The 53,431-nt window shown below is 51.9% G+C and carries 73 protein-coding genes and 1 pseudogene (2 of these 74 running past the window's edge); 18 read left to right on the forward strand and 56 right to left on the reverse strand.

From position 1 onward, the window contains the following. The 3 genes from rsmB to mscL all read left to right on the forward strand — a co-directional run. On the forward strand, positions 1–1,038 hold the 3' portion of the coding sequence (gene rsmB / locus HV107_RS07605) for a 16S rRNA (cytosine(967)-C(5))-methyltransferase RsmB (RefSeq protein WP_182062742.1). It extends 249 nt beyond the left edge of the window; 1,038 of the gene's 1,287 nt are visible here — the last part of the coding sequence; its start codon lies beyond the left edge, outside the window; its stop codon occupies positions 1,036–1,038. 21 nt (positions 1,039–1,059) lie between these two features. Then, positions 1,060–2,436: a Trk system potassium transporter TrkA gene (trkA, locus tag HV107_RS07610; protein ID WP_013099016.1), complete on the forward strand. Its 1,377-nt coding sequence runs from the start codon at positions 1,060–1,062 to the stop codon at positions 2,434–2,436. Between the two features lie 147 nt (positions 2,437–2,583). After that, positions 2,584–2,994 carry a large-conductance mechanosensitive channel protein MscL gene (gene mscL, locus HV107_RS07615; RefSeq protein WP_014072054.1) on the forward strand — a complete coding sequence of 137 codons (411 nt, stop codon included), beginning with the start codon at positions 2,584–2,586 and terminating at the stop codon, positions 2,992–2,994. Here the strand turns inward: mscL and HV107_RS07620 are convergent, their stop codons facing one another. The 33 genes from HV107_RS07620 to HV107_RS07780 form a co-directional block, all read right to left on the reverse strand. Beyond that, positions 2,995–3,210, reverse strand: a complete 216-nt coding sequence (locus HV107_RS07620) for an alternative ribosome-rescue factor A (RefSeq protein ID WP_182062744.1) — start codon at positions 3,208–3,210, stop codon at positions 2,995–2,997. 57 nt (positions 3,211–3,267) lie between these two features. Continuing rightward, positions 3,268–3,693, reverse strand: a complete 426-nt coding sequence (zntR, locus tag HV107_RS07625) for a Zn(2+)-responsive transcriptional regulator (protein ID WP_182062745.1) — start codon at positions 3,691–3,693, stop codon at positions 3,268–3,270. A 2-nt stretch (positions 3,694–3,695) separates the two neighbouring features. Beyond that, positions 3,696–4,064: a DUF1992 domain-containing protein gene (locus HV107_RS07630; RefSeq protein ID WP_182062747.1), complete on the reverse strand. Its 369-nt coding sequence runs from the start codon at positions 4,062–4,064 to the stop codon at positions 3,696–3,698. A gap of 107 nt (positions 4,065–4,171) precedes the next feature. Further along, positions 4,172–4,558, reverse strand: a complete 387-nt coding sequence (gene rplQ, locus HV107_RS07635; RefSeq protein ID WP_001216372.1) for a 50S ribosomal protein L17 — start codon at positions 4,556–4,558, stop codon at positions 4,172–4,174. A 40-nt stretch (positions 4,559–4,598) separates the two neighbouring features. Beyond that, positions 4,599–5,588, reverse strand: a complete 990-nt coding sequence (locus HV107_RS07640) for a DNA-directed RNA polymerase subunit alpha (RefSeq protein WP_002919219.1) — start codon at positions 5,586–5,588, stop codon at positions 4,599–4,601. 25 nt (positions 5,589–5,613) lie between these two features. Further along, positions 5,614–6,234 carry a 30S ribosomal protein S4 gene (rpsD, locus tag HV107_RS07645; protein ID WP_004868345.1) on the reverse strand — a complete coding sequence of 207 codons (621 nt, stop codon included), beginning with the start codon at positions 6,232–6,234 and terminating at the stop codon, positions 5,614–5,616. Positions 6,235–6,266: 32 nt separating this feature from the next. Continuing rightward, a complete protein-coding gene (rpsK, locus tag HV107_RS07650; RefSeq protein ID WP_003863312.1) occupies positions 6,267–6,656 on the reverse strand; it encodes a 30S ribosomal protein S11 in 390 nt (129 codons plus the stop codon). A gap of 16 nt (positions 6,657–6,672) precedes the next feature. Continuing rightward, complete coding sequence (gene rpsM, locus HV107_RS07655; protein ID WP_003031135.1) at positions 6,673–7,029, reverse strand: 30S ribosomal protein S13; 357 nt, start codon at positions 7,027–7,029, stop codon at positions 6,673–6,675. Positions 7,030–7,175: 146 nt separating this feature from the next. After that, a complete protein-coding gene (gene rpmJ, locus HV107_RS07660; protein WP_000868187.1) occupies positions 7,176–7,292 on the reverse strand; it encodes a 50S ribosomal protein L36 in 117 nt (38 codons plus the stop codon). 31 nt (positions 7,293–7,323) lie between these two features. Continuing rightward, complete coding sequence (secY, locus tag HV107_RS07665) at positions 7,324–8,655, reverse strand: preprotein translocase subunit SecY (RefSeq protein WP_061706985.1); 1,332 nt, start codon at positions 8,653–8,655, stop codon at positions 7,324–7,326. Positions 8,656–8,662: 7 nt separating this feature from the next. Next, entirely contained in the window at positions 8,663–9,097 is a 435-nt protein-coding gene (rplO, locus tag HV107_RS07670; protein ID WP_003863304.1) for a 50S ribosomal protein L15, read from the reverse strand. A 3-nt stretch (positions 9,098–9,100) separates the two neighbouring features. Beyond that, the gene (rpmD, locus tag HV107_RS07675) at positions 9,101–9,280 is read right to left on the reverse strand and encodes a 50S ribosomal protein L30 (protein WP_003863301.1); all 180 of its coding nucleotides are present in this window, start codon (positions 9,278–9,280) and stop codon (positions 9,101–9,103) included. A gap of 6 nt (positions 9,281–9,286) precedes the next feature. Beyond that, a complete protein-coding gene (gene rpsE / locus HV107_RS07680) occupies positions 9,287–9,787 on the reverse strand; it encodes a 30S ribosomal protein S5 (RefSeq protein ID WP_002438697.1) in 501 nt (166 codons plus the stop codon). 14 nt (positions 9,788–9,801) lie between these two features. Further along, on the reverse strand, positions 9,802–10,155 hold the full coding sequence (gene rplR / locus HV107_RS07685; RefSeq protein WP_013099023.1) for a 50S ribosomal protein L18: 354 nt from the start codon (positions 10,153–10,155) through the stop codon (positions 9,802–9,804). Between the two features lie 9 nt (positions 10,156–10,164). After that, positions 10,165–10,698, reverse strand: coding sequence for a 50S ribosomal protein L6 (gene rplF / locus HV107_RS07690; protein WP_006178917.1), 534 nt, complete (start codon positions 10,696–10,698; stop codon positions 10,165–10,167). 12 nt (positions 10,699–10,710) lie between these two features. Beyond that, on the reverse strand, positions 10,711–11,103 hold the full coding sequence (gene rpsH, locus HV107_RS07695; RefSeq protein ID WP_006178918.1) for a 30S ribosomal protein S8: 393 nt from the start codon (positions 11,101–11,103) through the stop codon (positions 10,711–10,713). Positions 11,104–11,133: 30 nt separating this feature from the next. Then, on the reverse strand, positions 11,134–11,439 hold the full coding sequence (gene rpsN, locus HV107_RS07700) for a 30S ribosomal protein S14 (protein ID WP_003863291.1): 306 nt from the start codon (positions 11,437–11,439) through the stop codon (positions 11,134–11,136). Between the two features lie 14 nt (positions 11,440–11,453). Then, positions 11,454–11,993 carry a 50S ribosomal protein L5 gene (rplE, locus tag HV107_RS07705; protein ID WP_103780723.1) on the reverse strand — a complete coding sequence of 180 codons (540 nt, stop codon included), beginning with the start codon at positions 11,991–11,993 and terminating at the stop codon, positions 11,454–11,456. Positions 11,994–12,007: 14 nt separating this feature from the next. Further along, entirely contained in the window at positions 12,008–12,322 is a 315-nt protein-coding gene (rplX, locus tag HV107_RS07710) for a 50S ribosomal protein L24 (protein ID WP_003863287.1), read from the reverse strand. Between the two features lie 10 nt (positions 12,323–12,332). Further along, positions 12,333–12,704, reverse strand: a complete 372-nt coding sequence (rplN, locus tag HV107_RS07715; RefSeq protein ID WP_002919748.1) for a 50S ribosomal protein L14 — start codon at positions 12,702–12,704, stop codon at positions 12,333–12,335. Between the two features lie 166 nt (positions 12,705–12,870). Next, a complete protein-coding gene (rpsQ, locus tag HV107_RS07720; RefSeq protein ID WP_008503489.1) occupies positions 12,871–13,125 on the reverse strand; it encodes a 30S ribosomal protein S17 in 255 nt (84 codons plus the stop codon). Beyond that, entirely contained in the window at positions 13,125–13,316 is a 192-nt protein-coding gene (rpmC, locus tag HV107_RS07725; protein ID WP_006817276.1) for a 50S ribosomal protein L29, read from the reverse strand. Before rpmC ends, rpsQ begins: the two co-directional genes overlap by 1 nt. Continuing rightward, positions 13,316–13,726 carry a 50S ribosomal protein L16 gene (gene rplP, locus HV107_RS07730; protein ID WP_002919759.1) on the reverse strand — a complete coding sequence of 137 codons (411 nt, stop codon included), beginning with the start codon at positions 13,724–13,726 and terminating at the stop codon, positions 13,316–13,318. The genes rpmC and rplP overlap by 1 nt, the downstream gene beginning before the upstream one ends. A 12-nt stretch (positions 13,727–13,738) precedes the next feature. Then, positions 13,739–14,440 carry a 30S ribosomal protein S3 gene (gene rpsC / locus HV107_RS07735; RefSeq protein WP_000529945.1) on the reverse strand — a complete coding sequence of 234 codons (702 nt, stop codon included), beginning with the start codon at positions 14,438–14,440 and terminating at the stop codon, positions 13,739–13,741. Positions 14,441–14,457: 17 nt separating this feature from the next. Beyond that, on the reverse strand, positions 14,458–14,790 hold the full coding sequence (rplV, locus tag HV107_RS07740; protein ID WP_002919773.1) for a 50S ribosomal protein L22: 333 nt from the start codon (positions 14,788–14,790) through the stop codon (positions 14,458–14,460). A 14-nt stretch (positions 14,791–14,804) separates the two neighbouring features. Next, complete coding sequence (gene rpsS, locus HV107_RS07745) at positions 14,805–15,083, reverse strand: 30S ribosomal protein S19 (RefSeq protein ID WP_001138115.1); 279 nt, start codon at positions 15,081–15,083, stop codon at positions 14,805–14,807. A gap of 16 nt (positions 15,084–15,099) precedes the next feature. After that, positions 15,100–15,921, reverse strand: a complete 822-nt coding sequence (gene rplB, locus HV107_RS07750) for a 50S ribosomal protein L2 (RefSeq protein WP_000301859.1) — start codon at positions 15,919–15,921, stop codon at positions 15,100–15,102. Positions 15,922–15,938: 17 nt separating this feature from the next. Next, positions 15,939–16,241, reverse strand: a complete 303-nt coding sequence (gene rplW, locus HV107_RS07755) for a 50S ribosomal protein L23 (RefSeq protein ID WP_180244417.1) — start codon at positions 16,239–16,241, stop codon at positions 15,939–15,941. Continuing rightward, the gene (gene rplD / locus HV107_RS07760) at positions 16,238–16,843 is read right to left on the reverse strand and encodes a 50S ribosomal protein L4 (protein WP_003031119.1); all 606 of its coding nucleotides are present in this window, start codon (positions 16,841–16,843) and stop codon (positions 16,238–16,240) included. The genes rplW and rplD overlap by 4 nt, the downstream gene beginning before the upstream one ends. A gap of 10 nt (positions 16,844–16,853) precedes the next feature. Beyond that, positions 16,854–17,483, reverse strand: a complete 630-nt coding sequence (rplC, locus tag HV107_RS07765; protein WP_006178923.1) for a 50S ribosomal protein L3 — start codon at positions 17,481–17,483, stop codon at positions 16,854–16,856. A gap of 32 nt (positions 17,484–17,515) precedes the next feature. Then, positions 17,516–17,827 (reverse strand): 30S ribosomal protein S10, encoded by a 312-nt coding sequence (gene rpsJ, locus HV107_RS07770; RefSeq protein WP_001181005.1) that lies wholly within the window; start codon positions 17,825–17,827, stop codon positions 17,516–17,518. Between the two features lie 244 nt (positions 17,828–18,071). Next, positions 18,072–18,449 (reverse strand): hypothetical protein, encoded by a 378-nt coding sequence (locus HV107_RS07775; RefSeq protein WP_182062748.1) that lies wholly within the window; start codon positions 18,447–18,449, stop codon positions 18,072–18,074. Then, on the reverse strand, positions 18,446–19,912 hold the full coding sequence (locus HV107_RS07780) for a peptidoglycan-binding domain-containing protein (RefSeq protein WP_182062749.1): 1,467 nt from the start codon (positions 19,910–19,912) through the stop codon (positions 18,446–18,448). Before HV107_RS07780 ends, HV107_RS07775 begins: the two co-directional genes overlap by 4 nt. Before the next feature lie 259 nt (positions 19,913–20,171). Here HV107_RS07780 and gspC point away from each other — a divergent pair, with 259 nt between their 5' ends. From gspC to HV107_RS27475, 12 genes are read left to right on the forward strand one after another with little or no spacing between them, the layout of a single operon-like run. Further along, positions 20,172–20,870, forward strand: a complete 699-nt coding sequence (gspC, locus tag HV107_RS07785; protein ID WP_182062750.1) for a type II secretion system protein GspC — start codon at positions 20,172–20,174, stop codon at positions 20,868–20,870. After that, positions 20,867–22,855 (forward strand): type II secretion system secretin GspD, encoded by a 1,989-nt coding sequence (gspD, locus tag HV107_RS07790; RefSeq protein WP_182062751.1) that lies wholly within the window; start codon positions 20,867–20,869, stop codon positions 22,853–22,855. The genes gspC and gspD overlap by 4 nt, the downstream gene beginning before the upstream one ends. Beyond that, complete coding sequence (gene gspE / locus HV107_RS07795) at positions 22,852–24,327, forward strand: type II secretion system ATPase GspE (RefSeq protein WP_182062752.1); 1,476 nt, start codon at positions 22,852–22,854, stop codon at positions 24,325–24,327. Before gspD ends, gspE begins: the two co-directional genes overlap by 4 nt. Further along, positions 24,324–25,511 (forward strand): type II secretion system inner membrane protein GspF, encoded by a 1,188-nt coding sequence (gene gspF, locus HV107_RS07800; protein ID WP_182062753.1) that lies wholly within the window; start codon positions 24,324–24,326, stop codon positions 25,509–25,511. Before gspE ends, gspF begins: the two co-directional genes overlap by 4 nt. Before the next feature lie 9 nt (positions 25,512–25,520). Next, positions 25,521–25,964, forward strand: coding sequence for a type II secretion system major pseudopilin GspG (gene gspG, locus HV107_RS07805; protein WP_182062754.1), 444 nt, complete (start codon positions 25,521–25,523; stop codon positions 25,962–25,964). Positions 25,965–25,966: 2 nt separating this feature from the next. After that, entirely contained in the window at positions 25,967–26,467 is a 501-nt protein-coding gene (locus HV107_RS07810; protein ID WP_182062755.1) for a GspH/FimT family protein, read from the forward strand. After that, positions 26,464–26,832 carry a type II secretion system minor pseudopilin GspI gene (gene gspI, locus HV107_RS07815; RefSeq protein ID WP_182062756.1) on the forward strand — a complete coding sequence of 123 codons (369 nt, stop codon included), beginning with the start codon at positions 26,464–26,466 and terminating at the stop codon, positions 26,830–26,832. The genes HV107_RS07810 and gspI overlap by 4 nt, the downstream gene beginning before the upstream one ends. Beyond that, positions 26,825–27,403 carry a type II secretion system protein J gene (locus HV107_RS07820; protein ID WP_182062757.1) on the forward strand — a complete coding sequence of 193 codons (579 nt, stop codon included), beginning with the start codon at positions 26,825–26,827 and terminating at the stop codon, positions 27,401–27,403. The genes gspI and HV107_RS07820 overlap by 8 nt, the downstream gene beginning before the upstream one ends. Next, complete coding sequence (gspK, locus tag HV107_RS07825; RefSeq protein ID WP_182062758.1) at positions 27,400–28,359, forward strand: type II secretion system minor pseudopilin GspK; 960 nt, start codon at positions 27,400–27,402, stop codon at positions 28,357–28,359. The genes HV107_RS07820 and gspK overlap by 4 nt, the downstream gene beginning before the upstream one ends. Beyond that, positions 28,349–29,500: a type II secretion system protein GspL gene (gene gspL / locus HV107_RS07830; protein ID WP_182062759.1), complete on the forward strand. Its 1,152-nt coding sequence runs from the start codon at positions 28,349–28,351 to the stop codon at positions 29,498–29,500. Before gspK ends, gspL begins: the two co-directional genes overlap by 11 nt. Then, positions 29,493–29,975 carry a type II secretion system protein GspM gene (gene gspM / locus HV107_RS07835; RefSeq protein WP_182062760.1) on the forward strand — a complete coding sequence of 161 codons (483 nt, stop codon included), beginning with the start codon at positions 29,493–29,495 and terminating at the stop codon, positions 29,973–29,975. Before gspL ends, gspM begins: the two co-directional genes overlap by 8 nt. Then, the gene (locus HV107_RS27475; RefSeq protein WP_182062761.1) at positions 29,968–30,747 is read left to right on the forward strand and encodes an A24 family peptidase; all 780 of its coding nucleotides are present in this window, start codon (positions 29,968–29,970) and stop codon (positions 30,745–30,747) included. Before gspM ends, HV107_RS27475 begins: the two co-directional genes overlap by 8 nt. 2 nt (positions 30,748–30,749) lie before the next feature. On the opposite strand, the gene bfr is transcribed toward HV107_RS27475, so the two are convergent. From bfr to fkpA, 12 genes and pseudogenes are all read right to left on the reverse strand, one after another. Continuing rightward, positions 30,750–31,226 carry a bacterioferritin gene (gene bfr / locus HV107_RS07845; RefSeq protein WP_182062762.1) on the reverse strand — a complete coding sequence of 159 codons (477 nt, stop codon included), beginning with the start codon at positions 31,224–31,226 and terminating at the stop codon, positions 30,750–30,752. A gap of 72 nt (positions 31,227–31,298) precedes the next feature. Continuing rightward, positions 31,299–31,493 carry a bacterioferritin-associated ferredoxin gene (gene bfd, locus HV107_RS07850; protein ID WP_182062763.1) on the reverse strand — a complete coding sequence of 65 codons (195 nt, stop codon included), beginning with the start codon at positions 31,491–31,493 and terminating at the stop codon, positions 31,299–31,301. Positions 31,494–31,659: 166 nt separating this feature from the next. Beyond that, positions 31,660–33,792 (reverse strand): annotated as a pseudogene (locus HV107_RS07855) (carbohydrate-binding protein); the annotation flags it as partial. Positions 33,793–34,059: 267 nt separating this feature from the next. Next, positions 34,060–35,244, reverse strand: a complete 1,185-nt coding sequence (tuf, locus tag HV107_RS07860; RefSeq protein ID WP_182062765.1) for an elongation factor Tu — start codon at positions 35,242–35,244, stop codon at positions 34,060–34,062. 69 nt (positions 35,245–35,313) lie between these two features. Continuing rightward, the gene (gene fusA, locus HV107_RS07865) at positions 35,314–37,428 is read right to left on the reverse strand and encodes an elongation factor G (RefSeq protein WP_182062766.1); all 2,115 of its coding nucleotides are present in this window, start codon (positions 37,426–37,428) and stop codon (positions 35,314–35,316) included. Positions 37,429–37,523: 95 nt separating this feature from the next. Continuing rightward, a complete protein-coding gene (rpsG, locus tag HV107_RS07870) occupies positions 37,524–37,994 on the reverse strand; it encodes a 30S ribosomal protein S7 (RefSeq protein ID WP_004106370.1) in 471 nt (156 codons plus the stop codon). 96 nt (positions 37,995–38,090) lie between these two features. Beyond that, complete coding sequence (gene rpsL, locus HV107_RS07875) at positions 38,091–38,465, reverse strand: 30S ribosomal protein S12 (RefSeq protein WP_000246815.1); 375 nt, start codon at positions 38,463–38,465, stop codon at positions 38,091–38,093. Between the two features lie 124 nt (positions 38,466–38,589). Further along, positions 38,590–38,877, reverse strand: coding sequence for a sulfurtransferase complex subunit TusB (gene tusB / locus HV107_RS07880; RefSeq protein ID WP_182062767.1), 288 nt, complete (start codon positions 38,875–38,877; stop codon positions 38,590–38,592). A gap of 7 nt (positions 38,878–38,884) precedes the next feature. Continuing rightward, positions 38,885–39,244, reverse strand: a complete 360-nt coding sequence (gene tusC / locus HV107_RS07885; protein WP_182062768.1) for a sulfurtransferase complex subunit TusC — start codon at positions 39,242–39,244, stop codon at positions 38,885–38,887. After that, the gene (tusD, locus tag HV107_RS07890) at positions 39,244–39,630 is read right to left on the reverse strand and encodes a sulfurtransferase complex subunit TusD (protein WP_182062769.1); all 387 of its coding nucleotides are present in this window, start codon (positions 39,628–39,630) and stop codon (positions 39,244–39,246) included. The genes tusC and tusD overlap by 1 nt, the downstream gene beginning before the upstream one ends. After that, entirely contained in the window at positions 39,630–40,352 is a 723-nt protein-coding gene (locus HV107_RS07895; RefSeq protein WP_182062770.1) for a transcriptional regulator, read from the reverse strand. Before HV107_RS07895 ends, tusD begins: the two co-directional genes overlap by 1 nt. Before the next feature lie 166 nt (positions 40,353–40,518). Beyond that, on the reverse strand, positions 40,519–41,340 hold the full coding sequence (fkpA, locus tag HV107_RS07900; RefSeq protein WP_166718357.1) for an FKBP-type peptidyl-prolyl cis-trans isomerase: 822 nt from the start codon (positions 41,338–41,340) through the stop codon (positions 40,519–40,521). 238 nt (positions 41,341–41,578) lie between these two features. On the opposite strand from fkpA, the gene HV107_RS07905 reads away from it, so the two are divergent. Further along, a complete protein-coding gene (locus tag HV107_RS07905) occupies positions 41,579–41,797 on the forward strand; it encodes a protein SlyX (RefSeq protein WP_014072067.1) in 219 nt (72 codons plus the stop codon). Between the two features lie 52 nt (positions 41,798–41,849). Here the strand turns inward: HV107_RS07905 and slyD are convergent, their stop codons facing one another. From slyD to kefG, 4 genes are all read right to left on the reverse strand, one after another. After that, positions 41,850–42,452, reverse strand: coding sequence for a peptidylprolyl isomerase (gene slyD, locus HV107_RS07910; protein ID WP_182062771.1), 603 nt, complete (start codon positions 42,450–42,452; stop codon positions 41,850–41,852). Positions 42,453–42,546: 94 nt separating this feature from the next. After that, positions 42,547–42,747, reverse strand: coding sequence for a YheV family putative zinc ribbon protein (locus HV107_RS07915; RefSeq protein ID WP_010436300.1), 201 nt, complete (start codon positions 42,745–42,747; stop codon positions 42,547–42,549). A 12-nt stretch (positions 42,748–42,759) separates the two neighbouring features. Then, a complete protein-coding gene (gene kefB / locus HV107_RS07920) occupies positions 42,760–44,565 on the reverse strand; it encodes a glutathione-regulated potassium-efflux system protein KefB (RefSeq protein ID WP_182062772.1) in 1,806 nt (601 codons plus the stop codon). Continuing rightward, positions 44,565–45,116 carry a glutathione-regulated potassium-efflux system ancillary protein KefG gene (gene kefG / locus HV107_RS07925; RefSeq protein WP_182062773.1) on the reverse strand — a complete coding sequence of 184 codons (552 nt, stop codon included), beginning with the start codon at positions 45,114–45,116 and terminating at the stop codon, positions 44,565–44,567. Before kefG ends, kefB begins: the two co-directional genes overlap by 1 nt. 132 nt (positions 45,117–45,248) lie before the next feature. Between kefG and HV107_RS07930 the strand changes: the two genes are divergently transcribed. Both HV107_RS07930 and HV107_RS07935 read left to right on the forward strand, forming a co-directional pair. After that, the gene (locus tag HV107_RS07930; protein ID WP_182062774.1) at positions 45,249–47,153 is read left to right on the forward strand and encodes an ABC transporter ATP-binding protein; all 1,905 of its coding nucleotides are present in this window, start codon (positions 45,249–45,251) and stop codon (positions 47,151–47,153) included. 14 nt (positions 47,154–47,167) lie between these two features. Continuing rightward, positions 47,168–48,100 (forward strand): LysR family transcriptional regulator, encoded by a 933-nt coding sequence (locus HV107_RS07935; RefSeq protein ID WP_182062775.1) that lies wholly within the window; start codon positions 47,168–47,170, stop codon positions 48,098–48,100. A 24-nt stretch (positions 48,101–48,124) separates the two neighbouring features. Here the strand turns inward: HV107_RS07935 and mdcH are convergent, their stop codons facing one another. The 7 genes from mdcH to HV107_RS07970 all read right to left on the reverse strand — a co-directional run. Continuing rightward, positions 48,125–49,021 (reverse strand): malonate decarboxylase subunit epsilon, encoded by an 897-nt coding sequence (gene mdcH / locus HV107_RS07940; RefSeq protein WP_182062776.1) that lies wholly within the window; start codon positions 49,019–49,021, stop codon positions 48,125–48,127. Continuing rightward, a complete protein-coding gene (locus tag HV107_RS07945) occupies positions 49,021–49,638 on the reverse strand; it encodes a malonate decarboxylase holo-ACP synthase (protein WP_182062777.1) in 618 nt (205 codons plus the stop codon). The genes mdcH and HV107_RS07945 overlap by 1 nt, the downstream gene beginning before the upstream one ends. A 2-nt stretch (positions 49,639–49,640) precedes the next feature. After that, positions 49,641–50,600 (reverse strand): AEC family transporter, encoded by a 960-nt coding sequence (locus HV107_RS07950; RefSeq protein WP_182062778.1) that lies wholly within the window; start codon positions 50,598–50,600, stop codon positions 49,641–49,643. A 126-nt stretch (positions 50,601–50,726) separates the two neighbouring features. Further along, entirely contained in the window at positions 50,727–51,527 is an 801-nt protein-coding gene (mdcE, locus tag HV107_RS07955) for a biotin-independent malonate decarboxylase subunit gamma (protein WP_220458431.1), read from the reverse strand. Further along, the gene (locus HV107_RS07960; protein WP_014072077.1) at positions 51,527–52,360 is read right to left on the reverse strand and encodes a biotin-independent malonate decarboxylase subunit beta; all 834 of its coding nucleotides are present in this window, start codon (positions 52,358–52,360) and stop codon (positions 51,527–51,529) included. The genes mdcE and HV107_RS07960 overlap by 1 nt, the downstream gene beginning before the upstream one ends. Beyond that, the gene (gene mdcC / locus HV107_RS07965; RefSeq protein ID WP_182062780.1) at positions 52,353–52,652 is read right to left on the reverse strand and encodes a malonate decarboxylase acyl carrier protein; all 300 of its coding nucleotides are present in this window, start codon (positions 52,650–52,652) and stop codon (positions 52,353–52,355) included. The genes HV107_RS07960 and mdcC overlap by 8 nt, the downstream gene beginning before the upstream one ends. Positions 52,653–52,661: 9 nt before the next feature. Next, a protein-coding gene (locus tag HV107_RS07970) for a triphosphoribosyl-dephospho-CoA synthase (protein ID WP_182062781.1) crosses the window boundary here: on the reverse strand, positions 52,662–53,431 show its 3' portion. The gene runs 88 nt beyond the window's last position; 770 of the gene's 858 nt are visible here — the last part of the coding sequence; its start codon lies off the right edge, out of view; its stop codon occupies positions 52,662–52,664.

Raw genomic sequence — 53,431 nt, forward strand, 5'->3', positions numbered from 1 at the left:
TTCTACCAGCTGCTTCATACCCGAATTCCCACTCATGCTGCGCTGGCAGAAACGGTAGAAGGCGCCGTTGCCATTAAACGCCCGCAGCTGAAAGGATTGATCAACGGGGTGCTACGCCAGTTCCAGCGCCAGCAAGAAGCGTTGCTGGCTGAATTTGCCAAGACCGAGAATCAGTTCCTTCACCCGTCATGGCTGCTTAATCGTCTTAAAAAAGCGTATCCGCAGCAGTGGCAGGACATCGCCGGCGCCAATAACCAACGTCCTCCGATGTGGTTACGCGTCAACCGTATTCATCATACCCGCGACGCGTGGCTTGCCCTGCTGGAAGAATCTGGTATGAACGGATTTACGCATGATGCCTATCCTGATGCTGTACGTTTAGCAACCCCGGCGCCAGTACATGCATTACCGGGTTTTGAAGAGGGATGGGTGACGGTTCAGGATGCCTCAGCTCAGGGCTGCATGACATGGCTTGAACCCAAAAATGGCGAGCAGATCCTCGATCTTTGTGCGGCCCCCGGGGGTAAAACGACACATATTCTCGAAGTTGCCCCGCAAGCCAGCGTAATGGCTGTTGATGTCGACGAGCAGCGTCTTTCTCGCGTCTATGACAACCTGAAACGTTTAGGGTTAAAGGCGCAGGTCAAACAGGGTGACGGACGTAAGCCTGCTGAATGGTGTGGTGATACACAATTCGACCGTATCTTGCTGGATGCACCTTGTTCAGCTACCGGCGTGATCCGCCGCCACCCGGACATCAAGTGGCTGCGTCGCGATCGTGATATCAACGAACTTGCTCAGCTGCAAGCCGAAATTCTCGATGCAGTTTGGCCACATCTTAAATCTGGGGGGACACTGGTGTATGCAACCTGTTCAGTTCTTCCAGAAGAAAACTGTCAGCAGATCGCGGCATTCCTGAAACGTACCCCAACTGCTTCACTGCATGGAACAGGTACACCAGAGCGCCCTGGTTTGCAAAACCTGCCAGGTGCTGAAGAAGGCGATGGTTTCTTTTACGCTAAGCTAATCAAAGAGTGATGTGAGAACAGGCCGCAAGATATGAAGATAATCATTCTGGGTGCAGGACAGGTCGGTGGAACACTGGCCGAAAACCTTGTTGGTGAGAACAACGATATCACTATTGTCGATACCAATGGCGATCGACTGCGCGTTTTGCAGGATAAGTTTGACCTTCGGGTTGTACAAGGCCACGGTTCACACCCACGAGTACTTCGCGAAGCCGGTGCAGACGATGCCGATATGCTGGTCGCGGTGACCAGTTCTGACGAAACCAATATGGTTGCGTGCCAGGTTGCTTACTCACTTTTCAACACGCCAAACAGGATTGCTCGCATCCGTTCCCCGGATTATGTCCGTGACGCTGAAAAGCTGTTTAATTCTGAAGCGGTTCCGATTGACCATCTTATTGCGCCAGAACAATTGGTTATCGACAACATTTACCGTCTGATCGAATACCCGGGCGCACTCCAGGTCGTGAACTTCGCCGAAGGAAAAGTGAGCCTGGCCGTAGTTAAAGCTTATTACGGTGGTCCACTGATTGGTAACGCCCTGTCGACCATGCGCGAACATATGCCGCATATCGATACCCGTGTCGCAGCCATTTTCCGTCACGACAGGCCTATTCGTCCGCAAGGCTCGACTATTGTCGAAGCCGGTGACGAGGTCTTCTTTATTGCCGCTTCTCAGCATATCCGTGCGGTAATGAGTGAGCTTCAGCGTCTCGAAAAGCCGTACAAACGCATTATGTTGGTCGGCGGTGGTAATATCGGCGCGGGCCTGGCGCGTCGGCTGGAAAAAGACTATAGCGTGAAGTTGATCGAGCGCGATCAACAACGTGCGTCTGAGCTCGCTGAAAAATTACAGAACACGATCGTGTTTTATGGTGATGCGTCGGATCAAGAGTTGCTGGCCGAAGAACATATTGATCAAGTCGATCTGTTTATTGCCGTCACCAACGATGATGAAGCGAATATCATGTCGGCGATGCTCGCAAAACGGATGGGAGCCAAAAAGGTGATGGTGCTTATTCAGCGCCGCGCCTACGTAGACCTGGTCCAGGGTAGTGTCATTGATATTGCGATTTCGCCGCAACAGGCCACTATTTCTGCACTGCTAAGCCACGTTCGTAAGGCCGACATCGTTGGTGTTTCGTCTCTTCGTCGCGGTGTCGCTGAGGCTATCGAAGCCGTTGCACACGGTGATGAAACAACCTCCCGCGTGGTAGGCAGGGCGATTGATGAAATTAAACTACCGCCAGGCACCATAATTGGGGCGGTGGTGCGTGGTAATGATGTCATGATCGCCAATGATAATTTGCGTATCGAGCAAGGTGACCATGTCATTATGTTCCTTACCGATAAAAAATTTATTACCGACGTCGAACGTTTATTCCAGCCAAGTCCATTCTTCCTGTAATGATTGGGGTGCTCTTAAAAGGGCACCCCCAAAATTAACCCTCTCATTAATATGCCATTAATTTTTCATAACGATTATTTATCACCAATGGAAATTAGCTAATCATTTGTTAAACTTATAATCGTCAGCTGGCTCAAGGAGAACATAATGAGTTTTATTAAAGAGTTTCGCGAATTTGCGATGCGCGGGAATGTGGTGGATTTGGCTGTGGGTGTCATTATTGGTGCGGCGTTCGGTAAGATCGTTTCATCACTGGTAGCCGACATTATTATGCCACCTTTAGGGTTGTTAATCGGGGGCATTGATTTTAAACAGTTCGCGGTTACGCTGCGGGATGCACAAGGTGATGTCCCTGCGGTTGTGATGCACTACGGTGTGTTCATCCAGAACATCTTCGATTTTGTGATTGTCGCGTTTGCTATTTTTATGGCGATCAAGCTTATCAACAAGCTTAACCGCAAAAAAGAAGAGCCGGCAGCAGCACCTGCACCAACCAAAGAAGAAGTACTGTTGACCGAAATCCGCGACCTGTTAAAAGAACAAAATAACCGTTCTTAATCAGAAGCAAAAAACAGGAAGGCCAGTGGTAAAAAAGCAATTTGCTCTCTTGCCACTGGCCTCCCAGTTACCCCGATTGCCATGTTTGCCCTTACGCAGATAACTTCCTTTCCCCTTTTTATTCTTCTCTACCCGCTGCCGGAAAAGTGGATCATGGAGCAGGGCTTCGATGGCATTGTCTTTAATTTGCCCCTTCGTATGCTGATAGCGACTCATAATTTCTCCTGAGTATGGTTTAAGTCGACCGGAGTCTAGACCTGGACGTACTAAAAATCAACACCCCTGTGTTTCTCCACTTGCTCCCTGCTCGAGTGCTTCAAGGATCGAGCAATAGACGCTGCTATGGGCTGTACCACAGCAGGCATCATTCAGGCGCTGTAGTGACCGCTGCATCGTCTGAAGCTCCTGGATCCGCGCTTCTACTTCATCCAGTCTGGCCTGAACAATGCTCTTCGACTCCTGGCAAGTATGATGTGCCGGATCTATGCGGATCGATAAAAGCTCACGGATGGAATCAAGGGTAAAACCAAGCTGGCGTGCGTAACGTATAAACCGGAGGCGCTGTAGATCATTATCGGTATAAAGACGAAACCCACCTTCCGTGCGCACCTCATGGTCAATCATCTGCTGCTTTTCGTAATAACGAATGGTGTCGGGTGTTACGTTTGCAAGCTTTGCGAGTTCACCAATACGATACATAACTACTCCTCCTTCATTTTGTGCATCAGCCGTTCACAATACTCGCCATGCAGAAAATCTGTATTCATTCCAGCCTGGCGCAGTTTCAATTCGATCAATGCCAGACGACGGCTAATTTCTGGATGCCGGGGATCGTCCTTGCGAATGCCTTTCAACAGATCAACAAGTTCTACAGCCTCTTTACGCTGCTCAAGCTCCGGGGGTAAGCAACCGGCATTTTTCAGTAAGCGATAGCCAGAACGTAACTCAGGCGCGACATGAGAATCGTCATCCAGCGCTATCGGAGCACCGGCACCGGGGAGATTGTCGAACTCACCTTTTCTTAGGGCATCGCAAATATGGCGTTCTGCCCACTGGTCGAGCAACCACATAACGGACTCCAGGGGATGAACAGAAAAGATACAGTTATTGTAGAGAAGTGGGGATTCTGCGGATATAAAAAAACCCGCCGAAGCGGGTCTTTTTACGTTACTACAGATTACTCTGCAGCAGCTTCTGCTTTCGATTCAGAACGATCAACCAGCTCGATGTAAGCCATCGGAGCGTTGTCGCCTGCACGGAAGCCACACTTCAGAATACGAGTGTAACCACCTGCACGGCTCGCGAAACGCGGGCCCAGTTCGTTAAACAGTTTTGCCACGATCTCGTTATCACGAGTACGGGCGAATGCCAGACGACGATTAGCAACGCTGTCAGTCTTGGCAAGAGTAATCAGCGGCTCAACTACGCGACGCAGCTCTTTCGCTTTAGGCAGGGTCGTCTTGATGATCTCATGACGAACCAGTGAACCTGCCATGTTGCGGAACATAGCCTGGCGATGGCTGCTGTTGCGGTTCAGTTGACGACCACTCTTACGATGGCGCATGACCTTATCCTTCTCAGTAAAACCTTAACCTGTGATCCGGTTACTCGTCAGCAATGCTTGCCGGTGGCCAGTTTTCCAGGCGCATGCCCAGAGACAGACCACGTGAAGCCAGCACGTCTTTAATCTCAGTAAGAGATTTTTTACCCAGGTTCGGCGTTTTCAGCAACTCAACCTCGGTACGCTGTACCAGATCACCGATATAGTGGATAGCTTCTGCCTTAAGGCAGTTAGCAGAGCGGACAGTCAATTCGAGATCGTCAACAGGGCGCAGCAGGATCGGATCGAATTCTGGTTTCTCTTCTTTAACTTCCGGCTGACGAACATCACGTAAGTCAACGAAAGCTTCAAGTTGTTCTGCCAGGATGGTTGCCGCACGACGAATCGCCTCTTCAGGATCGATTGTGCCGTTGGTTTCCATTTCGATGACCAGCTTGTCCAGGTCGGTACGCTGTTCTACACGCGCTGCTTCAACATTGTAGGCAATACGCTCTACAGGGCTGTAACATGCGTCGACCAGCAGACGGCCGATTGGGCGCTCATCTTCTTCCGAATGAATTCGGGCAGAAGCCGGCACATAACCACGACCGCGCTGAACTTTGATACGCATGCTAATAGCTGCGTTCTCATCGGTCAGGTGGCAGATCACGTGCTGCGGCTTGACGATTTCAACATCACCGTCGTGGGTGATGTCGGCTGCAGTCACAGGGCCAATGCCAGATTTATTCAGAGTAAGAATAACTTCATCTTTACCCTGAACTCTCACCGCCAGCCCTTTCAGGTTGAGCAGGATTTCAAGGATATCTTCCTGAACGCCTTCTTTGGTGCTGTACTCATGAAGTACACCATCAATCTCAACCTCGGTCACCGCGCAACCCGGCATCGATGAGAGCAGAATACGGCGCAGTGCGTTACCCAGAGTATGGCCAAAGCCACGCTCTAAAGGCTCAAGGGTCACCTTGGCGTGCGTCGAACTCACTTGCTCGATATCTACCAGGCGCGGTTTTAGAAACTCTGTCACAGAACCCTGCATTGTGTCCTCTCTTTGGTACTAAGCTTTACTTGGAGTAAAGCTCGACGATCAGGTGTTCGTTAATGTCCGCAGACAGATCAGAACGTTCTGGCTGACGCTTGAACGTACCTTCCATCTTGCCAGCATCAACTTCCAGCCAGGTTGGCTTTTCACGCTGCTCAGCCAGCTCCAGAGCGGCCTTCACGCGAGATTGCTTTTTCGCTTTCTCACGAATGCTAACAACGTCATTCGCTTTAACCTGATAAGAAGCGATGTTAACAACACGACCGTTTACCATGATTGCTTTGTGGCTAACCAGCTGACGTGATTCAGCACGAGTAGCGCCGAAGCCCATACGGTATACAACGTTGTCCAGACGACCTTCCAGCAGAGCCAGCAGGTTTTCACCTGTGTTGCCTTTCAGACGTGCTGCTTCTTTATAATAGTTACGGAACTGACGCTCCAGCACACCGTACATACGGCGAACTTTTTGCTTTTCACGCAACTGCACACCATAGTCAGACAGACGCGGTTTACGCGCACCGTGCTGGCCAGGAGCTTGTTCAATTTTACACTTGGTATCGATCGCGCGAACGCCAGACTTAAGGAATAAGTCGGTGCCCTCACGACGGCTCAGCTTGAGCTTAGGACCCAAATATCTTGCCATTTTCTATCTCCAACTAACCTAAAAAACGAGCGTTATACGCGACGTTTTTTCGGCGGACGACAACCGTTATGAGGGATCGGAGTCACATCAGTAATATTAGTGATGCGGAAACCAGCGGCGTTCAGAGCGCGAACGGTAGATTCACGACCCGGACCCGGACCTTTAACCATAACTTCCAGATTCTTGATGCCGTATTCTTTTACGGCTTCAGCGCAACGCTCTGCTGCAACCTGAGCTGCGAACGGAGTGGATTTGCGTGAACCACGGAAACCGGAACCACCGGCTGTTGCCCAACCCAATGCGTTACCCTGACGATCAGTAATAGTAACGATGGTGTTGTTGAAAGAAGCATGGATATGAGCCACGCCGTCAGAGACTTGTTTTCTTACACGCTTACGTGCACGAACTGGTGCCTTTGCCATTATTCAATCACCCCGATTATTTCTTGATCGGTTTGCGCGGACCCTTACGGGTACGTGCGTTGGTCTTAGTACGCTGACCGCGCACTGGCAGACCACGACGATGACGCAAACCGCGATAGCAACCAAGATCCATAAGGCGCTTGATGCTCATGCTAACTTCACGGCGCAGATCACCTTCAACGACAAATTTGGCAACTTCGTCACGCAGCGTGTCGATTTGTTCTTCAGACAGCTCACTGATCTTAACATCTTCAGCGATACCCGCTGCAGCCAGAATGGCTTTAGAACGGGTCTTGCCGACGCCGTAGATCGAAGTTAATGCGATCACAGCATGTTTCTGATCAGGAATGTTAATGCCTGCTATACGGGCCACTATGCACTCCTACTATTTAATATGTACGCACCATGCTGAAAAGCCCGTTTTCAGGATACTCAAATGGATACGTACAGACATACAAAAGATTGGCTGGCTAATCTAGCCAGCTCAACCCAACTTTGCAAGAAAAATATGCGAAATAATCAGCCTTGGCGCTGTTTATGCTTCGGCTCGGCACTGCAAATCACGCGGATGACGCCATCACGCTTAACGATTTTGCAGTTACGGCATAATTTCTTGACGGAAGCACGAACTTTCATTTTTACTCTCCGTAACTTCTCAGGCGACCAATTAGCGGCCGTAGCCTTTCAGGTTCGCCTTCTTCAATGCAGACTCATACTGACTGGACATCATCAGAGTTTGCACTTGAGCCATAAAGTCCATAATCACGACAACAACGATAAGCAGTGAAGTCCCACCGAAGTAGAACGGTACTTTCATTGCATCACGCATGAACTCCGGGATCAGGCAGATAAAAGTAATATAAAGCGCACCAACCAAAGTCAGGCGAGTCATTACTTTATCGATATACTTCGCCGTTTGCTCTCCCGGACGAATTCCTGGTACAAATGCACCGGACTTCTTCAGGTTATCTGCTGTTTCACGCGGGTTGAAGACCAACGCCGTGTAGAAGAAACAGAAGAAGATGATCGCAGACGCATAGAGTAACACATAAAGTGGTTGCCCAGGCTGCAAATACAGCGAAATTGTTGTCAGCCAGTTCCAACCAGTCCCGCCCCCGAACCATGACGCGATGGTCGCCGGGAACAGAATAATACTGGAAGCGAAGATTGCCGGGATTACCCCTGCCATATTCACTTTCAGCGGTAAATGTGTGCTCTGTGCAGCATAGACACGACGACCCTGTTGACGTTTAGCGTAGTTCACCACAATGCGGCGTTGACCACGTTCAACGAAGACAACAAAGAACGTCACTGCAAATACTAATACTGCAACCAACAGCAACAGGAGGAAGTGCAGGTCGCCTTGACGCGCTTGCTCGATAGTGTGGGCAATGGCTGGCGGGAGTCCCGCAACAATGCCGGCGAAGATAATGATTGAGATACCGTTACCGATACCACGTTCAGTAATCTGTTCGCCGAGCCACATCAGGAACATGGTTCCTGTGACCAGACTTACAACAGCGGTGAAGTAGAATGCAAAGCCTGGATTAATCACCAGGCCCTGCATACCAGGCATATTCGGCAAACCGGTAGCAATACCGATAGACTGGAATATAGCCAGCACCAGAGTGCCGTAACGGGTGTACTGACTGATCTTACGACGTCCGGACTCCCCTTCTTTCTTCAACTCTGCCAGGGCTGGATGAACAACCGTCAGCAGCTGGATAATAATGGATGCCGAAATGTACGGCATAATACCCAGAGCAAAGATAGAAGCACGGCTGAGAGCACCACCAGAGAACATGTTGAACATTTCAATGATGGTGCCTCGCTGTTGCTCAAGCAGTTTGGCAAGTACAGCGGCATCGATACCAGGGATCGGAATAAAAGAGCCAATACGGAAAACAATCAGCGCGCCGATAACAAACAGCAGTCTGCGTTTCAGCTCGCCAAAACCACCTTTGGCACTTTGAAAATCTAATCCCGGTTGCTTAGCCATCTGCTACTTATTCCTCAATTTTACCGCCAGCAGCTTCGATAGCAGCACGAGCACCTTTAGTCACACGCAGGCCACGAACAGTTACCGGAGTAGAAACTTCACCAGCCAGGATCACTTTCGCGAACTCGATCTGGATACCGATAATGTTAGCTGCTTTCAGCGTGTTCAGGTCCACAACGCCGCCTTCAACTTTCGCCAGGTCAGACAGACGGATTTCCGCTGTGATCGCTGCTTTGCGAGAGGTGAAGCCGAACTTCGGCAGACGACGGTACAGTGGCATCTGACCACCCTCGAAACCGCGACGTACGCCACCGCCAGAACGAGAGTTCTGGCCTTTGTGACCACGACCACCGGTTTTACCGAGGCCAGAACCGATACCACGACCCAGGCGTTTACCCGCCTTTTTAGAGCCTTCGGCCGGAGACAGAGTATTTAAACGCATCTCTTACTCCTCAACTTTAACCATGAAGTAAACCGCGTTGACCATACCGCGAACAGCAGGAGTATCCTCGCGCTCAACAGTATGACCAATACGACGCAGACCCAGGCCAAGCAGCGTTGCCTTGTGTTTCGGCAGACGACCGATTGCACTGCGGGTTTGAGTGATTTTAATAGTCTTTGCCATGGTCAATTACCCCAGAATTTCTTCAACGGATTTACCACGCTTGGCAGCGACCATTTCTGGAGAATTCATATTTTCCAGGCCATCAATAGTTGCACGAACCACGTTAATCGGGTTGGTGGAACCATATGCTTTAGCCAGAACGTTATGAACCCCAGCAACTTCCAGAACGGCGCGCATTGCACCACCGGCGATGATACCGGTACCTTCGGAAGCTGGCTGCATGAATACACGAGAACCCGTGTGAACACCTTTAACAGGGTGTTGCAGGGTGCCGTGGTTCAGCGCGACGTTAATCATATTGCGACGGGCTTTTTCCATCGCTTTCTGGATCGCTGCTGGAACTTCACGCGCTTTACCGTAACCAAAACCAACGCGACCGTTACCATCACCAACTACAGTCAGAGCTGTGAAGGAGAAAATACGACCACCTTTAACGGTTTTAGATACGCGGTTAACCGCGATCAGCTTTTCCTGCAGTTCGCCAGCCTGTTTTTCGATGTGAGCCATCTTACACCTCTACCTTAGAACTGAAGGCCAGCTTCACGGGCAGCATCTGCCAGTGCCTGGACACGACCATGATATTGGAACCCGGAACGGTCAAAGGAAACATTGCTGATGCCTTTTTCCAGAGCGCGTTCTGCAACAGCTTTACCTACAGCTGCAGCGGCGTCTTTGTTACCGGTGTACTTCAATTGTTCTGCAATAGCTTTTTCTACAGTAGAAGCAGCTACCAGAACTTCAGAACCGTTCGGTGCAATTACCTGTGCGTAAATATGACGCGGGGTACGATGTACCACCAGGCGAGTTGCACCCAGCTCTTTGAGCTTGCGGCGTGCGCGGGTCGCACGACGGATACGAGCAGATTTCTTATCCATAGTGTTACCTTACTTCTTCTTAGCCTCTTTGGTACGCACGACTTCGTCGGCGTAACGAACACCCTTGCCTTTGTAAGGCTCAGGACGACGGTAGGCGCGCAGATCTGCTGCAACCTGACCGATCAGCTGTTTATCAGCGCCTTTCAGCACGATTTCAGTCTGAGTCGGGCATTCTGCAGTGATACCGGCCGGCAGCGGATGCTCAACAGGGTGTGAGAAGCCCAGAGACAGGCCTACTGCATTCCCTTTGATAGCTGCACGATAACCAACACCAACCAGCTGAAGCTTTTTAGTGAAGCCTTCGGTAACACCAACAACCATTGAGTTCAGCAGGGCACGCGCGGTACCAGCCTGAGCCCATCCATCCACGAAACCATCACGTGGACCGAAGGTCAGAGCGTTGTCTGCATGTTTAACTTCAACAGCATTGTTGAGGGTACGAGTCAGCTCGCCGTTTTTACCTTTGATCGTAATAACCTGACCGTCGATTTTTACATCAACGCCGGCAGGAATGACGACCGGTGCTTTAGCAACACGAGACATTCTTTCCTCCGATTAGGCTACGTAGCAGATAATTTCGCCACCAAGACCAGCTTGGCGCGCTGCACGATCAGTCATAACACCTTTAGAGGTAGAAACAACTGCGATACCAAGACCAGCCATAACTTTTGGCAGCTCATCTTTTTTCTTATAGATGCGCAGGCCTGGGCGGCTGACACGCTGAATGCTTTCTACAACAGCTTTACCCTGGAAATACTTGAGAGTAAGTTCCAGTTCCGGCTTGGTGTCGCCTTCAACTTTAAAATCTTCGATAAAACCTTCTTCCTTCAGCACGTTGGCAATTGCCACTTTCAGCTTGGCGGAAGGCATGGTGACCGCAACTTTGTTCGCGGCCTGACCGTTACGGATACGGGTCAGCATATCCGCGATCGGATCTTGCATGCTCATCTGTCTTTACTCCCGTGATTCAATTGGTAATTACCAGCTAGCCTTTTTCAAGCCTGGCACTTCACCGCGCATAGCGGCTTCACGCAGTTTGATACGGCTCAACCCAAACTTGCCCACATAACCATGTGGACGACCTGTTTGACGACAGCGGTTACGCTGACGAGACGGGCTGGAATCACGCGGCAGAGACTGCAGCTTGAGAACCGCATTCCAACGATCTTCGTCGGAAGCGTTCACATCAGAAATGATCGCTTTCAGTTCAGCGCGTTTAGCGAAGAATTTATCAGCTAAAGCTACGCGCTTTACTTCGCGTGCTTTCATTGATTGCTTAGCCATTCAGTAACCCTACCTTACTTGCGGAACGGGAAGTCAAAGGCAGCCAGCAGAGCACGGCCTTCTTCGTCAGATTTCGCAGTAGTGGTAATGGTAATATCCAAACCACGCACGCGGTCGACTTTATCGTAGTCGATTTCTGGGAAGATGATCTGCTCACGGACACCCATGCTGTAGTTACCACGACCGTCGAAAGACTTAGCGGACAAGCCACGGAAGTCACGGATACGTGGAACAGCAATAGTGATCAGGCGCTCAAAGAACTCCCACATGCGTTCGCCACGCAGAGTTACTTTACAGCCGATCGGATAGCCCTGACGGATTTTGAAGCCTGCAACTGATTTGCGTGCTTTGGTGATCAACGGCTTTTGACCGGAGATTGCTGTCAGATCAGCTGCTGCGTTATCCAGCAGTTTCTTGTCAGCGATCGCTTCACCAACACCCATGTTCAGGGTGATCTTCTCGACCCGAGGGACTTGCATGACAGAATTGTAGTTAAACTCAGTCATGAGTTTGCTAACTACTTCGTCTTTGTAGTAATCATGCAGTTTCGCCATCGTACTACTCCAAATTACTTGATAGTTTCGCTGTTAGACTTGAAGAAACGGACTTTTTTGCCGTCTTCGAATCTAAAGCCTACACGGTCAGCCTTGCCGGTAGCCGCATTGAAGATTGCAACGTTAGAAACCTGAATAGCAGCTTCTTTTTCAACGATGCCACCTGGTTGGTTCAGGGCCGGAACCGGCTTCTGATGTTTCTTAACCAGGTTGATACCTTCAACGACGAGTTTGCCGGAAGACAGAACATTTTTTACTTTACCGCGTTTACCTTTATCTTTACCGGTTAACACGATAACTTCGTCATCACGACGGATTTTCGCTGCCATGATTCGCTCCTTAGAGTACTTCTGGTGCCAGAGAGATAATTTTCATGAACTTCTCAGTACGAAGTTCACGAGTTACCGGCCCAAAGATACGCGTGCCGATAGGCTGCTCGCTGTTATTGTTCAAAATAACGCATGCATTACCATCGAAGCGAATGACAGAACCGTCAGGGCGACGAACACCCTTCTTGGTGCGCACCACTACCGCTTTCAGCACATCACCTTTTTTGACCTTACCACGTGGAATTGCTTCCTTGATGGTGATCTTGATGATGTCGCCTACGCCTGCGTAGCGACGGTGCGAGCCACCCAGAACCTTGATACACATTACGCGACGTGCACCGGAGTTGTCGGCGACGTTCAGCATAGTCTGTTCTTGGATCATTTTAGTGCTCCGCTAATGTCAACTACTACCTGAGACTCTAAAATCAGAGCCGTTAAAAAGCCCCATATCGAGGGCGCGGCATTATAACACCGCTTCTGCAATATGGGTAGAAAAAATAAACGGCTCATCGCTGAGCCGTTTATTCGTATCGAGAAGGCTTACTGTATTACAGAACCGCTTTCTCTACAACGCGAACCAGCGTCCAGGACTTAGTCTTGGACAGTGGACGGCATTCACGGATTTCAACCTTGTCGCCGATACCACATTCGTTGTTCTCGTCATGTACGTGCAGTTTGGTCGTACGCTTGATGAATTTACCGTAGATCGGGTGTTTCACAATACGTTCGATAGCAACAACAATGGATTTCTCCATTTTGTCGCTAACAACACGACCTTGCAGAGTACGGATTTTATCGGTCATTACGCACCCGCCTTCTGAGTCAGTAAAGTCTTAACGCGTGCAACATTGCGACGCACTTGCTTCAGCAGGTGAGTCTGTTGCAGCTGGCCACTTGCAGCCTGCATACGCAGGTTAAACTGCTCACGCAGCAGATTCAGCAGCTCGGCGTTCAGTTCTTCAACGCTTTTTTCACGCAGCTCATTTGCTTTCATTACATCACCGTCTTAGTTACAAAGGTGGTTTTGATAGGCAGTTTCGCTGCTGCCAGGCCGAAGGCTTCACGGGCCAGCTCTTCCGGAACACCGTCCATTTCATACAGGACTTTGCCCGGTTGGATCAAGGCAACCCAGTACTCCACGTTACCTTTACCTTTACCCATACGAACTTCCAGCGGCTTCTCGGTGATTGGTTTGTCCGGGAATACACGGATCCAAATCTTACCTTGACGCTTAACTGCACGGGTCATTGCACGACGTGCTGCTTCGATCTGACGTGCAGTCAGACGACCACGGCCAACAGCTTTCAGACCGAAAGTGCCGAAGCTAACATCCGTACCCTGCGCCAGACCACGGTTGCGGCCTTTGTGCACTTTACGGAATTTTGTACGCTTTGGTTGTAACATCAGCGACGCTCCTTATTTACGGCCTTTACGCTGCTGCTTTTTAGGTTGAGCAGCCGGTTTTTCCGGTTGTTCAACAGCAGCCATACCACCCAGGATCTCACCTTTGAAGATCCATACCTTAACGCCGATTACACCGTAAGTGGTGTGCGCTTCAGAGGTGTTGTAGTCGATGTCAGCACGCAGAGTGTGCAGCGGTACGCGACCTTCACGGTACCATTCGGTACGTGCGATTTCCGCGCCGCCCAGACGGCCGCTAACTTCAACTTTGATACCTTTAGCGCCCAGACGCATTGCGTTCTGTACAGCACGCTTCATAGCACGACGGAACATAACACGACGTTCCAGCTGAGAAGTGATGCTGTCAGCAACCAATTTAGCGTCCAGTTCAGGCTTACGAACTTCAGCGATATTGATCTGTGCAGGAACGCCAGCGATATCCGCTACGACCTTGCGCAGTTTTTCTACGTCTTCGCCTTTCTTACCGATAACGATGCCAGGACGAGCAGTGTGAATGGTTACACGGATGCTCTTAGCCGGACGCTCGATAACGATACGAGATACAGACGCTTTAGCCAGTTCCTTAGTCAGGTACTGACGTACTTTAAAATCGCTGTCCAGGTTGTCAGCGAATTCTTTGGTGTTCGCAAACCAAGTAGAGTTCCATGGTTTTACAATACCCAGGCGAATACCATTAGGATGTACTTTCTGACCCATTGCTAGTCTCCAGAGTCTCAGCGATCGGACACAACCACAGTAATGTGGCTGGTGCGCTTCAGGATGCGATCTGCACGACCTTTCGCACGCGGCATAATGCGCTTCATGCTTGGGCCTTCGTCTACGAAAATTTTCGCAACTTTCAGATCGTCAATGTCAGCGCCATCGTTGTGTTCAGCGTTAGCAATGGCAGATTCCAGTACTTTCTTAACCAATACCGCAGCTTTCTTGTTGGTATAGGTCAGGATGTCCAGGGCCTGCGACACTTTCTTACCGCGAATCAGGTCAGCAACAAGGCGAACCTTCTGAGCAGAAGAACGAGCATGGCGATGTTGAGCTAAAGTTTCCATCTCTTCCTCCTACCTTATTTCTTCTTCGCTTTTTTATCAGCAGCGTGGCCGCGATAAGTACGAGTCGGTGCGAATTCACCCAGTTTGTGACCAACCATTTCGTCGGAAACAAAGACTGGAACGTGCTGACGACCATTATGGACAGCGATGGTCAAACCGATCATGTTAGGAAAGATCGTTGAACGACGGGACCAAGTGCGCAGGGGCTTCTTGTCTCCGCTTTCCACCGCTTTCTCTACCTTCTTCAGCAAGTGCAGGTCAATAAAAGGACCTTTCTTGAGAGAACGTGGCATGGCTTATCCTCTAAAATTATTTGCTACGGCGACGTACGATAAATTTATCAGTACGCTTGTTGCTGCGGGTCTTCTTACCTTTGGTCTGAACGCCCCACGGAGTTACCGGGTGCTTACCAAAGTTACGACCTTCACCACCACCATGTGGGTGGTCTACTGGGTTCATCGCAGTACCGCGAACGGTAGGACGAACACCACGCCAGCGTGCAGCACCTGCTTTACCCAGAACGCGCAGCATATGCTCAGCATTGCCAACTTCGCCCAGAGTAGCGCGGCAGTCTGCTTCGACTTTACGCATTTCACCAGAACGCAGACGCAGGGTGACATAAGCACCGTCACGAGCAACGATCTGAACGTAAGTACCAGCGGAACGTGCCAGCTGACCGCCTTTACCTGGTTTCATTTCTACGTTATGAACGGTAGAACCAACCGGGATATTGCGCATCGGCAGGGTGTTGCCTGCTTTGATTGCAGCATCAACGCCAGACTGAATCTGGTCGCCAGCTTTCAGGCCTTTAGGGGCCAGGATGTAACGGCGTTCGCCGTCTTTGTACAGAACCAGCGCGATGTTCGCGGAACGGTTCGGATCGTACTCAAGACGTTCAACAACTGCTGGGATACCGTCTTTGTTGCGTTTGAAGTCAACAATACGATAAGCCTGCTTGTGGCCACCACCGATGTGACGAGTGGTGATACGGCCATTGTTGTTACGACCACCGGATTTGCTGTTTTTTTCCAGCAACGGAGCAAAAGGTTTGCCCTTGTGCAGCTCAGGGTTAACCACTTTAACTACGTGGCGACGACCCGGAGATGTCGGTTTACATTTAACAACTGCCATTGTATTACTCCTCCGACTTACTCAGCGCCGCCAACGAAGTCCAGATTCTGGCCTTCTTTCAGGGTGACGTAAGCTTTTTTCCAGTCGCTACGACGACCGATACGCTGTCCTTGACGTTTAACTTTCCCTTTAACTACCAGGGTGTTAACGACTTCGACTTCGACTTCAAACAGTTTCTGCACAGCAGCTTTGATCTCTGCTTTGGTCGCGTCTTTAGCAACTTTGAGAACGATGGTGTTTGTTTTTTCCATCGCAGTAGACGCTTTTTCAGAAACGTGCGGTGCACGCAGCACCTTCAGCAGACGTTCTTCACGAATCATGCCAGCATCTCCTCAACTTGCTTAACAGCATCAGCAGTCATTACGACTTTGTCGAAGGCGATCAGGCTAACCGGGTCGATACCAGTTGCATCACGTACGTCAACCTTGTGCAGGTTACGCGCAGCAAGGAACAGGTTCTCGTCCAGCTCACCGGTGATGATCAGCACATCTTCCAGAGCCATGTCTTTCAGTTTCTGTGCCAGCAGCTTAGTTTTAGGCGCTTCAACAGAGAATGATTCGACAACGATCAGACGATCCTGACGTACCAGTTCGGACAGGATGCTTTTCAGCGCGCCGCGGTACATCTTTTTGTTAACTTTTTGACTGTGGTCCTGTGGACGCGCAGCGAAGGTCACGCCACCTGAACGCCAGATCGGGCTCTTGATAGAACCTGAACGCGCACGGCCGGTACCTTTCTGGCGCCATGGCTTTTTGCCAGAACCAGTTACTTCAGCACGAGTCTTCTGAGCACGAGTACCCTGACGAGCACCAGCTGCATAAGCAACAACAACCTGGTGAACCAGCGCTTCGTTGAAATCACGACCGAAGGTAGTTTCGGAAACAGTCAGCGCGCTCTGCGCGTCTTTCAATACTAATTCCATTGCTATCCCCTTACGCCTTCACAGCTGGTTTAACGATCAGGTCGCTACCGGTTGCACCCGGAACTGCACCTTTAACCAGCAGCAGGTTGCGCTCAGCGTCAACACGTACTACGTCCAGGCTCTGAACGGTTACACGTTCGTTACCCAGCTGACCTGCCATTTTCTTGCCTTTGAACACTTTGCCCGGAGTCTGGTTCTGACCGATAGAACCCGGAACGCGGTGAGACAAGGAGTTACCGTGAGTAGCGTCCTGGGTACGGAAGTTCCAGCGCTTAACGGTACCAGCAAAACCTTTACCTTTAGAGGTACCGGTTACGTCAACTTTTTTAACGTCAGCAAACAGCTCAACGCTAATGTCCTGACCTACGGTGAACTCTTCGCCTTCAGCAAGACGGAATTCCCACAGACCACGGCCAGCTTCAACGCCAGCTTTAGCGAAGTGACCCGCTTCTGGTTTGGTTACACGGTTAGCTTTTTTAGCACCAGTGGTAACCTGAACAGCGCGGTAGCCATCGTTAGCCAGATCTTTAACCTGAGTAACGCGGTTTGCTTCAACTTCGATTACGGTTACTGGGATTGAAACGCCATCTTCAGTGAAGATGCGGGTCATACCCACTTTTTTACCGACTAAACCAATCATTGTATCAACCTCTCAATCGCTCGATGACCTGATTAACCCAGGCTGATCTGCACGTCTACACCGGCAGCCAGATCCAGACGCATCAGAGCATCAACGGTTTTCTCAGTTGGCTCAACGATGTCAACCAGACGCTTGTGAGTGCGGATTTCGTACTGATCACGCGCGTCTTTGTTGACGTGCGGGGAGATCAGAACGGTGAAGCGCTCTTTGCGGGTCGGCAGCGGGATCGGACCACGGACTTGCGCACCAGTGCGCTTAGCAGTCTCGACGATTTCCGCGGTTGATTGATCGATCAGACGATGATCAAACGCTTTAAGGCGGATACGGATTCTTTGGTTCTGCATGAGACCAGAGCTCCAATTATTTTATAAACGAAAATGATTACTCCTCAAACCCATTACGATTGATGGGAGAGTGTAACCGTTCTTACGTAGCTCCCCGATTGGGAGCATTGTTGAGTAACAAAATTAGTTACTCCGGTTCAGATTGAACCAGCCGTCAATTACGACAAGCCCGCGCATTATACGTATTTACAGACTTAATGCAAGTCAACTGTGTCGATAATAACCAACCTTTATTAAGGTGTACTCATTGCTGTTCGATATCGGCCATAGCCTGCTTCACCCGCGCTTTGAGTTCGGACTGTTCAGTGAAATTTTCTGGCGCTGGTTGCTCTCCACTATCACCCTCCCAGGCAGTCTCTTCTGTCACGCTCTCTTGTGGCAGCGGTAAAGGTTTCTTCTTATATATATAGTGTTCATCTGACAGGCGATAGTTCAGGGGCGCTGGTTCAGACCCCGTGGTTTGAGAAATCCAGAGATAGATAAAGCAGCCCGCCAGGGTGCATCCCATGATATACACCAGCCAACACAACAAATGCAGTAAACACCGCCCAGGCGTAACCGGCATATCAGGTCTGATAAAGCCTTCGTTTACGTTCGGGGTGTCACCCCGTTTCGTACTCATGCTTTTCCTCCATCAGAGGTTATTTTCGGGCTTTCTCCCAGTGCCTGCCACAGCCTGATAAGCGAAATTCGCCCCATCACGCCATCAGCCTTAATTTTGTTTTGCCTTTGAAACTGGCGAATTTTTTCAATCAGCACTGGACTCCACTCGCCGGTCTCTTCGGCATCGACGTTAAGCACGCGGCTAAGCATAGTATCTAGCCACACAATATCATCGGCGCTGCTCTTCTTTGAAATGCTCCCATTGCCGTCAGGAGATGGCTTCCACATCAGGGTATAGCTCCCCTTCCAGACGCTGCTGAACCATGCTTTATTCAGAACCCAGGTTTTTTCCCCCGACAACGCAACGAGCGAATCGCCCCCTCCCCCGATGATAACAACCGGGATGTGCGTATTTTCTATCTCCAGAGCGGCGATCCAGGGCAGCCCCTGAGCCATCAACGATGCCAACGTATCGGTTCCGGACACACACGCCATTCCTGCCCGGAATGCCTGATCGCACCAGGCTTCTCCTTGATCCACTTCATAACCCCAGACGCTATAGAGTAATGCGAGTGATCCCCTGGCAGACAAAATCCCGGATGTCAGCGCCGGCGGTTTCACCGGACTCTTTGTCGCAGTAATCCACCTTGCAGGAGAAGGAAACCCGCGTGAAAGTGGTTGCGCAAAATACCCACCCGCGCTGCCCGACACGATCGCCACCAGGAACAATGCCAGCCACAGTCGTCCTCCCCGCCGGGGTGCTGGCAGACAACGTAGGGTATCGGCTTGCTGGGATAGCGGCAGAGTATCATGTGCACCATCACCCGATGGTGCACTCCCGTGGTAGCGTCTGCCTGCCCGGGCGGCTAAATGCAGGTTCCCCTGGCTGCGTTTCATCATGTCGCGGATGAATTTGTCAGGAAACGCCCTCCCCTCCCCTGGCTCAATACCGGCATAAAAAGCGAATACCTGTCGGTAGTCATCTACTCTCACGCCAGAAAGCTGAAACCATACCGGATGGTTTATACGTAATTGACGTTGTTGGCGATTGGAAAAATTGCCGGTTATCAAAAGATGGGCTTGCGGCATAAGTGCGATGAACATCTCGACTATGGCCACAATGCCTTTTGGTACCCGATGGCTGTCTTCAAGAACCAGCAAAAGCGGGTGGTCTGGCATCGCGTCGGTAGCGCACAACAATTCACGCCAGAGCGAATTGCTGGAAAACGCCCTCCCGGTTAAATTGCCCGAAACTTCAGTGTCAGCAATCACAGTCCATTCCCACTGATAGCCCTTACTGTTAGTGGGGCTCATCGTTAGAGCACGATTAGGCCAGTGGGTGATAGCGCCACGCGCCAGTGTGCTTTTGCCACTGCCTGTTACACCCTGCATCACCACCCAGTGTTCATGAGCCAGCGTGGTGCTCAGACTGTCCAGCATCCTGCGACGCAGGGCAGTATAGAAATGAATGTGTTCATCCATGAATAGTGTATTAGCCTCAAAATTTATTCTTTTCCTAAAATAAGCATCCTGCTTGTAAACTTCTTGCTGCTTACCAGATAGCAATTATATTATCGCGACCATTAACAAGAAATAGATTTACTCTTTAGAGATTCTTAATAATAAATTTATGATAACTGTACCCCTCACGTTAAGAAGCGCGTTTTCTTCCCGTACGCTGTACGCGCTAATTATATTGACAAGCTTTATAACTATATTCATTTCAATAAACGATGGATATATGAAGATATCTAAATACAGTTCATCGAATAAAAACCACAACAACATTTATGAAATAAATAAAACGAGCAAAAAATATAAATGGAACCTATCAAGCTCGGCAACAGAAAACCCAGCAATGACAACCTTAACCATAAAAGAAGCTGACACATTGTCCGGTATTCAGTTGAGTGGAATTATTTACAGCACCAATAAATTACATTCCCGTACCATCCTGCTGGAAGGAGGTGAACAGACTGCCTATGCTATCGGCGATCGTCTGAACTCCTCAAAGATTACACGTGTCTCCGACATCACAACGAATCAGGTATTTTTTTCCACCGAAGGACATACCCAACATCTCAATCTGTTAGAAGAACTCCCCGCATCTTCAGCAGGCGTCGATAAGGCCGCTTCGCGGTCTCAGGCGATATTGTCAGACTTTATTGCTGCCAGCCCCGTGTTCACTAAAACTACTCTACAGGGTTTACGCCTGCTTCCGCGGGATAATGCAGCGTTGTTTTCTCATGCTGGTCTTGAGCCGGGTGATATCGCCATCATGCTCAATAACCTGTCCTTAAAACAGCCAGTTAATATCAAGAAAGCGCAGGCGTCACTTGAAACGCTACAAAGGGTGCAATTCACCTTATTGCGAAATGCATCACCGCAGCGGATTACTGTTTCCGTTGAACAATTCCAGGAAGGAAATAAAACCAGATGAAAGGGACCTCTCCAGGCCAGCGAATGAAAGCCCTTTCGCTGGCATTGTTACTTGTCACTTCCGGTAAACCCGCATTTTCAGCAGATTACACCGCTAACTTTAATGGCGCGGACATTCAAACATTTGTCAGTATTGTGGGCCAGAACATAGGGAAAACCATTCTGATAGATCCTGATGTAACGGCATCTATTTCTGTAAGAAGTTCAGACACCTTTACTGAGGAAGAATATTATCAATTTTTCCTGAGCGTACTGGATCTTTACGGTTTTTCACTCATCAGTCTTGATAACGGATTGCTGAAAGTCGTGCGCTCCGAAAAAGCAAAGACCCTGCCTGGTCGAATTACCAGCGGCGCACAGCCCGGTAAAGGGGATGAGCTGGTCACACGTATTGTCTCACTGGAAAATGTCCCCGCACGTGCGCTCTCTCCTCTGCTGCGGCAAATGTTAGACGGCAGTAGCGTGGGCAACGTTGTGCACTATGAACCCTCAAACGCGCTGATCATCACCGGGAAAGCGTCATCCGTAAATCGCCTTCTGGAGGTTGTAAAACGCGTCGATGTAATGGGTGATGAGAAAGAGCAAATCATCCCACTGAAATACGCCTCTGCCAGCGATCTGGCCGATGTACTCACCGACCTGTCGCGGGAAAGCGGAAAAGAAGCGAAACCGGCAACGCTCCAGACGCGCATCGTTGCCGACAAAAGAACGAATTCGCTGATCGTCAGCGGTTCCGATCGCGCGCGCGCGCGCGTTTTACAGCTCATCGCGCGGCTCGATACGCAAGACCAGGGCCAAGGCAATACCCGCGTCTGGTATTTGAAATATGCCAAAGCGGACAAACTCGTTGAGGTGCTGACGGGCGTCACACAAAAATTAAAAGATGAAAAAGCGGGATCATCCAAAACCACCAACAATAGCAACGGTAACGATATCTCAATAACGGCCGATGAACAGACCAACTCACTGGTGGTTACCGCGGACCAGGGCATTCTGCAACAACTGAGCGATGTTATCTCAAAGCTGGATATTCGTCGAGCTCAGGTTCTGGTCGAAGCAATCATTGTGGAAGTTCAGGATGGCAGAGGTCTTAACCTGGGTGTGCAGTGGGCGAACAAAAATGTTGGTGTGCAACAGTTTACCAGAACCGGCTTACCCATCTTTAATGCGGCGCAGGGCATCCATGAGTTTAAGTCTCAGGGTGGTATCACCAGCGACAACCCGGCGTACGATCTCTTCAGTGGCTATACCGGTCTTGCGGCGGGCTTCTTCAACGGTGACTGGGGAGTACTGCTGACCGCTCTCAATACTGACAATAAAAACGATATCCTCTCCACGCCCAGTATTGTGACGCTGGATAACAAAGAAGCCGCGTTCAACGTTGGCCAGGACGTTCCCGTGCTCTCAGGTTCCCAAACCACCGCAGCCGATAACATTTACAGCACTGTCGAGCGTAAAACCGTCGGCACGAAGCTGAAAGTCACCCCTCAAATCAACGAGGGCGACTCCGTTTTAATGGAGATAGAGCAAGAGGTTTCCAGCGTCGACTCTTCGACAACGTCCTCCACGCTGGGACCCACATTCAACACCCGCACCATCCAGAATGCGGTGCTGGTAAAAAGTGGGGAAACCGTTGTGCTTGGCGGATTGATGGATGATGCCAGTAAGCAGGAAGTCTCGAAAGTTCCTCTGTTAGGTGATATCCCGTTGATTGGACAGCTGTTCCGCTACACCTCGAATGAAAAGAGTAAACGTAACCTGATGGTCTTTATCCGCCCAACCATCATTCGGGACGACGACGTATATCACTCGCTCTCACGGGAAAAATATACCAGCTTCAAGGATATGCAAAGGGAGCGCAGTGATAAGCAGCATGACAAGCTCATTAATGTCGACAACATTGATGAACTGGATGACCGCGCATTTGATAACGCCCCTGCGGCGCCTGCTGCCAAAAATCCGTTCAGGGAAAACCGCGCAAAATGACACCCTATTCCTGGAAAAAAGCGCAGCGTGTCGGTGTTGCCTTCCAGCAGCAGGAGTTGTTCTATGCAGAAAATGCCACGCTTGAGCATCTGCTTGAAGTAGCCTCTGCTGCCCCCCACTGCACTCACTTTACGCGGCTTACCCCTGCGCAATTTACAGAAAAGCTTGAGATTCTCTACCAGCAAAATAGCGAGTCAGCCCAGCTCATTGCTGAAGATATTAACAACTCGGACGACCTCAGCGTCCTTTCCGATGAGATCCCCGTGAATGAAGATCTGCTCAACGAGCAGTCAGACGCGCCGGTGATCAGACTCATAAATGCCGTACTCAGTGAAGCGCTTAAGGAACACGCCTCGGACATTCATATTGAGGTGTTTGAAAAGACGATGAGCATCCGCTTTCGTGTGGATGGGGTATTGCGACCAGTGGTTCAGCCAAATAAAAAGCTGGCCGCGCTACTCGTCTCGCGCATCAAAATTATGGCCCGGCTGGATATTGCAGAGAAAAGGCTGCCGCAGGATGGGCGGATAACCCTAAAGATAGGCAATCGAAACGTCGATGTGCGCGTCTCCACGCTGCCCTCACAGCACGGAGAACGGGTTGTTTTACGCCTGCTGGATAAAACCAGCCTGCGCCTGTCGCTCGACAGGCTGGATATGTCAGCCGATGACATCCGCAATCTGAAACATCTTATCGCCCTACCCCACGGCATTATTCTGGTCACGGGTCCCACCGGATCAGGGAAAAGTACCACTCTTTACGCACTCCTTTCCGCGCTCAATAGCCCGGAACGTAATGTCCTCACGGTTGAAGACCCCATCGAATATGAGCTGGAGGGGATCGGCCAGACGCAGGTTAATAGCCGCGTGGATATGTCCTTTGCCCGCGGGTTACGCGCCATTTTGCGTCAGGATCCTGATGTGGTGATGGTAGGGGAAATACGCGATGCTGAAACTGCGCGGATTGCCGTACAGGCCTCATTAACCGGGCATCTTGTCCTCTCCACCCTGCATACAAACAGCGCCAGCGGCGCAGTGACTCGCCTGCGTGATATGGGTACGGAATCATTCCTGCTCTCATCATCGCTGGTCGGGGTGATCGCACAGCGTCTGCTAAGACGCCTCTGTAACCAGTGCAAATCCGCTCATCCCGTCACGCTTCAACAGCAGCAGTTATTGCTGGCGCAAGGAATTGATGCTTCGCAACTTTGGCAGGCCAGCGGATGTAGCGCCTGTCGACAAAGTGGCTATCAGGGACGTCTGGCCATTCATGAGCTGTTAGTGATGACACCAGAGATACGCGAAGCCGTACACGCAGAGATCAATGAACAACAGCTGGAGCAGCTTCAGCGCCGTAATCACTTCAGCTTACTGGCAAATGGCCTGCGCGTAGCCGCACAAGGATTGACCTCACTGGAAGAGGTACTGCGCGTCACTGCCGAAGGGCACGCTTCAACGGAGCACAAAGGATGAAATTTCGCTGGGTAGCGACCGATGATAACGGCGACCGTCACACTGGCGTGAGCGAGGCCGAAAGCGAGCGGGAGATGGTAGCCCGGCTGCGAAGCCAGTCACTGCTGCCGCAGTCCATAAAGCAGCAGCGCCACAGGACAACACTATGGCGGTTTTCTGCACGGGTCAGTCATGCAGAACTCACGCTTTTTACGCGCCAGCTCGCTACCCTGATGGCTGCTGCACTGCCGCTGGATGAGGCGCTCGCCGCTATCCAGCAGCAAAAAGAGAGTAAAAATCTTGTCAGTATTATCGGAGCACTTCGTCAGGCAGTGCTGGAAGGGCAATCCCTTTCCGCCGCGATGCAACTGCATCCTCGACTGTTTGATACCGTCTATTGCACGCTTGTTAAGGCCGGAGAAACCGTAGGTCAGGCTGGCGCGGTTCTGGAAAGACTGGCTGACTTTAATGAAGCCCGGCAGCGTATGCGCAGCAAACTCACGCAGGCGTTAATTTACCCCTCCCTGCTCACCACGGTTGCCATTCTGGTGGTGGTTATCCTGCTCACCGCTGTTGTGCCAAAAGTTGCCGCACAGTTTATTCATCTCCGGCACGAGCTCCCGCTCACAACCCGCCTGCTGCTCGCCATTAGCCACTTTCTGTCAGCGCAGGGACCCTGGCTGTTGCTGTTATTCATCACCTTAGGTGGCCTGTTTTCCTGCTGGCTAAAGCGAGAAGGAAACCGGCTTCGTTTTCATCGTCTGTTGACTCGCTTTCGGCTGGTTTGCGCCATCAACAGCGCTCGCTATTTACGCGCCCTCAGCATTCTCAACGTGAGCGGCGTACCACTACTTCAGGCAATGGCTCTTTCGGCTGAAGGGGTGATGAACCAGGAGATACGCCAGCGTCTGTGCAGCGCCGCGGAAAGCGTACGTCAGGGAAATAGTGTCAGCCAGTCACTTGGGAAGACGCATATTTTCCCGCCCATGATGCTGTACATGATCGCCTCCGGGGAAAAAAGTGGCCAGTTGGGGGAGCTCATGCAGCGCGCGACGGATAACCAGGAAATTCATCTGCAAAACCGTATCACGATGGCGCTGGCGATATTTGAACCTGCACTGATTGTCCTCATGGCCGCCATCGTGCTGTTTATTGTCGTGGCGGTCATGCAACCGATATTACAACTTAACTCATTGATGAACTAAGGAAAGGTTATGGAACGACAGACATTAAGAACACAGCGTGGTTTTACCTTGATGGAGCTTATGGTGGTCATTGTGATTCTGGGCATTCTTGCCAGCCTGGTTGTACCCAACCTGATGGGTAACAAAGATCGTGCGGATCGACAAAAAGCCATCAGCGACATTACCGCTCTCGAAAACGCGCTCGATATGTACAAGCTGGATAACCATCGCTACCCCACGACCGAACAGGGAATGGAGGCTCTCGTTGAAGCTCCTGTGCTGTCACCGCTGGCTGAAAATTATAATCCCGGTGGCTATATCCGTCGCCTGCCCGCGGATCCGTGGGGTAATGACTACATTCTGGTAAGCCCAGGCGAACACAGTGCTATCGACTTAAGCTCAGTCGGGCCCGACGGTGAAGCGGGGACAACGGACGACGTAAACAACTGGGATAACGACAAAAAAGCTCGCTAATCATGGCACATCAAAAAGGATTCACTTTGCTGGAAGTGCTTCTGGTGGTGGTCATTCTCGCAGCTGCGGTTGCGGGGGTAACCGCCATGCAAAGCGATCGGCTGAGCACGAGCGGAAAGCTACGCCAGCGCGCCGATGCATTCAGGCAATCAGTTGAATACGCAGTGGATCTTGCGCTGCTGGAAAAACATGCCGTTGCCTTACGGCTGTCTGAAGAGGGTTGGGCACTCTACCTTCCGCAGATAGATGCACGTACCGGCTGGCAATGGGTAGCCGCCACAAATCACGACAACTTACCGCTTCACGGTGAATGGGAAAGAGCGAAGTCACCGGACATTACCCCATCAACGAAAGGCACTTCACCGCAAATTATTATTATGCCTGATGGCCAGATGACGCCATTCACCCTGCTGTTCAGGAAAGATGATGGCGAAAAAATCCTGCTTATACACAGCGCCGGTTCGCTGCCGCTGGACATTAGGCCAGTAAAGGAGCCGCAATGAAAAATCAGAGTGGAATGCTCCTGTTGGAGGTATTGCTGGCACTGGCCATTTTTGCCACGGCGGTTACGGGATTAGTCAGCAGTATGCAATGGCAGCTCTCAGCGCTGGATACCCTGAAACAAGAGATGCTTGCACGGTGGGTTGCAGATAATCAGCTGATTAAAGCGCATGGTGGCCAGGACGCATTGAAGACCGGGCAGTCATCACAGTTAAACATGACCTTTGCCTGGCAATTCTCCGGGCGCTCGCAAACCCCGGGATTGTTTACGCGCAGCAGCATCACCGTGGTAACCCCGGGAGGGCGTTCACTAATCCTCAACGACTGGGCTTCGGTATCCGGGGAGCAAGGGGAAAAGCATGATTAACAGGCAGCACGGTTTTACCCTTCTTGAAGTGATGCTGGCGGTCGCGATTTTCTCAGCGCTCAGTTTTATGGCGACGATTGTCTTTTCCCAGGCATCAGAACAGCACCAGCGCGCGCAAAAAATTGCCAACGATTTCCATGCCTTACAATACTCCCTGTTGCTGCTTGAAAATGACCTGACGCAATTCGTTCCCAGAAAAAATCGTCAGACTAACCAGACATTTACAAGCAGTTCGGATGATGTGGTTTTCACCACCCAGACACGAGATGCCGCGCTGCCTTTCGACACCGCAACGGTACTGGCAACGGTCCACTGGTATGTTCAGGACGGAACGCTCTATCGCGCGGTGAAATACGCGCCAGATGACAAGGAGGATAAGACGCCACGCCCGCTGTTATCCGGCATTACTCATTTTAATGCCGCACTGGCGCTCGCAGAGGGCAACAATCTATCCACCACCGTTTCCATAACCCTGGAGCAGGAAAACCAGCAGACCATTCATCGTCTGTTTATTCTGCCCGGGTGGATCCCAGAGAAACAAACGCCCCGCACTGATGGGGCCAGCAAATGAAAACACAGAGAGGGGCAGCGCTGCTTATCGTGCTGATGATTCTGGCGTTGATGGCTGCACTGGCGGCCGAAATGACCCTGAGTTTTCAGACTCAGCTCCAGCGCAGCAGACGTACCAGCGACACATTGCAGGCAAAATACGCCCTGCTGTATGCCGAAAGTGAAGCCACCTCCGGCGTAGTAAAACATGATGATGAACGCCTGGCAGGGATGGCGGAACTGGGTGACAACACAAGGGTACGCTGGCGCACTGACGATATGCAAAACTGCTTTAATCTGAATGCGCTGGAAAACACGCCAGCCGCACCTCTGGCCTCTATGCCCTATGAGATCAGCGTATTTGCAGCTCTGCTCGATAAACTCGGTGTCGATAAAGGTCGCGCAGAAGAGATTATCCAGTCTGTGGCGGATGACATAGACACCGATACCTCTCCACGGAGCAAAGGGGCGGAAGATGAGTATTACCAACGAGACGGCATTCAGCATCTGACCGCAAATCAGATGCTCTTTTTGCCCACAGAGATCCGCACATTAAAAGGCATGACCCACACGATTTACGAGAAACTCGCCCCGTTAATTTGTACCGCATTCAGCAACGATTTATCCATCAATATCAATAGTCTCACCGCGGCGCAGGCACCGCTTCTTGCCGCTATTTTTCTTAACGATATCAGTACGTCAGATGCCAGGGCATTGCTCAAAAAGCGCCCCGAAAAGGGGTGGAAAACAGTCGATGCCTTTCTCTATCAGGCCCAGCAGGATTACAGCGCGGTTAAACCACGAGTGGATCAGCTGAAAAAGTATCTGACGACCAATAGCCACTATTTTTTGGTCACATCCACCGCTCATGAAGGTGAGCTGACTTCGGGTATGCGAACATTTTTCTATTATGACGACAAGAAGAAAACAATTGGGCTCTATTTACGCCAACTCACGGATGGCGAACATGAAGAGTAAAACAACCTCTCTGCCCGCGCCCAGACTGATCGTTCGCCTGCATAAACAGACGGAGGATCCTGTGGAATGGGCCATATATCAAGACGATTGCTGCAAAGACGTTCAAAAGTTGCCACGTGAAAATCTCACTGAACTGGCTGCCCTGCCCGCAGCCCGGCAAACCCAACTGCTTGTTCCGGTTGAAAAAGCAACGTGCAGAACCCTGGTGATCCCTGATGAAAACTACGAACTGACCGATCAGAAGTTGCACTGGCTTGCCGATGACACACTCGATGAGGATGCCCCCTCCCTTCACTGGACGTTGCTGTCTCGCCAGGGAACACGCCTCGTTGTCGCAGGCATAGAAAAGGCATGGCTAGATGCAGAGCTGAAGATGCTCAGTTCAGCGGGCCTGAACATTGTGCACGCGACCATTGACGCCCTCTGCTTACCGGCACCAGAGAACGGTTGGACAGTGTTGAAAGACGATGACGCCTGGCTTGTCAGAACACAGGAGGGAGTTGTATCTCGTCTGACAGAAACGTGGCTTCTCCACCTACTGACGCACTTCCCTCCCCAGCAGTTAACCCATTATGGCGCGCTGCCGGGACCACACCAGGGCACATTGGTAAAATCAGAATGCCACATCATGGCGCATTTTGCGGATACAGAGTTGCCCAATCTGTTGCACGATGGCATTTGTCCTCCCGCACAGCTTTCCCCGTGGACTGGGCGGCTAAAGTCCGTCTCACTTTGCAGTATTGCCCTGGCCGCAGGTATCGCGCTACTTATCCAGGGGGCCTGCTACTGGCAACTTCTTGGACTGGAAAAACAACTCAGGAATACTCTGGCACAGCAATGGCAACGCTATATTCCGGAAAACCGACACAGCAGTAACGTGCGCGTCTGGCTGCCAAAGCAATTGCAACAACACTCTCCGGCGCCTTTCGCTCTCCTGCTACAAATACAGTCGGGTCTTGCCTCTTTCCCAGGCCTGGCGCTGGAAGGGGTGAGCTATAACTCACAGAAAAAATCATTACAGCTGTATCTCTATGCCAGCGATGAGAGCCAGGTACAGCAGTTTATAAAACAGGGCATAGCAGGCTTTTCATTGAAGATCGGCAAACACGAACAGGGACTGTGGACACTCAGCAATGATTAAACACACGCGGGACAAATTCCGGCAAAAAAGCCTTCATGAGCAACGATTCATCATCGTCTTGTGCGCATGTACCCTGAGCCTTTTTTTCTGGTTTGGTCTTTACCATCCACTCGGGCAGGCCATTGCGACACTTCAGACCCGGTGTGAAAGATTACAAAGAGAGACGGTGTGGCTCAGCGAACAGGTTAGTGCTGCGGGCCTCCTGCCCGACAAAAAACTGTCGGGAAAACCGGATGAGCTCATCAGGAGCAGCCTGAAAAAAGCCGGCGTATTCGCAACGATCCAGCAGGTCAATGCCAGTGAACTGGAGATCACCGCCAGCAACGTCAGCATAGAACGCTTTATGCAGTGGCTGGAAGAGGCGCAATTAAAACACGGGCTGCGCGTTGTAGCCGTGGAGTTTCATGCCAGCAAACAATCCTCCGGGATTATCACACTGACACGCCTGACTATTGGGGTGAAAAAGAATGGATAACGAATTAGTCGTACTGTTTCTCATCATCGGTCTGGCGGCGGGAAGTACGATGGGAATGGTCACCTGGCGGCTCCCATTAATGGTTTTACAGCAATATCAGCCTGATGATACGTCCTTCCGCTGTAATTTATGGCTACCGCCTTCACACTGCTGTCACTGCAAAACCCCGCTGGCCTGGTATGACAATATCCCTGTGTTTAGCTGGTTGCGCCTGAAAGGGAAGTGTCGCTATTGCGGCCTGCACGTTTCGTGGCGATATCCTGTTCTCGAAATCAGTAGTGCAATCATGGCGGTGCTTTGCTACATCCTTCACCCTGACGCACTGGTGTTGGCGCTGGGGCTCTTTCTCTATTTCTGGTTCGCTCTGGCCCTTAGTGTCATTGATTTCCGGCATTTATTACTGCCTGACCTACTGACCCTGCCCTTGCTTTGGCTCGGGCTGTTATTTAATGTCTTGTCGGGGATCGTATCTTGCGAAGATGCCATCCTGGGAGCCGTAGCCGGATATCTTCTGCTGTGGATGATTTACTGGATAATCTGGCTTATATGGCATAAAGAAGGGATGGGATTTGGGGATTTTAAACTGCTTGCGGCAACCGGCGCCTGGACCGGGTGGCAAAGTCTTCCGGTAATACTTTACACCGCATCCTTAGTCGGGATTGTCTATGGATTACTGTTGTGGCGTCGGAAAGGGCACTACACCGGCGCCCAACCTTTCGGTCCGGCGCTGGCATTATGTGGCTGGGGTTACTTCTGCTGGCATACTTTGTAAGGCTATCCTTCTTCGCGGATCTGCGCCTGAAGATAGTTCTGGATACCGAGTTTATCGATGAGATCCAGCTCGGTCTCTAGCCAGTCGATATGGCCCTCTTCATCTGTCAGGATCTCAATCATCATGTCACGACTAACATAATCAAAGACGCTGTCGGCATAGGCGATAGCTTCACGCAGGTTTTTCGCCCCTTCTAACTCAAGCGCCAGATCGGAACGCAGCATTTCCTCAACATCTTCGCCGATGCGAAGTTTGCCAAGATCCTGAAGATTAGGGATACCTTCGAGAAAGAGAATACGCTCAATATACTTATCAGCGTGCTTCATCTCGTCGATAGATTCATGATATTCAACGTCATTCAGGCGTTTCAGGCCCCAGTTTTTGAACATTCTCGCATGGAGAAAATACTGGTTGATTGCGACAAGCTCATTTCCCAATAATTTATTGAGATAATTTATGATCTTAACATCACCTTTCATTATATAGTCCCTCCGCTTCCACTCATTGAAGCGTAGATCGGGCTACAGGGATGTCAAAAAAAAGAGTGTGACTCAGGCGATTTCTTTAAATTCCGGCATTTGCATTAACTCGTCCTGCATAACTTCTCGTGCCGCACGCGTGCATTTACCACATTGATTTCCAACGGGAATAAACTTGCGCAATTGCTGAAAAGACTGCGGATGAAACTGGCGTACGGCCTGACGTATCTTTTTATCGCTGATACCGTTACATAAACAAATGTACATAGAAACTCCCATTCAAATCACAATACAATATTAAGTGAGAATGGTTTTTATTACAATAAATGTGATTAAAAAAGGCGCAAAAATCTTGCGCCTTGTAAATAACACAACCGCTCAGTATGGGGGATAAAAACTACGGGGCTGGAGTATACGCTTCGAATTTCTGCGAAACGTCGCTCGCATTGCAAGAACGCATGGTCACAAATTTATCTGAACCAACGGACATACAACGCTCCACACCCAGCATCAGGCTTTTGAACTGCCCATCCTCAAACTTCCAGTTTTGGTTAGGGTTAGCATTGCTGTCAGAATGGCAGGTAAAGGAAATAACCGAAATGCCCTCCACGTTATAGCCATCTTTAGCATCGAGGCACTTATTGGTGTCGCCAATCTTCAGTTTTACCTCTTTGAATGGCATGAAGACCTCGTTATTTGCCCCCTTGCCACATGAGTCAGTAATCAGACGGTCACCATCATTCATTGATCCCCCCTGGATATTGAGGCACCCTCCTGTTTTCACAGATTTATACATACCACTGTTAGATACTGCACGAGTGAATGGCGCAAATATTTCACTGAATGCATACTTAGCGGCCTGCTGCTCGGTTAAGCCGCTGTGCTCTGGCGATACCTGCCCAGCCACACCCGGCTGGTCACGCATCATAGACCAGGCGCCAATCATACCCAGACCACGATCGGTGGCATCCTTCATCACCAGATTTGCATCCGACAGATAGAACACTTCACCCTGAACATCGTTGTAACCGATCATCGGGGTAGTACCCATCATCGCGTTGATTTCAGCATCGGTCTTATCGGTAAAGATCTGCTTCAGCTGGCTGAACAGGTTTTCAATTGCAGAGGTTGCGCACTTACCGTGAATGTTCTGGCCTTCAGTACCATCGGACTGACAGATACTGTTGCCGTAGTCCATTGCCATCACGTTCACGCCCGCCAGCTCGACACCTTTAGCTTTCGCATCTTCCAGTACGTAAATACCTTCTGCGGTCAGACCGGTTGGCAGAATTGGCAGCGTATACCAGATGCCCACACTACGGCCTTCTGACTTCCAGGTATTCTGTACGGCTTTCACCGCTTCGTTACGGCGGTTGATGGATTCATGATCCGCAACCCAGGTACCTTCAATATCGAAATCCAGCACGTTCAGATTCAGGTTCTCGACAATATCGTAGTAATGCTGTTTCAGATCGTCGATATTCTTACAGGATGCCGCCAGCGGTGAGTTATTCGCACCACCAATGGACACCATCACGTCGCCGCCAGCATCACGCAGTGCTTTGATTTTGCTGTATTGCGCGTAGTCGTTGATGTTATACGCCGTCCCCCAGGTCGGGAGACAGGTTTCGGCATCTTTGCTGACCACAAACGCCATGGTGAAATGGGTTACCCCCTGGTTCTGCGCCAGGCTTGCCAGATCTGGCTGTGAGTTCAGGGTAAAATCAACATATGGGGCATAAACATGTGCAGGCCAGCCTGATTTCGGCGTGCCAACTTTTTCTTTGGTGCCCGTCCAGTCGATAAATACGTGCCATGGGTTAGTATCTGAAGGAGACACTTTCTGTACTTTGGACTGCGAGACGTAGTTACCACCGTTATAACGAATCAGCGTGCCGCTTTCGTACACGGTCGAAGCACTGTACTGCGGAGCTTTATTAAGCTGGTCCTGAGTATAAGAGATTACAGCACCCAGCGGTTTCCATGGACGGCCATTCGTACCAGTTGGGTTTTGGTTTGCTGCAATAGAAGGATCGTCGCCCTGGGTATAAAACAGAGCTTCATATTCCTGACCATTTTTCTGAACTTTATCGCCTTTATTATAAGTGGTCGAAGAGGACCACTGTGTAACGGCGGAATATGCTTCCCACGGATTGTCTTGTCCTGGGACAAAACCATAGGCACTCTGTGAAGAGGCAGTTTTATAGGTCGCATTATTATAAGAGACTATATCTCCTGCTTTATATTCAGCGTTATTATCATATGCCGGATAGGTTACAGTGCCGCCACTGGTTTCACAGGTAGTAGGGTTACCATACTGGCTCATTTCCGCTGCCGTAGCAGCACGCTCATAACGCCATGGGTTACTCGCCTGATCGTCAGCGGCATTGCCCGGGCAATCAGAAGCGCTAACCCACCAGGCATTATTATAAACACCACCATCAAAAATAACTTCAATCGTACTGCCACCTTCCTGACCGCTCCAGGCTTCCAGAGCAAATGCTGGTAAGGCTGTGCATGTCAGCCCCAGGCAAAATAGTGTTTTTGTCGCGAAATTCAATTTCATAATCAACAATCCTTTTGTGTTAATTCATTAGGTTATTACATTGACATGTAATAAGCCGTAAGATAGAACCAACAAACAGTGAGTTCAATTATTAACATTGACCCTGAATTGTTTTAAGAAATAAGAAAGCTCATCCGATCAGTCAACTTAATATCAAATTAAGCCAGACTTATTTTATTTATATTAATTTTATTATTAAGTAAAAATAAAAAAAACCCCGAATAAATTCGGGGTTTTTAAGACTAAAACGTTAATTAAAACGTATAATTAGCCCAGAACTTTAGCAACAACGCCCGCGCCAACGGTACGGCCGCCTTCACGGATTGCGAAACGCAGACCGTCGTCCATCGCGATTGGGTGGATCAGAGTCACAACCATCTTGATGTTGTCGCCTGGCATTACCATCTCAACGCCTTCTGGCAGTTCGATGGTACCGGTCACGTCAGTTGTACGGAAGTAGAACTGTGGACGGTAGCCTTTGAAGAACGGAGTATGACGGCCGCCTTCGTCTTTGGACAGAATGTACACTTCAGATTCGAACTTGGTGTGTGGCTTGATTGAGCCTGGCTTCGCCAGTACCTGACCACGTTCGATTTCTTCACGTTTGATACCACGCAGCAGAACACCTACGTTCTCACCAGCACGGCCTTCGTCCAGCAGTTTGCGGAACATTTCAACGCCAGTACAGGTAGACTTCGCAGTCTCTTTGATACCAACGATTTCAACTTCTTCACCAACTTTAACGATACCGCGCTCTACACGACCGGTAACAACGGTACCACGACCGGAGATGGAGAATACGTCTTCGATTGGCAGCAGGAATGGCTTATCAATCGCACGCTCTGGTTCTGGGATGTAAGAATCCAGGAAGCCAGCCAGTTCGATGATTTTTGCTTCCCACTCTGCTTCGCCTTCCAGCGCTTTCAGAGCTGAACCACGAACGATTGGGGTATCGTCGCCTGGGAAATCGTACTGAGACAGAAGTTCACGAACTTCCATTTCTACCAGTTCCAGCAGCTCTTCGTCATCAACCATGTCGCATTTGTTCAGGAACACAATGATGAAAGGAACGCCTACCTGACGACCCAGCAGGATGTGCTCACGAGTCTGAGGCATTGGGCCGTCAGTCGCAGCAACTACCAGGATCGCGCCGTCCATCTGCGCAGCACCGGTGATCATGTTTTTAACATAGTCGGCGTGGCCTGGGCAGTCTACGTGTGCATAGTGGCGAGTCGGGGTGTCGTATTCAACGTGGGAAGTGTTGATGGTGATACCACGAGCTTTTTCTTCTGGTGCGTTATCGATCTGGTCGAATGCACGAGCAGAACCACCGTAGGTTTTTGCCAGAACGGTAGTGATTGCAGCGGTCAGGGTAGTTTTACCATGGTCAACGTGGCCGATAGTACCAACGTTGACGTGCGGTTTTGTACGTTCAAATTTTTCTTTAGACACGGCTATATTCCTTACTATAGTGCTCTCCCCTTCGGAGAGAGCACGGGACTTAGGTTTTAATCCTGTGGATTACTTACCACGGGCTTCAATAACGGCCTGAGCAACGTTGTTAGGAGCGTCATCATACTTCAGGAATTCCATGGTGTATGATGCACGACCTTTGGTCAGAGAACGCAGCTGAGTTGCATATCCGAACATTTCAGACAGCGGAACTTCAGCGTGGATCTTAACGCCAGTTACTTCAGATTCCTGACCACGCAGCATACCGCGACGACGGCTCAAGTCACCGATAACGTCACCGGTGTTCTCTTCAGGAGTTTCTACTTCAACCTTCATGATTGGCTCAAGCAGAACTGGTTTAGCTTTCTTAAAGCCTTCTTTAAAGGCGATAGAAGCAGCCAGTTTAAACGCCAGCTCAGAGGAGTCAACGTCATGGTAAGAACCGAAGTGCAGACGAACACCCATGTCAACAACAGGGTAGCCAGCCAGAGGACCAGACTTCAGCTGCTCCTGGATGCCTTTATCAACGGCAGGGATGTATTCGCCAGGAATTACACCACCTTTGATGTCGTTGATGAACTCGTAACCTTTAGGGTTAGAGCCCGGCTCCAGTGGGTACATGTCGATCACAACGTGACCGTATTGACCACGACCACCGGACTGCTTAGCGTGTTTACCTTCAACATCAGTAACTTTCGCGCGAATCGCTTCACGGTAAGCAACCTGAGGTTTACCAACGTTAGCTTCAACGTTGAATTCACGCTTCATACGGTCAACGATGATGTCGAGGTGAAGTTCACCCATACCAGCGATGATGGTCTGGTTAGATTCTTCATCAGTCCATACGCGGAATGATGGATCTTCTTTAGCCAGACGGCCCAGAGCCAGACCCATTTTTTCCTGGTCAGCTTTGGTTTTTGGCTCAACAGCGATGGAGATTACCGGCTCAGGGAATTCCATACGTTCCAGAATGATCGGGTGGTCCTGGTCACACAGAGTGTCACCAGTGGTCACGTCTTTCAGACCGATTGCTGCTGCGATGTCGCCCGCACGAACTTCTTTGATCTCTTCACGTTTGTTCGCGTGCATCTGTACGATACGACCGAAACGCTCACGTGCCGCTTTCACGGAGTTCAGGATGGTGTCACCGGAGTTAACCACACCAGAGTACACGCGGAAGAAGGTCAGGTTACCCACGAATGGGTCAGTAGCGATTTTGAACGCCAGTGCAGCAAACGGCTCTTCATCACTTGCGTGACGTTCAGCCGGAGTGTCTTTACCGTCGTCCAGGATACCGTTGATCGCAGGAACGTCAACCGGGGATGGCAGGTAGTCAACTACCGCATCCAGCATCGCCTGAACACCTTTGTTCTTGAACGCAGAACCACAGGTTACCAGGATGATTTCGTTGTTCAGAACGCGCTGACGCAGAGCTTTTTTGATCTCTTCTTCAGTCAGTTCTTCACCACCCAGGTATTTCTCCATCAGCTCTTCAGAAGCTTCAGCTGCGGATTCGATCAGGTTCTGGTGCCATTCGTCAGCCAGGTCCTGCATTTCAGCTGGGATATCTTCGTATTCGAAGGTAACGCCCTGGTCTGCATCGTTCCAGTTGATGGCTTTCATTTTCACCAGGTCGATAACGCCGGTGAAGCCTTCTTCAGCACCAATTGCCAGCTGCAGCGGAACAGGGTTCGCGCCCAGACGGGTTTTGATCTGACCAACAACTTTCAGGAAGTTAGCACCCATACGGTCCATTTTGTTAACGAACGCGATGCGTGGAACTTTATATTTGTTCGCCTGACGCCATACGGTTTCAGACTGTGGCTGAACACCACCAACTGCGCAATAAACCATTACAGCGCCGTCAAGAACACGCATGGAACGTTCTACTTCGATGGTGAAGTCAACGTGGCCCGGGGTGTCGATGATGTTTACGCGATGCGGTTCGTACTGCTTAGCCATACCTGACCAGAATGCAGTAGTCGCTGCGGAGGTGATAGTAATACCACGCTCCTGCTCCTGTTCCATCCAGTCCATGGTGGCTGCGCCGTCATGAACTTCACCGATTTTATGGTTTACACCGGTGTAGAACAGAATACGTTCGGTAGTAGTGGTTTTACCGGCGTCGATGTGCGCACTGATACCGATGTTACGATAGCGTGCGATGGGTGTTGTACGAGCCATTTGATTCCTCGTTTGTTTCTTTGGCGTTCAGTTAAGTAACCCAGAGCGGGCAGCTTCTCTGAAGCGCCCGTCTGGTGACTATGACTCCGAAGGGATTACCAACGGTAGTGTGCGAACGCCTTGTTGGCTTCTGCCATACGGTGAACATCTTCACGTTTCTTAACCGCGGTACCTTTGTTGTCCGCAGCGTCAGAAAGTTCGTTCGCCAGACGCAGAGCCATGGATTTATCACCGCGTTTACGAGCAGCTTCAACGATCCAACGCATTGCCAGGGCATTACGACGAACCGGACGAACTTCAACTGGAACCTGATAAGTAGAACCACCAACACGGCGGGACTTAACTTCTACAGTTGGGCGAACGTTGTCGAGAGCGACTTCGAAAGCTTCCAGTTCATTTTTACCAGAACGCTGAGCCAGGGTCTCAAGCGCGCTGTATACGATTGCTTCTGCAGTAGATTTTTTACCATCTACCATCAGGATATTTACAAATTTTGCCAGCAGTTCTGATCCGAATTTCGGATCTGGAAGGATTTTACGCTGACCAATGACGCGACGACGTGGCATGGGAATACTCCGTTGTTAATTCAGGATTGTCCAAAACTCAAAGAGTTTAGTGTGACATTAAGATAAATCAGTTTGGCCTTACTTAACGGAGAACCATTAAGCCTTAGGACGCTTCACGCCGTACTTGGAGCGAGCCTGCTTACGGTCTTTAACACCTGAGCAGTCGAGCGCACCACGAACGGTGTGGTAACGAACACCCGGAAGGTCTTTAACACGACCGCCACGGATCAGGATCACGGAGTGCTCCTGCAGGTTGTGACCTTCACCACCGATGTAGGAAGTCACTTCGAAACCGTTAGTCAAACGCACACGGCATACTTTACGCAGTGCGGAGTTTGGTTTTTTAGGAGTGGTGGTATATACACGAGTACATACGCCACGTTTCTGCGGGCAGGCTTCCAGTGCAGGCACGTTGCTTTTTGCAACTTTGCGTGCACGTGGTTTGCGTACCAGCTGGTTAACTGTTGCCATTAAATAGCTCCTGGTTTTAGCTTTTGCTTCGTAAACACGTAATAAAACGACCTCATACAATATGAGGACGCGAAATTTTAGGGCTACGTCGAAAAGGTGTCAAGAAATATACAGCGATCTCAAATCACCAGTTCATTTGACTGGGGTGCGTCACAGCAAGATTGACGAAATCAGTATAGCCAACGACGTCAATTTTGGCTGAAATTTGACCAGCAAGACCCCGCGCGTCAATGTCTTCTTTCAGCGCAGATACAGAGATGGGGGCATTGGTAAGAATTTCAACGAAGCGGTTGCCTTCAATTGCCGCAAGCACGCCATCCTGAATAAGTAGCAGATCATCGCCTTCACGCAGCATTCTTACTAATGCTTCAATGTCGCACTGCCACGGTGAATGGCTCAGGGTATGGAGCATGACAGCCTCAGAAAGTCAGAACGGTATCGTAGTGAGAGAGTTGTTCGCGCAGCGCGTCAGCCGCAAGAACCGTTACATCGAGGACAAACGCGTTCTTTTCATTTAACCCGCGCGCTACCAGAGAATCGGCGCAAACATAGAACGTTTCAATATCGTAAAGCGGCAGAACTTTGAACGTCGCGATGTAATCACGGGCGAGCACCGCCTGGGGTTGTTGTCCGGCAAGAAGCTGGAACACGCCATCACCCAAAAAGAAAACACCAATGTCTTCGGTTAACGCCGATGTCGCCAGCAGTGCATCAAGCCCTTCCCGGCCCGATGCGCTACCATGCGGAGCAGAGGAAAATACGAAAGCCACACGATTCATCAGAACTGCACCATACGATCACAGGTCAGTGCGGCCTGAGCCAGGGCACCTAAACCACTCAAAGAAAAACCGGCCTGAAGATTTGCCGCAGGAAATCCCAGCCGCGCGGCTTCCGTTGTATCGGTGATACCACGGCGCAGCGCAGCAGCCACGCAGATATGCAATTCAACACCCTGCTTTTCGTTTAGCGCTTGCCATGCCCGCACCAGGTCAAATTCATCAGAGGCCGGTGAAGTAAACTGATTGGCGTTATAGACGCCTTCGCGATAGAAGAAAACACTCACCAGTTCATGCCCGGTTTCCAGTAGCGCATGTGCAAATTGCAGCGCGCTGCTGGCTTGCTGTGTGCCATAAGCCGGGCCAGTCACCATCAGGGCAAAGCGCATTACTTTTCTTGCCCCAGGAAATCGCCGCTTTTGAACTGACGAATATAGAGATAAACCGTGTGTTTGGAGATGTTCAGACGGTCGGCCACCTGGTTAATGGCATCTTTAATATCAAAAATCCCTTTCTCGTAAAGGTTCAGCACGATCTGACGATTCTTGGCGTTGTTAGATACGTTGCGATCGGCATTAACCTCTTCGATGGTGAACTCGAGCGTTTGCGTGACGAGGTCTTCAACGGAAGAAGCAAAGTTAACGGATGAGCCTACGTCCGGGGTTTCTGGCGGAATAAAGGTGCTCATGATTTGCGAGAATGGCACATCAAGGTTCATGTTGATGCACAGCAGTCCAATCACACGATGCTCGCGATTTCGGATCGCAATCGTTTCTGATTTCATCAGCACACCACTTTTGGCGCGGGTGAAATAACATTTGGAGACGCTGCTGTCCGCACCGGTCATGTCGTGCAACATACGCAATGCAAGGTCGGTGATAGGTGAGCCAATTTTACGGCCAGTATGTTCGCCATTAGCAATGCGGATGGCGGAACACTTCAGATCTTGCAGGGAGTGCAATACGATTTCGCAGTGGGACCCAATGAGCATCGCTAACCCGTCCACCACCGCTTCGTAGGATTTCAGAATATCGAAATCGGTCTGATCGAAAGGACGTTGATCCAGCAAATCGAGTTCACTGGTTTCGTTGGTTAAAAGCGACCTGGACATGAAAAAAACACTCCTTTTCAGGAGCCTGTCGTTATGTTTTCAGGGCAGGCTCATTATCTACACGGACAACTAAATTAATACAGCGTGTATAACGCTTTCCAGTGTTAATTATATCTGCCCCACAATAAAAAAAACCGCCGCCTTAAAGGCGGCGGTTTTCATAACATTACTTCTTGGCGTCTGCCGCTGCTTTCTCGTCTGCCGGCGCGTCAGTTTTCGCATCAGCTTTCGGTGCTGGTTTGATGTCCAGCAGCTCTACTTCAAAGACCAGAGTAGAGTTCGCAGGGATTCCTGGAACGCCAGTTTTGCCGTAAGCCAGATCTGGTGGGATAACCAGCTGGATTTTACCGCCTTTCTTGATGTTTTTCAGGCCTTCAGTCCAGCCAGGGATCACACCATCCAGACGGAAGGAAAGAGGCTCACCACGGGTGTATGAGTTATCGAACTCTTTACCGTCGATCAGCGTACCTTTGTAGTTAACCACTACAGTGTCGCTGTCTTTTGGCGCATCGCCAGTACCTTCTTTCTCTACTTTATAGACCAGGCCAGTAGAAGAGGTTTTGGCGCCTTTCTCTTTAGCAAAAGTATCGCGGTAGGCTTTGCCTTTCGCTTCGTTGTCTTTTGCATCAGCATCCATCTTGGTCTGAGCTGCGCCTTTCACGCGAGCTTCAAACGCCTGAAGAGTCTGTTCGATTTCCTGGTCAGACAATTTGCTCTTGTCTGCGAAAGCATCCTGAACACCGGCGATCAGCTGGGCTTTATCCAGTTTGATGCCCAGTTTCTCTTGCTCTTTCAGAGAGTTTTCCATGTAACGACCCAGAGATGCGCCGAGTGCGTAGGCGGATTTCTGGTCGTCATTTTTGAACGCTGCTTTGCTGTCTGTCGTCGCAGCAGGTTTCGCAGCAGTATCAGCAGCGAAAGACAGCGGCGCATTCAGTGCAACCGCCATCGTGGTTGCCAGCAGCGTTACTTTAAACAGTGATTTCATCCATATCTCCAGGGCCTGGGGACTTTCACCCCAGCATTAAACGTAAATGAGTTACGTACTATAAATCGTTGCGGAAGAAATCTACAGACAGACTCTCCCGATTCTCGCCACTTTTCAGACTATTTTTGTTTAAATAAGTTTCTTGCTACAGGGATGAATACTGTACTTAGGGATAAACTCGGTTAAACTTCGCCGCCGCTGGCCCATTATGGCGAATCAGAAACAGACGAGGTGAATCATGAAGGACACGATGATAGAAGAGAGACTGGCCGAGCTTGAAAGCCGACTGGCTTTTCAGGACATCACCATCGAAGAGCTCAACCAAACGGTGACCGCCCACGAGCTAGAAATGGCAAAACTGCGGGATCTGCTGCGTCTGCTCACTGAAAAAGTGAAAGCCACACAGTCATCGCACATCGCCTCTCAATCTGAAGAGACGCCACCACCTCATTATTGAGGCGTAAAAAAAGCGGGATAATCCCGCTTTTTTTATTTTCCGCATAACGGAATTAGTGACAACCGCAACCGCCGTTACCGCAACCACCTTTACCGTGGTCATGACCATGGTCGTGGTCGTGGTCGTGATCGTGGCCGTGACCACCGCAGCAACCATCGTGGCCGTGATCGTGGTCATGGTCGTGTCCATTCGCACCGTGAACATGGCCGTGAGCCAGTTCTTCTTCGGTCGCTTCACGGATAGCAACAACTTCTACGTTGAATTTCAGGTTCTGGCCAGCCAGCATGTGGTTGCCGTCAACGACAACGTGGTCGTCTTCAACTTCAGTAATTTCTACAGGAACCGGGCCCTGGTCGGTTTCAGCCAGGAAACGCATACCAACCTGAAGTTCGTCAACGCCCATGAACACGTCTTTAGGGACGCGCTGAACCAGGTTGTCGTCGTACTGACCGTAAGCGTCATTTGCACCTACAGCAACGTCAAATTTGTCGCCAACGTCATGACCTTCCAGCGCAGTTTCCAGGCCGGAAATCAGGGAGCCGTGACCATGCAGGTAGTCCAGCGGCGCACTCACCGGAGACTCATCAACCAACACACCGTCTTCTGTACGTACCTGATAGGCCAGGCTGACCACCAGGTCTTTTGCTACTTTCATGATATCTCCTGAGCGTGGGAAAATTGCTGGCGCAGATTGTAGCCGAAATCTGCACCCGTGTACCCTTTAGCTTAAAAAAACTCAGGGCATATCGCTAGTCCGGATGAAAAATGCCGATCACTTGCTCTTCTTTGCGAACATGATCGCGCGCCTCTTTGTCGGCCTCGCGCATCTGATGACCGCACTTAACACACTCAACAACATCAATATTATTCTCGCGCCACATTGCCAGCGTATCTTGCGCCTGGCAGGTCGGGCACTTTGCACCCGCAATAAAGCGTTTACGTACCGCCATGTTATTTACCTTTTATTCAAATTCATCCCAGCCATCCAGCTGGCGTCGTTCTTGCTGCATCTCTCTCTGGAAGATTTCTTCCAGCTCGCGTCGCGCCTCCCGTACACGGGAAATCTGCACCGTATCGGTGTGAACAGGCATAAGCTCGCGCAACATGCGCATATCCAGCCTGCGGAAATGCATCTGGGCGCGCTGGGCCTGATGAGGATGCATACCCAGTGAAACAAGCGCTTTACGCCCAAGCTCTAGCGCGGATGAGAAAGTCTCACGCGAGAAATGTTTTACCCCCGCCTGCAACAGTTCATGCGCCTCAACACGCCCACGGGCGCGCGCCAGGATATGTAAATGAGGGAAGTGCTGCTGGCACAACTCCACCAGCTTCATGGTGTCTTCCGGCTCGTTACAGGTAATGACGATGGACTCAGCGGCTTCTGCCCCGGCAGAGCGTAAAAGCTCAAGCTGAGTGGCATCACCGTAGTAAACCTTATAGCCATATTTTCGCATCAGGTTCACCGCGCTAATATCACGCTCCAGCACCGTAATACGCATTTTGTTCGCCATGAGCAAACGCCCGATAACCTGACCAAAACGGCCAAATCCCACGACGATCACCTGCGGCTTATCATCTTCCACCCACGGGGTTTCGTCTTCATCTTCTGTCAGGTTAAAGCGGCGAGACAGAAACTTATCCACCAGCTTCATCAGCAGCGGCGTGGTCATCATCGACAACGTCACCGTCACCAGCAGCAACGCCATCTGGTCATCTTTGAACAATTTCTGCGACGATGCCATGGAGAAGAGCACAAATGCGAACTCTCCCCCCTGGCTTAATACGCTGGCAAACTGCATTCGCTCAGCGCTGCGCAGCCCGTAAATCCGCGCCAGCGCGTACAGCACCAGCGTTTTGACCACCACCAGCACGGCAACACAGAGCATTACCCACAGAAAATGGGTATAAAGCACGCCCAGATTGAGTGCCATACCCACCGAAATAAAGAACAGCCCTAAAAGCAGCCCTTTAAAGGGATCGATGGCAATTTCCAGCTCGTGACGATACTCGCTCTCGGCAAGCAGCACTCCGGCGATAAACGTCCCGAGCGCCATAGAAAGCCCCAGCGCATCCATAAACAACGCCGACCCAAGAACCAGCAGCAGCGTTGCCGCCGTAAACACTTCGCGTACGCCGGATGCGGCAATAAAGCGGAACACCGGGCGCAGTAAGAAGCGCCCGCCAATCAGCATCCCCGCGAAGGCCAGCACCTTCATCGAGACTTTTGCCCAGTCAAAGTGATCGTCGCCAGAGCCTGCCAGCAGCGGCACCAGCGCAAGGGCCGGGATCACCGCCAAATCCTGAAACAGCAGCACCGAAAAACCCAGTTGACCCGCTTCGCTGCGGTTCATGCCCTTGTCGCGCATCAGCTGTAACGCCATTGCCGTGGAAGACATGGCCAGACCAATACCGCCAATCACCGCCGCCTGCCAGGAAAAATGAGTGAGCATTAATAGCCCGCCCAGAATGGCAGCACTGAACACTACCTGGGCCGTTCCGACACCAAAAATAGAGCGGCGTAACTGCCACAGCTTAGACGGGTTCAGCTCAAGGCCGATGATGAACATCAGGAACACCACGCCCAGCTCAGAGAAATGCAGGATTTCATCAACATCGCTGATAAAACCAAGTCCCCACGGGCCGATGGCAATTCCCGCCAGCAGATACCCCAGCACCGCGCCAATACCAATCCGCGATGCCAGCGGCACAGCAACCACGGCGGCAAATAAGAAGAGAACGCCAGCCAGCAGTAAATTCGATCCTTCCATCAGCGACCTCCTGCCGGGATCGGCGAGGCCAGCCATTCACCATAGGCTTTGGCATGATTCGCCAGCTCCTGCGGCTCCTGACGGCGCGCCCAGTAAACAATTATCGGGCTCATCCAGTGCATACGGCACATGGCAGCCGTGAGTTCAAACGGTCGCAAAATATCGCTCATGGGATAACGATTCAGACCATCGTAGCGGTATGCGCTCTCTGGCTCGCCCGTGGTGATGACGCTACGCCAGTACTTTCCCGCCAGTTGGTTGCCCCCTACCCCGCTGGAGAAACCCCGGCTCAGAACGCGATCCAGCCACTCTTTTAGCAGCGCCGGACAGCTGTAGGTATAAAGCGGATGCTGGAACACAATCACGTCATGCTGACGCAGGAGTTCCTGCTCGTATGGAATATCGATAAAGAAATCAGGGTAGTGCGCGTAGAGATCGTGCACCGTCACGTTACTGAGCAGTGAAGCCGGCTTAAGCAGAACCCGGTTCGCCACCGAGTCCTGAGATTCCGGATGGGCATACAGCAGCAGCACTTTTGCTGTCTGAAACATCACTCCCCTCCCGGTTCTGTTTTTGTGTATTGTTGTCGTTTTGGGCTACCATGGCGGCCCGGTGGGGAATATGGCCCACACCTTACATTATCATAATGACAAATTAACATAGTCGGAACATACGGCGCTTCTATGATTGTTTTCTCCTCGTTACAAATTCGTCGCGGCGTGCGTGTCCTGCTGGACAACGCAACGGCCACCATCAATCCAGGTCAAAAAGTCGGTCTGGTCGGCAAAAACGGCTGTGGCAAATCCACCCTGCTGGCGCTGCTGAAAAACGAGATAAGCGCCGATGGCGGCAACTTTACCTTCCCGGGTAACTGGCAGCTTGCGTGGGTAAATCAGGAAACCCCCGCGCTGAGCGAACCCGCACTCGACTATGTCATTGACGGCGATCGTGAATACCGCAAGCTGGAAGCAGAGCTAAACGCCGCCAACGAACGCAACGACGGTCACGCCATTGCTACCGTTCACGGCAAGCTGGACGCCATCGACGCCTGGACGATTCGCTCCCGCGCCTCCAGCCTGCTGCACGGGCTGGGCTTTAGTAACGAACAGCTCGAACGCCCGGTGAGCGACTTCTCCGGTGGCTGGCGTATGCGTCTTAACCTGGCGCAGGCGCTGATCTGCCGCTCTGACCTGTTGTTACTCGATGAACCGACCAACCACCTCGATCTTGATGCGGTTATCTGGCTAGAAAAATGGCTGAAAAGCTATCAGGGTACGCTGATTCTGATTTCCCACGACCGCGACTTCCTCGATCCAGTGGTGGATAAAATCATTCATATTGAACAGCAAACCATGTTCGAATACACCGGCAACTACAGCTCTTTCGAACGCCAGCGTGCGACGCGTCTTGCGCAGCAGCAGTCGATGTACGAAAGCCAACAACAGCGTGTCGCGCATCTGCAAAGTTTCGTTGATCGTTTCAAAGCCAAAGCCTCTAAGGCCAAGCAGGCGCAGAGCCGCATCAAAATGCTGGAACGCATGGAGATGATTGCTCCGGCGCATGTGGATAACCCGTTCCACTTTAGCTTCCGCGAACCCGAAAGCCTGCCGAATCCGTTGCTGAAAATGGAGAAAGTCAGCGCGGGCTACGGTGAGCGCATTATTCTGGATTCCATCAAACTCAACCTGGTGCCAGGTTCACGTATCGGCCTGTTAGGGCGTAACGGTGCGGGTAAATCGACCCTGATTAAGCTGCTGGCGGGTGAACTGAACCCGGTAAGCGGTGATATCGGTCTGGCTAAAGGCATCAAGCTTGGCTACTTCGCGCAGCATCAGCTGGAATTTTTACGCGCCGATGAGTCGCCGATTCAGCACCTGGCACGTCTGGCGCCGCAGGAAATGGAACAGAAGCTGCGCGACTATCTCGGCGGCTTTGGCTTCCAGGGCGATAAGGTGACGGAAAATACCGAACGCTTCTCCGGCGGTGAGAAAGCCCGTCTGGTGCTGGCGTTAATCGTCTGGCAGCGCCCTAATCTGCTGCTGCTCGATGAACCGACAAACCACCTGGATCTCGACATGCGTCAGGCGCTGACCGAAGCGCTGATTGAGTTCGAAGGCGCGCTGGTTGTGGTCTCGCACGATCGCCACCTGATCCGTTCGACTACCGACGATCTTTATCTGGTCCACGACGGTAAAGTCGAGCCCTTCGACGGCGACCTGGAAGACTACCAGCAGTGGCTGACAGACGTACAAAAGCAAGAGAACCAGCCGGACGAAGCGGCGAAAGACAATGCCAACAGCGCCCAGGCACGTAAAGATCAGAAGCGCCGCGAAGCAGAGTTACGCACCCAGACGCAGCCACTGCGTAAAGAGATCACCCGTCTGGAAAAAGAGATGGAGAAACTCAACGCCACGCTTGCCACCGTTGAAGAGAAGCTGGGCGACAGCGGGCTGTACGATCAGAGCCGCAAAGCCGAGCTGACCGACTGTCTGCAAACCCAGGCCAAAACCAAATCCAGCCTCGAAGAGTGTGAAATGGCGTGGCTGGACGCGCAAGAGCAGCTGGAAGCGATGCTACAGGCTGACTAACCGTCAGGAGAGTTATGAGTTTCGATACCACGAGCGATATTACATTCCGTAAACTCAGCATCTTCATGACGTTCATGGAGAAGGGCAATATCGCGCGTACCGCCGAAACTCTGGGCCTCAGCGGCGTCAGCGTGCACCGCGCGCTGCATACGCTGGAAGAAAACGTACGCTGCCCGCTCTTTACCCACAAGGGGCGTAACCTGATTGCGCTTCCGTCCGCCTGGACACTACTGGAGTATTGCCAGGAAGTGATGCAGGTAATGGCGCGCGGGGTGGAAGAGTCGCGCAAAATTGCCGGGATCGGCCAGGGAAGGCTGCGGGTGGGCACACTCTACTCGCTCACGCTGGAAACTGTGCCGCGCCTGATAATGGGCATGAAGCTACGCCGTCCGGATCTGGAGATGGATCTGACGATGGGCTCTAACGAAACCTTGCTGCATTTGCTGGATGAAGGCGCGCTGGACGCCGTGTTAATTTCGATTTCCGAAAGCGATATCGACCGTAACAGCCTTGAAGTCCTGCCCCTGTTCCATGACGATATTTTCCTTGCCGCCCCGGCGTCCGCCACGCTGAATACCCGCGGGCCAGCGGATCTCCGTGATTATAAAGATCAGAAATTTGTCGCGCTGGCGGAAGGCTTCGCCACGTATGCAGGCTTTCAGGAAGCCTTTCATATCGCCGGATTTGAACCCGAAATCGTGACCCGCGTGAATGACATTTTCTCCATGCTCAGTCTGGTGCAGGCAGGTGTCGGCTTCACGCTGATGCCGGGCAGGATGAAGAAAGTGTATGAGAATTCAGTACAGCTACTGAAGCTGGCGCAGCCGTACCAGATGCAGCAGCTTATCGCCATTGTGTTTGCCCGTAACCGCGAGCAGGACCCTAGCCTGCGCGCATTAGCCGCCGAAGGGCGGATGTATGCGCGTAGTTTGCAAGAAGGTACCTGATGTTATTGCCTGGTGGCGCTACGCTTACCGCTGAAGCCTACCCGCCAAATGCACCGCCACATCCAGGCCGCTGCGTTCCAGTGAAATAGACTCCCCTTCCCAGGCGGCCTGCCGCGTCAGACAGGTCAGCACGCCACCGGGTGGCATCTCTATCGCCAGCCGTGCTTCACGCTCGTTAGCGGAAATTACCGCCTCCTGCCAGCGCACGGTTCGCGCCATGTTCATCGCCAGATCATCCGCGATCTTCTCCGGCTGCCAGAGCACGCGCCCGGTACTGCCACTCAGGTATGCACAGCGTGGGCGTGAAAGCATGACGGATTCAAACGCCGCCGCCAGCTTTTGTGCCGGTATTGCCAGCAACTCACAGTGCGACGGCACGCTCACCGCCAGCCGATGTGCCTTACTTGCCCCGCACGCCAGCGCGCGCGCCGCGACCTGTGCCATCCCCTCATCAGTTCCGGCAATCACTATTTGTGTTTCAGCGTTCAGGTTCGCAATATAGGTTCCGGTGCCTTCAATCAGCGTTTCAACCTGCGGCAGGGTTAATCCCATAATTGCCGTCAGGCCGTAACCGTGCGGGTAAGCCTGCTCCATCACATCACCGCGCAGCGCCACCAGCTTCAGTGCGTCAGTAAATTCCAGCACACCCGCGATAACCGCTGCCGGGTAAGCGCCAATAGACAGCCCGCTGACGATATCCGGGAAAACCCCACGACGTTCCAGCTCGCGCGCCCAGGCAACACCGGCAATCAGCAGCGAAAGCTGCACCGCGCGGGTGTGGGTTAGCGAGGCTGCGCTGTCCAGCGTATCGATTTCGGCCCCCAGTACCTCGCGGGCCTGAGCCAGCACCGTTCCCGGTAGATTTTGCAGCATCCCTTCATGCTGCGTGCCCTGTCCCGGAAAGGTAAACAGTATTTTCATCACTCCTCCCTGTGCCACGGATCCGCCACCAGGCGCGGTCCACGGCGGGTTTTCAGCAGTATTTTTCCGTCACGCAGCCACTCTGCCAGCGCAAAGCCCCCTTCCGGCGTATCAACCTGCGTATCCGCCCGGCACAATGCGCGGCTGAGCTGCGACTGCCAGGCGGTAAAAGTATCAGGGGAAATCGGCTCAGGGGCGCGGATCAGCAGATCAAGATCGCTGTCGGCATGTATTACCGGAATGCCGGTCGCCAGCGCATAGCCTGTGCTGCCGGTAATACCCCACGCCCACGGCCACGCCTGCTGAGAAAGCTGCAGCGCCACCTGAACCGGTGGCTGGGTAACAAACGGAGAGCGCAGCAGATCGGCCGTCACGCTCAACGCCTCAGGCGTAACGACGCGGAGGACGTTTTCGGGCTTCACCCACCCGGCCGCACGCTGGTCGCGGCGCAGACCGCGCACGCCAACGGGAATACGGCCATTGTTATCAACATCACGCCGCACCACGACCGGCAGGCCGATATGCCAGGCAGCATCCACCCAGGATTCGGTGATCCCTTCCAGGGCATTGCGCGCGCTAAGCCAGATGAGGTCGTGTGGGCGTAATGTTGTGGTCATGATTACATTCCTGAAGTCAGCGAGATAAACAGCGGCAGCGACAGGATACACAGTACGGAACTTAACAGCAGCACGGCTTCAGCATCCGGCGACTGCACACCAAAGCGGTTACCGAACACCACGCCGAAGAAGCCCGCAGACAGCGCAATCATCAGGATAGCGGTAATTGCCACGGAGCCGTGCAGACCGAAAATCAGCACAATACCCCAGGCAATCGCTGGCTGGATCAGCAGCTTGGCAATAGTGGAAGTAATAACCATGGTGTTGATCTGCAGCTTACGCGCCGAGAGGATCACCCCGGTCAGGAACAGCGCGGCAGCGGTTGCGGACAGTCCCAGTGGTTTGATGGCCGCCAGCACCAGTTCCGGCATTTTGATGCCGATGGCAGATAAAATCACCCCCAGCAGCGGGCCCATCACAATCGGCTTTTTAATCGAGCGCCACATCAGCACCGGCAGCATAGAGAGCGTTGAGCCGGTGTTATTCCCTTCGGCACGCGCTTTTTCGCGCTCCAGGATCAGCAGGCAGAACGGCGTCATCAGCACTGAACCACAGGCGATGGAAACCGCGACGGAGAGCGATGTCGAAGAACCTTCACCCAGCACGCTGCCCAGAATCGGCAGACCAAGCGCGGCGTAGTTCGGCAGGGCAACGGTGAGCGTCAGTACCGCGGCATCTTGCGGAGATTTTTTAAAGACGCTGGTCGCCAGGAAGTAAATGGCCGCATAGGTAATCCACATCGCCAGGGTCAAGACCAGGATCAGCGGCGACTGAGCCACAATGCCGGTCCACGGCGTTTGTACGGTGGCGCTGAACAGCGCGGCAGGTAACGCAAAATCCATCACGAAGATATTAAGCAGGGACACATTTTTGTTATCGACCATCTTTGCCTTACCGGCCCAGAATCCCAGCAGCATGATGACGAAAATCGGTGCAAGAGCATGAACAATTACGTAAGTCATAAATCACCTGTATTAAAAAAGTTTTAGCACTGGTGCGATGTTTATTATTTTTCAGGATGCAGGTTCCCACGCGGGCGCAAGGGATGCGCCCACGGGGTTATGCCTCTCTGGCAGGTCTTAATTTACTTACCAGCTTGCTCGCATACGTTCGCGTACCAGAGCAGAGCTGCGACGGTTATCAGCACCCAAACGATTTTTTAACGTGGTGTCCTGACGAGCGTCATTGATGGCCTGTTGCAGCGTGGTCTTCACCTGCGTCAGATCGAGATCGGATGGTGCATCCGGGTTGCTGATGTCCAGGAGGTTAGAGAGCAGCCCCAGCGTGGCGTAGTTGCTAATGTCATACGCCATTGGCGGAATAGTCGCCGCCAGTTTTTCCAGCGCCTCGACGGTGCGCAGCGTGATACGTGCGGCTGACTCTTTACCCATCGCGTGGATCAGCACCCCCTTGTCATTGAAGGCGATCAGACGGTTAGCCTGGTAGCCGTGCGCCAGAAATGCACCGGACATCGCTTTACCGACGATAAGCCCAATCACCGGGTGGCCCGCCAGACGCGCGTTGGCATACGCAGCAGCCGCACCGGCCAGCGCCTGATGAATACCAAACGCCTCTTCACGACGGCCATAGGCCTGGCTCGGGACGTCAATTACCGCCACAATCGGGCGTTTCACGGCGTTGTTCGCATCGGCAGCTACGGTTTCGCTCACCACTTTTGCCAGGGTCCAGCCTTCCAGCAGACCCACCTCACCTTGCGCCGCACGCGGGAAATGGTTGTTGGCGTCCGGCACAACGGCCACAAAACGCACCGCTTCACCGTTAAGTTCACCATCTGCTGCCTGCACGGACGGGCATAACCCTTCCAGACGTTTAGCGTTCGGGGCGAGGGTGTCCAGCCAGAGTTCGCCACGGCTCATTGAAGTACTCATCATTTCACCTCCCGGGCAAAAAGCGCGTTAATCTGTTCGGCATCGGCCTGCTTGCGGGTGTCGAAATGCGTCAAACGGTTCAGGTAATCGTCATAGTTATCGGTGCGATGTTTGGCCGGAACGCCTTTGGCAATCGCGTCGTTCATCGCACCTTTCACCGCGTTGATCCCGTCACCGACCAGCGCATCCACCAGCCCGCTTTGGTAGCGCACCTCGCCCCCGGTCATGCTCCAGATAAACGGCCGGTCGCGGGAGTCGTATTCTTCAATCCCCGCTTCCTGCTCGATAACCTGCGGGCCGTTCAGGCCAAGACGCGCTTCACGGGTCACAATCAGATAGCTACAAAGCGCCGCCGCGATGGACATCCCGCCGAAGCAGCCCACGGTACCGGCGACAATCCCGACGACCGGGGTGTAGCGACGCAGGTCAACAATCGCGGCGTGAATATCAGCGATCGCCGCCAGGCCAAGGTTGGCTTCCTGCAAGCGCACGCCGCCGGTTTCGAGGCATAACACCGCCTGAGTCGGAATGCCGTTGCGGTTATCTTCCGCCGCCAGTTCCAGCGCGGCCGCCATTTTGGCACCGGACACTTCGCCCATGCTGCCGCCCTGGAACGCACCTTCAATGGCGACCACAACCGCAGGTTGACCGTTGATCGTGCCCTTCGCCACCACCATGCCGTCATCGGCCTGTGGAACAATGCCCTGTGGCCCCAGCCACGGCGAGATAATCCCTTCAAACGGATCCAGCAGTTCGCGGTAGCTGCCGTCATCCAGCAGCGCCTGCGCACGCTGGCGTGCTTTTAATTCGATAAAGCTGCTGTCATCACGCATGGCTCACCCCTTCAAAGACCTGTTCGATACGAATGCGCGCCACGCCCGGCGTCGCGCCGAAATCGTGGATGGTCAACGTGCCGGCAGGCAGACTGCTGACGGTTTGCAGACGGCTGAACAAGGCTTCCCAACGACCACGGCTGTTGTCGACGGAAGTGGTGATATCAATGGTTAACGTCTGGCCCGGTTCGGCGGTGAAAAGCACCTCCATATCCCCGGAACCGACAACCCCTGCCAGCGCCCTGCCGCGTAACGCGCGGCTGGCTGGCACGGTCAATGTGATTTTTTCCATAACATCCTCTTAATGCTTTGAATTTGGCGTCTCGATACGGTCGAGGAACAGCGTGGCGGCAAGCAGGTCAGCAGCGCCGCCCGGTGAAGCGTTAAGCGCCAGCATCTGACGATCCAGGTTTGCCAGCGCCTGCTGGCCCGCAGTCGTTGCACAACCTCCGGCGTTCAGCACCGCACGCGCGCCGTCCTGCATGGCGTCCAGCCCCTCCATCCCGGCGCGCGACAGCACGCAGGTGTCGGTGAGCGACGTCATGATGGCCATTAGTGCATCGAGCCTGGCCTGAACTTCACTGCTGCCATTAAGACGGCTGAGACGAAGCTGTGGCAGCGCACGCTGCATAACGTGCGGGAAGGCCTGCTGAGCCTCTTCGCGTGCGCCTGGCACACGGTAGCGATGCGTGGCGCGCAAGCCTTTACTGAACACCTTCGGTGCGGCATCGTCCGGCAGTTTTGCCAGTTGCGCGGCGGTGTTAGCGACGACATTTGCCTTTGCATCGCCGCCCAGCATCGCTACCGCGCTCACCAGCAATCCCAGCGCCCAAATCGCGCCACGATGGGTGTTCACGCCACCGGTTGCGGCCATCATTTGCTGCTCGCCTTCGCGGCCAAGCCGCCCGACGGTTTGCCTAAGCGCAATATCTGCCGGACGCTGCCAGCTGTGCTGCGCCAGCACCTGAAACGTGGAGGTCAGGCTGTGCGCAGAGCGCTCCATCAGCGCAAGCGATAAATCGTGGTGCGCGCCGTTCCCCCGACTGTCCACCAGACCGGGTTTCGGGCTTA

It is taken from the genome of Enterobacter sp. RHBSTW-00175, assembly GCF_013927005.1.
Taxonomy (GTDB): domain Bacteria; phylum Pseudomonadota; class Gammaproteobacteria; order Enterobacterales; family Enterobacteriaceae; genus Enterobacter.

What these genes read in the sequence shown, in the direction of transcription:
- trkA (WP_013099016.1), top strand. Translation starts at nt 1,060, where the DNA reads ATGAAGATAATCATTCTGGGTGCAGGACAGGTCGGTGGAACACTGGCC.
- mscL (WP_014072054.1), top strand. Translation starts at nt 2,584, where the DNA reads ATGAGTTTTATTAAAGAGTTTCGCGAATTTGCGATGCGCGGGAATGTG.
- HV107_RS07620 (WP_182062744.1), bottom strand. Translation starts at nt 3,210, where the DNA reads ATGAGTCGCTATCAGCATACGAAGGGGCAAATTAAAGACAATGCCATC.
- zntR (WP_182062745.1), bottom strand. Translation starts at nt 3,693, where the DNA reads ATGTATCGTATTGGTGAACTCGCAAAGCTTGCAAACGTAACACCCGAC.
- HV107_RS07630 (WP_182062747.1), bottom strand. Translation starts at nt 4,064, where the DNA reads ATGTGGTTGCTCGACCAGTGGGCAGAACGCCATATTTGCGATGCCCTA.
- rplQ (WP_001216372.1), bottom strand. Translation starts at nt 4,558, where the DNA reads ATGCGCCATCGTAAGAGTGGTCGTCAACTGAACCGCAACAGCAGCCAT.
- HV107_RS07640 (WP_002919219.1), bottom strand. Translation starts at nt 5,588, where the DNA reads ATGCAGGGTTCTGTGACAGAGTTTCTAAAACCGCGCCTGGTAGATATC.
- rpsD (WP_004868345.1), bottom strand. Translation starts at nt 6,234, where the DNA reads ATGGCAAGATATTTGGGTCCTAAGCTCAAGCTGAGCCGTCGTGAGGGC.
- rpsK (WP_003863312.1), bottom strand. Translation starts at nt 6,656, where the DNA reads ATGGCAAAGGCACCAGTTCGTGCACGTAAGCGTGTAAGAAAACAAGTC.
- rpmJ (WP_000868187.1), bottom strand. Translation starts at nt 7,292, where the DNA reads ATGAAAGTTCGTGCTTCCGTCAAGAAATTATGCCGTAACTGCAAAATC.
- secY (WP_061706985.1), bottom strand. Translation starts at nt 8,655, where the DNA reads ATGGCTAAGCAACCGGGATTAGATTTTCAAAGTGCCAAAGGTGGTTTT.
- rplO (WP_003863304.1), bottom strand. Translation starts at nt 9,097, where the DNA reads ATGCGTTTAAATACTCTGTCTCCGGCCGAAGGCTCTAAAAAGGCGGGT.
- rpmD (WP_003863301.1), bottom strand. Translation starts at nt 9,280, where the DNA reads ATGGCAAAGACTATTAAAATCACTCAAACCCGCAGTGCAATCGGTCGT.
- rpsE (WP_002438697.1), bottom strand. Translation starts at nt 9,787, where the DNA reads ATGGCTCACATCGAAAAACAGGCTGGCGAACTGCAGGAAAAGCTGATC.
- rplR (WP_013099023.1), bottom strand. Translation starts at nt 10,155, where the DNA reads ATGGATAAGAAATCTGCTCGTATCCGTCGTGCGACCCGCGCACGCCGC.
- rplF (WP_006178917.1), bottom strand. Translation starts at nt 10,698, where the DNA reads ATGTCTCGTGTTGCTAAAGCACCGGTCGTCATTCCTGCCGGCGTTGAT.
- rpsH (WP_006178918.1), bottom strand. Translation starts at nt 11,103, where the DNA reads ATGAGCATGCAAGATCCGATCGCGGATATGCTGACCCGTATCCGTAAC.
- rpsN (WP_003863291.1), bottom strand. Translation starts at nt 11,439, where the DNA reads ATGGCTAAGCAATCAATGAAAGCACGCGAAGTAAAGCGCGTAGCTTTA.
- rplE (WP_103780723.1), bottom strand. Translation starts at nt 11,993, where the DNA reads ATGGCGAAACTGCATGATTACTACAAAGACGAAGTAGTTAGCAAACTC.
- rplX (WP_003863287.1), bottom strand. Translation starts at nt 12,322, where the DNA reads ATGGCAGCGAAAATCCGTCGTGATGACGAAGTTATCGTGTTAACCGGT.
- rplN (WP_002919748.1), bottom strand. Translation starts at nt 12,704, where the DNA reads ATGATCCAAGAACAGACTATGCTGAACGTCGCCGACAACTCCGGTGCA.
- rpsQ (WP_008503489.1), bottom strand. Translation starts at nt 13,125, where the DNA reads ATGACCGATAAAATCCGTACTCTGCAAGGTCGTGTTGTTAGCGACAAA.
- rpmC (WP_006817276.1), bottom strand. Translation starts at nt 13,316, where the DNA reads ATGAAAGCAAATGAGCTGCGTGAAAAAAGCGTTGAAGAACTGAACGCC.
- rplP (WP_002919759.1), bottom strand. Translation starts at nt 13,726, where the DNA reads ATGTTACAACCAAAGCGTACAAAATTCCGTAAAGTGCACAAAGGCCGC.
- rpsC (WP_000529945.1), bottom strand. Translation starts at nt 14,440, where the DNA reads ATGGGTCAGAAAGTACATCCTAATGGTATTCGCCTGGGTATTGTAAAA.
- rplV (WP_002919773.1), bottom strand. Translation starts at nt 14,790, where the DNA reads ATGGAAACTTTAGCTCAACATCGCCATGCTCGTTCTTCTGCTCAGAAG.
- rpsS (WP_001138115.1), bottom strand. Translation starts at nt 15,083, where the DNA reads ATGCCACGTTCTCTCAAGAAAGGTCCTTTTATTGACCTGCACTTGCTG.
- rplB (WP_000301859.1), bottom strand. Translation starts at nt 15,921, where the DNA reads ATGGCAGTTGTTAAATGTAAACCGACATCTCCGGGTCGTCGCCACGTA.
- rplW (WP_180244417.1), bottom strand. Translation starts at nt 16,241, where the DNA reads ATGATTCGTGAAGAACGTCTGCTGAAGGTGCTGCGTGCACCGCACGTT.
- rplD (WP_003031119.1), bottom strand. Translation starts at nt 16,843, where the DNA reads ATGGAATTAGTATTGAAAGACGCGCAGAGCGCGCTGACTGTTTCCGAA.
- rplC (WP_006178923.1), bottom strand. Translation starts at nt 17,483, where the DNA reads ATGATTGGTTTAGTCGGTAAAAAAGTGGGTATGACCCGCATCTTCACT.
- rpsJ (WP_001181005.1), bottom strand. Translation starts at nt 17,827, where the DNA reads ATGCAGAACCAAAGAATCCGTATCCGCCTTAAAGCGTTTGATCATCGT.
- HV107_RS07775 (WP_182062748.1), bottom strand. Translation starts at nt 18,449, where the DNA reads ATGAGTACGAAACGGGGTGACACCCCGAACGTAAACGAAGGCTTTATC.
- HV107_RS07780 (WP_182062749.1), bottom strand. Translation starts at nt 19,912, where the DNA reads ATGGATGAACACATTCATTTCTATACTGCCCTGCGTCGCAGGATGCTG.
- gspC (WP_182062750.1), top strand. Translation starts at nt 20,172, where the DNA reads ATGAAGATATCTAAATACAGTTCATCGAATAAAAACCACAACAACATT.
- gspD (WP_182062751.1), top strand. Translation starts at nt 20,867, where the DNA reads ATGAAAGGGACCTCTCCAGGCCAGCGAATGAAAGCCCTTTCGCTGGCA.
- gspE (WP_182062752.1), top strand. Translation starts at nt 22,852, where the DNA reads ATGACACCCTATTCCTGGAAAAAAGCGCAGCGTGTCGGTGTTGCCTTC.
- gspF (WP_182062753.1), top strand. Translation starts at nt 24,324, where the DNA reads ATGAAATTTCGCTGGGTAGCGACCGATGATAACGGCGACCGTCACACT.
- gspG (WP_182062754.1), top strand. Translation starts at nt 25,521, where the DNA reads ATGGAACGACAGACATTAAGAACACAGCGTGGTTTTACCTTGATGGAG.
- HV107_RS07810 (WP_182062755.1), top strand. Translation starts at nt 25,967, where the DNA reads ATGGCACATCAAAAAGGATTCACTTTGCTGGAAGTGCTTCTGGTGGTG.
- gspI (WP_182062756.1), top strand. Translation starts at nt 26,464, where the DNA reads ATGAAAAATCAGAGTGGAATGCTCCTGTTGGAGGTATTGCTGGCACTG.
- HV107_RS07820 (WP_182062757.1), top strand. Translation starts at nt 26,825, where the DNA reads ATGATTAACAGGCAGCACGGTTTTACCCTTCTTGAAGTGATGCTGGCG.
- gspK (WP_182062758.1), top strand. Translation starts at nt 27,400, where the DNA reads ATGAAAACACAGAGAGGGGCAGCGCTGCTTATCGTGCTGATGATTCTG.
- gspL (WP_182062759.1), top strand. Translation starts at nt 28,349, where the DNA reads ATGAAGAGTAAAACAACCTCTCTGCCCGCGCCCAGACTGATCGTTCGC.
- gspM (WP_182062760.1), top strand. Translation starts at nt 29,493, where the DNA reads ATGATTAAACACACGCGGGACAAATTCCGGCAAAAAAGCCTTCATGAG.
- HV107_RS27475 (WP_182062761.1), top strand. Translation starts at nt 29,968, where the DNA reads ATGGATAACGAATTAGTCGTACTGTTTCTCATCATCGGTCTGGCGGCG.
- bfr (WP_182062762.1), bottom strand. Translation starts at nt 31,226, where the DNA reads ATGAAAGGTGATGTTAAGATCATAAATTATCTCAATAAATTATTGGGA.
- bfd (WP_182062763.1), bottom strand. Translation starts at nt 31,493, where the DNA reads ATGTACATTTGTTTATGTAACGGTATCAGCGATAAAAAGATACGTCAG.
- fusA (WP_182062766.1), bottom strand. Translation starts at nt 37,428, where the DNA reads ATGGCTCGTACAACACCCATCGCACGCTATCGTAACATCGGTATCAGT.
- rpsG (WP_004106370.1), bottom strand. Translation starts at nt 37,994, where the DNA reads ATGCCACGTCGTCGCGTCATTGGTCAGCGTAAAATCCTTCCAGATCCG.
- rpsL (WP_000246815.1), bottom strand. Translation starts at nt 38,465, where the DNA reads ATGGCAACAGTTAACCAGCTGGTACGCAAACCACGTGCACGCAAAGTT.
- tusB (WP_182062767.1), bottom strand. Translation starts at nt 38,877, where the DNA reads ATGCTCCATACCCTGAGCCATTCACCGTGGCAGTGCGACATTGAAGCA.
- tusC (WP_182062768.1), bottom strand. Translation starts at nt 39,244, where the DNA reads ATGAATCGTGTGGCTTTCGTATTTTCCTCTGCTCCGCATGGTAGCGCA.
- tusD (WP_182062769.1), bottom strand. Translation starts at nt 39,630, where the DNA reads ATGCGCTTTGCCCTGATGGTGACTGGCCCGGCTTATGGCACACAGCAA.
- HV107_RS07895 (WP_182062770.1), bottom strand. Translation starts at nt 40,352, where the DNA reads ATGTCCAGGTCGCTTTTAACCAACGAAACCAGTGAACTCGATTTGCTG.
- fkpA (WP_166718357.1), bottom strand. Translation starts at nt 41,340, where the DNA reads ATGAAATCACTGTTTAAAGTAACGCTGCTGGCAACCACGATGGCGGTT.
- HV107_RS07905 (WP_014072067.1), top strand. Translation starts at nt 41,579, where the DNA reads ATGAAGGACACGATGATAGAAGAGAGACTGGCCGAGCTTGAAAGCCGA.
- slyD (WP_182062771.1), bottom strand. Translation starts at nt 42,452, where the DNA reads ATGAAAGTAGCAAAAGACCTGGTGGTCAGCCTGGCCTATCAGGTACGT.
- HV107_RS07915 (WP_010436300.1), bottom strand. Translation starts at nt 42,747, where the DNA reads ATGGCGGTACGTAAACGCTTTATTGCGGGTGCAAAGTGCCCGACCTGC.
- kefB (WP_182062772.1), bottom strand. Translation starts at nt 44,565, where the DNA reads ATGGAAGGATCGAATTTACTGCTGGCTGGCGTTCTCTTCTTATTTGCC.
- kefG (WP_182062773.1), bottom strand. Translation starts at nt 45,116, where the DNA reads ATGTTTCAGACAGCAAAAGTGCTGCTGCTGTATGCCCATCCGGAATCT.
- HV107_RS07930 (WP_182062774.1), top strand. Translation starts at nt 45,249, where the DNA reads ATGATTGTTTTCTCCTCGTTACAAATTCGTCGCGGCGTGCGTGTCCTG.
- HV107_RS07935 (WP_182062775.1), top strand. Translation starts at nt 47,168, where the DNA reads ATGAGTTTCGATACCACGAGCGATATTACATTCCGTAAACTCAGCATC.
- mdcH (WP_182062776.1), bottom strand. Translation starts at nt 49,021, where the DNA reads ATGAAAATACTGTTTACCTTTCCGGGACAGGGCACGCAGCATGAAGGG.
- HV107_RS07945 (WP_182062777.1), bottom strand. Translation starts at nt 49,638, where the DNA reads ATGACCACAACATTACGCCCACACGACCTCATCTGGCTTAGCGCGCGC.
- HV107_RS07950 (WP_182062778.1), bottom strand. Translation starts at nt 50,600, where the DNA reads ATGACTTACGTAATTGTTCATGCTCTTGCACCGATTTTCGTCATCATG.
- mdcE (WP_220458431.1), bottom strand. Translation starts at nt 51,527, where the DNA reads ATGAGTACTTCAATGAGCCGTGGCGAACTCTGGCTGGACACCCTCGCC.
- HV107_RS07960 (WP_014072077.1), bottom strand. Translation starts at nt 52,360, where the DNA reads ATGCGTGATGACAGCAGCTTTATCGAATTAAAAGCACGCCAGCGTGCG.
- mdcC (WP_182062780.1), bottom strand. Translation starts at nt 52,652, where the DNA reads ATGGAAAAAATCACATTGACCGTGCCAGCCAGCCGCGCGTTACGCGGC.